This window comes from Pseudomonas kulmbachensis, from assembly GCF_963681935.1.
GTDB lineage: Bacteria > Pseudomonadota > Gammaproteobacteria > Pseudomonadales > Pseudomonadaceae > Aquipseudomonas > Aquipseudomonas kulmbachensis.
Map to the genome: position 1 here is coordinate 4,171,698 of NZ_OY817088.1, position 57,671 is coordinate 4,229,368.

Annotated in this window: 53 protein-coding genes and 1 pseudogene (2 of these 54 cut by a window edge); 15 read left to right on the forward strand and 39 right to left on the reverse strand. The window is 58.1% G+C overall.

Annotated features, from left to right (window positions below; all coding sequences use genetic code 11):
* Positions 1–281, reverse strand: the 5' end (the start) of a protein-coding gene (gene ppc / locus U5A05_RS19270; RefSeq protein ID WP_321834396.1) for a phosphoenolpyruvate carboxylase. The gene continues 2,350 nt to the left of window position 1, outside the view; 281 of the gene's 2,631 nt are visible here — the first part of the coding sequence; its start codon is at positions 279–281; the stop codon falls past the left edge of the window.
* Positions 282–551: 270 nt separating this feature from the next.
* On the opposite strand from ppc, the gene U5A05_RS19275 reads away from it, so the two are divergent.
* Together U5A05_RS19275 and lptF are read left to right on the forward strand one after the other, a co-directional pair.
* Positions 552–965, forward strand: a complete 414-nt coding sequence (locus tag U5A05_RS19275; protein WP_395247637.1) for a DUF4398 domain-containing protein — start codon at positions 552–554, stop codon at positions 963–965.
* A gap of 66 nt (positions 966–1,031) precedes the next feature.
* Entirely contained in the window at positions 1,032–1,811 is a 780-nt protein-coding gene (lptF, locus tag U5A05_RS19280) for a lipotoxin F family OmpA-related lipoprotein LptF (RefSeq protein WP_261739478.1), read from the forward strand.
* A 206-nt stretch (positions 1,812–2,017) separates the two neighbouring features.
* Here lptF and U5A05_RS19285 read toward each other — a convergent pair whose 3' ends face one another.
* The 19 genes from U5A05_RS19285 to U5A05_RS19375 form a co-directional block, all read right to left on the reverse strand.
* On the reverse strand, positions 2,018–2,338 hold the full coding sequence (locus U5A05_RS19285) for a PA3694 family proteiin (RefSeq protein ID WP_261739479.1): 321 nt from the start codon (positions 2,336–2,338) through the stop codon (positions 2,018–2,020).
* A complete protein-coding gene (locus tag U5A05_RS19290) occupies positions 2,335–3,246 on the reverse strand; it encodes an alpha/beta hydrolase (RefSeq protein WP_321836537.1) in 912 nt (303 codons plus the stop codon). Before U5A05_RS19290 ends, U5A05_RS19285 begins: the two co-directional genes overlap by 4 nt.
* Positions 3,247–3,427: 181 nt before the next feature.
* Positions 3,428–4,705 (reverse strand): flavohemoglobin expression-modulating QEGLA motif protein, encoded by a 1,278-nt coding sequence (locus tag U5A05_RS19295; protein ID WP_395247638.1) that lies wholly within the window; start codon positions 4,703–4,705, stop codon positions 3,428–3,430.
* Positions 4,706–4,748: 43 nt separating this feature from the next.
* Positions 4,749–5,297, reverse strand: a complete 549-nt coding sequence (locus U5A05_RS19300) for a hypothetical protein (protein ID WP_321834399.1) — start codon at positions 5,295–5,297, stop codon at positions 4,749–4,751.
* Between the two features lie 12 nt (positions 5,298–5,309).
* Entirely contained in the window at positions 5,310–6,014 is a 705-nt protein-coding gene (locus U5A05_RS19305) for a TetR/AcrR family transcriptional regulator (protein ID WP_261742489.1), read from the reverse strand.
* Positions 6,015–6,276: 262 nt separating this feature from the next.
* Complete coding sequence (gene lysS / locus U5A05_RS19310; protein WP_321834401.1) at positions 6,277–7,779, reverse strand: lysine--tRNA ligase; 1,503 nt, start codon at positions 7,777–7,779, stop codon at positions 6,277–6,279.
* Between the two features lie 116 nt (positions 7,780–7,895).
* A protein-coding gene (gene prfB, locus U5A05_RS19315) for a peptide chain release factor 2 (protein WP_261739482.1) occupies positions 7,896–8,991 on the reverse strand; the annotation gives its coding sequence in 2 pieces (ribosomal slippage) (positions 7,896–8,918 and positions 8,920–8,991; 1,095 coding nt in all).
* 290 nt (positions 8,992–9,281) lie between these two features.
* Positions 9,282–10,283: a response regulator gene (locus tag U5A05_RS19320; protein WP_261739483.1), complete on the reverse strand. Its 1,002-nt coding sequence runs from the start codon at positions 10,281–10,283 to the stop codon at positions 9,282–9,284.
* 52 nt (positions 10,284–10,335) lie between these two features.
* The gene (gene cheB / locus U5A05_RS19325) at positions 10,336–11,346 is read right to left on the reverse strand and encodes a chemotaxis response regulator protein-glutamate methylesterase (RefSeq protein WP_321834402.1); all 1,011 of its coding nucleotides are present in this window, start codon (positions 11,344–11,346) and stop codon (positions 10,336–10,338) included.
* Positions 11,343–13,637 carry a hybrid sensor histidine kinase/response regulator gene (locus U5A05_RS19330; protein ID WP_261739485.1) on the reverse strand — a complete coding sequence of 765 codons (2,295 nt, stop codon included), beginning with the start codon at positions 13,635–13,637 and terminating at the stop codon, positions 11,343–11,345. The genes cheB and U5A05_RS19330 overlap by 4 nt, the downstream gene beginning before the upstream one ends.
* A complete protein-coding gene (locus U5A05_RS19335; protein ID WP_321834403.1) occupies positions 13,634–14,320 on the reverse strand; it encodes a chemotaxis protein CheW in 687 nt (228 codons plus the stop codon). The genes U5A05_RS19330 and U5A05_RS19335 overlap by 4 nt, the downstream gene beginning before the upstream one ends.
* Complete coding sequence (locus U5A05_RS19340) at positions 14,320–15,591, reverse strand: protein-glutamate O-methyltransferase CheR (protein ID WP_321834405.1); 1,272 nt, start codon at positions 15,589–15,591, stop codon at positions 14,320–14,322. Before U5A05_RS19340 ends, U5A05_RS19335 begins: the two co-directional genes overlap by 1 nt.
* Positions 15,588–16,103, reverse strand: a complete 516-nt coding sequence (locus U5A05_RS19345) for a chemotaxis protein CheW (RefSeq protein ID WP_261739488.1) — start codon at positions 16,101–16,103, stop codon at positions 15,588–15,590. Before U5A05_RS19345 ends, U5A05_RS19340 begins: the two co-directional genes overlap by 4 nt.
* On the reverse strand, positions 16,103–17,725 hold the full coding sequence (locus U5A05_RS19350; protein ID WP_261739489.1) for a methyl-accepting chemotaxis protein: 1,623 nt from the start codon (positions 17,723–17,725) through the stop codon (positions 16,103–16,105). Before U5A05_RS19350 ends, U5A05_RS19345 begins: the two co-directional genes overlap by 1 nt.
* A gap of 202 nt (positions 17,726–17,927) precedes the next feature.
* A complete protein-coding gene (locus tag U5A05_RS19355) occupies positions 17,928–19,604 on the reverse strand; it encodes an acid phosphatase (protein ID WP_321834407.1) in 1,677 nt (558 codons plus the stop codon).
* Positions 19,605–19,791: 187 nt separating this feature from the next.
* Positions 19,792–20,508 carry a tellurite resistance TerB family protein gene (locus U5A05_RS19360; RefSeq protein ID WP_261739491.1) on the reverse strand — a complete coding sequence of 239 codons (717 nt, stop codon included), beginning with the start codon at positions 20,506–20,508 and terminating at the stop codon, positions 19,792–19,794.
* Positions 20,509–20,586: 78 nt separating this feature from the next.
* Positions 20,587–21,693 carry an NADH:flavin oxidoreductase/NADH oxidase gene (locus tag U5A05_RS19365; RefSeq protein WP_321834409.1) on the reverse strand — a complete coding sequence of 369 codons (1,107 nt, stop codon included), beginning with the start codon at positions 21,691–21,693 and terminating at the stop codon, positions 20,587–20,589.
* Between the two features lie 289 nt (positions 21,694–21,982).
* Positions 21,983–23,692 (reverse strand): single-stranded-DNA-specific exonuclease RecJ, encoded by a 1,710-nt coding sequence (gene recJ / locus U5A05_RS19370; RefSeq protein WP_261739493.1) that lies wholly within the window; start codon positions 23,690–23,692, stop codon positions 21,983–21,985.
* Between the two features lie 42 nt (positions 23,693–23,734).
* Positions 23,735–24,274, reverse strand: a complete 540-nt coding sequence (locus tag U5A05_RS19375) for a YaeQ family protein (RefSeq protein WP_321834410.1) — start codon at positions 24,272–24,274, stop codon at positions 23,735–23,737.
* 136 nt (positions 24,275–24,410) lie between these two features.
* On the opposite strand from U5A05_RS19375, the gene U5A05_RS19380 reads away from it, so the two are divergent.
* Positions 24,411–25,610 (forward strand): CaiB/BaiF CoA transferase family protein, encoded by a 1,200-nt coding sequence (locus tag U5A05_RS19380; protein WP_261739495.1) that lies wholly within the window; start codon positions 24,411–24,413, stop codon positions 25,608–25,610.
* Positions 25,611–25,652: 42 nt separating this feature from the next.
* Positions 25,653–26,465 carry a TIGR02285 family protein gene (locus U5A05_RS19385; RefSeq protein ID WP_261739496.1) on the forward strand — a complete coding sequence of 271 codons (813 nt, stop codon included), beginning with the start codon at positions 25,653–25,655 and terminating at the stop codon, positions 26,463–26,465.
* 165 nt (positions 26,466–26,630) lie between these two features.
* On the opposite strand, the gene U5A05_RS19390 is transcribed toward U5A05_RS19385, so the two are convergent.
* The 6 genes from U5A05_RS19390 to xerD form a co-directional block, all read right to left on the reverse strand.
* Complete coding sequence (locus tag U5A05_RS19390; protein ID WP_321834412.1) at positions 26,631–27,044, reverse strand: response regulator; 414 nt, start codon at positions 27,042–27,044, stop codon at positions 26,631–26,633.
* A gap of 131 nt (positions 27,045–27,175) precedes the next feature.
* The gene (locus tag U5A05_RS19395; protein ID WP_321834413.1) at positions 27,176–29,272 is read right to left on the reverse strand and encodes a transporter substrate-binding domain-containing protein; all 2,097 of its coding nucleotides are present in this window, start codon (positions 29,270–29,272) and stop codon (positions 27,176–27,178) included.
* A gap of 119 nt (positions 29,273–29,391) precedes the next feature.
* Entirely contained in the window at positions 29,392–30,801 is a 1,410-nt protein-coding gene (thrC, locus tag U5A05_RS19400; RefSeq protein ID WP_261739500.1) for a threonine synthase, read from the reverse strand.
* A 60-nt stretch (positions 30,802–30,861) separates the two neighbouring features.
* Positions 30,862–32,166 carry a homoserine dehydrogenase gene (locus U5A05_RS19405; protein ID WP_261739501.1) on the reverse strand — a complete coding sequence of 435 codons (1,305 nt, stop codon included), beginning with the start codon at positions 32,164–32,166 and terminating at the stop codon, positions 30,862–30,864.
* A gap of 136 nt (positions 32,167–32,302) precedes the next feature.
* Entirely contained in the window at positions 32,303–33,034 is a 732-nt protein-coding gene (locus U5A05_RS19410; protein WP_261739502.1) for a thioredoxin fold domain-containing protein, read from the reverse strand.
* Positions 33,035–33,171: 137 nt separating this feature from the next.
* Positions 33,172–34,068, reverse strand: a complete 897-nt coding sequence (gene xerD / locus U5A05_RS19415) for a site-specific tyrosine recombinase XerD (RefSeq protein ID WP_321834414.1) — start codon at positions 34,066–34,068, stop codon at positions 33,172–33,174.
* Between the two features lie 120 nt (positions 34,069–34,188).
* Here xerD and U5A05_RS19420 point away from each other — a divergent pair, with 120 nt between their 5' ends.
* The gene (locus U5A05_RS19420) at positions 34,189–35,988 is read left to right on the forward strand and encodes a cation:proton antiporter (protein WP_321834415.1); all 1,800 of its coding nucleotides are present in this window, start codon (positions 34,189–34,191) and stop codon (positions 35,986–35,988) included.
* A gap of 118 nt (positions 35,989–36,106) precedes the next feature.
* Here U5A05_RS19420 and U5A05_RS19425 read toward each other — a convergent pair whose 3' ends face one another.
* The 6 genes from U5A05_RS19425 to ffh all read right to left on the reverse strand — a co-directional run bounded on the left by U5A05_RS19425 (position 36,107) and on the right by ffh (position 40,186).
* Positions 36,107–36,517, reverse strand: coding sequence for an acyl-CoA thioesterase (locus U5A05_RS19425; protein ID WP_261739505.1), 411 nt, complete (start codon positions 36,515–36,517; stop codon positions 36,107–36,109).
* A gap of 95 nt (positions 36,518–36,612) precedes the next feature.
* Positions 36,613–36,963: a 50S ribosomal protein L19 gene (gene rplS, locus U5A05_RS19430; RefSeq protein WP_003440273.1), complete on the reverse strand. Its 351-nt coding sequence runs from the start codon at positions 36,961–36,963 to the stop codon at positions 36,613–36,615.
* A 45-nt stretch (positions 36,964–37,008) separates the two neighbouring features.
* Entirely contained in the window at positions 37,009–37,761 is a 753-nt protein-coding gene (gene trmD / locus U5A05_RS19435) for a tRNA (guanosine(37)-N1)-methyltransferase TrmD (RefSeq protein ID WP_003440270.1), read from the reverse strand.
* Positions 37,762–37,763: 2 nt separating this feature from the next.
* Positions 37,764–38,303 (reverse strand): ribosome maturation factor RimM, encoded by a 540-nt coding sequence (gene rimM, locus U5A05_RS19440; RefSeq protein ID WP_048363294.1) that lies wholly within the window; start codon positions 38,301–38,303, stop codon positions 37,764–37,766.
* A gap of 5 nt (positions 38,304–38,308) precedes the next feature.
* Entirely contained in the window at positions 38,309–38,560 is a 252-nt protein-coding gene (gene rpsP, locus U5A05_RS19445; protein WP_095036762.1) for a 30S ribosomal protein S16, read from the reverse strand.
* Between the two features lie 249 nt (positions 38,561–38,809).
* Positions 38,810–40,186, reverse strand: a complete 1,377-nt coding sequence (gene ffh, locus U5A05_RS19450) for a signal recognition particle protein (RefSeq protein WP_261739506.1) — start codon at positions 40,184–40,186, stop codon at positions 38,810–38,812.
* 208 nt (positions 40,187–40,394) lie between these two features.
* On the opposite strand from ffh, the gene U5A05_RS19455 reads away from it, so the two are divergent.
* The 3 genes and pseudogenes from U5A05_RS19455 to U5A05_RS19465 all read left to right on the forward strand — a co-directional run bounded on the left by U5A05_RS19455 (position 40,395) and on the right by U5A05_RS19465 (position 43,573).
* Positions 40,395–41,207 (forward strand): cytochrome C assembly family protein, encoded by an 813-nt coding sequence (locus U5A05_RS19455; RefSeq protein ID WP_261739507.1) that lies wholly within the window; start codon positions 40,395–40,397, stop codon positions 41,205–41,207.
* 27 nt (positions 41,208–41,234) lie between these two features.
* A pseudogene (locus U5A05_RS19460) lies at positions 41,235–42,098 on the forward strand (transporter associated domain-containing protein); the annotation flags it as partial.
* 158 nt (positions 42,099–42,256) lie between these two features.
* Positions 42,257–43,573, forward strand: coding sequence for an MFS transporter (locus U5A05_RS19465; protein WP_321834423.1), 1,317 nt, complete (start codon positions 42,257–42,259; stop codon positions 43,571–43,573).
* A gap of 107 nt (positions 43,574–43,680) precedes the next feature.
* On the opposite strand, the gene purT is transcribed toward U5A05_RS19465, so the two are convergent.
* From purT to U5A05_RS19490, 5 genes are all read right to left on the reverse strand, one after another.
* Positions 43,681–44,862 carry a formate-dependent phosphoribosylglycinamide formyltransferase gene (purT, locus tag U5A05_RS19470; protein WP_321834424.1) on the reverse strand — a complete coding sequence of 394 codons (1,182 nt, stop codon included), beginning with the start codon at positions 44,860–44,862 and terminating at the stop codon, positions 43,681–43,683.
* An 85-nt stretch (positions 44,863–44,947) separates the two neighbouring features.
* Positions 44,948–45,409: a VUT family protein gene (locus U5A05_RS19475; RefSeq protein ID WP_261739510.1), complete on the reverse strand. Its 462-nt coding sequence runs from the start codon at positions 45,407–45,409 to the stop codon at positions 44,948–44,950.
* A gap of 153 nt (positions 45,410–45,562) precedes the next feature.
* Positions 45,563–45,766 carry a DUF1289 domain-containing protein gene (locus tag U5A05_RS19480; protein WP_261739511.1) on the reverse strand — a complete coding sequence of 68 codons (204 nt, stop codon included), beginning with the start codon at positions 45,764–45,766 and terminating at the stop codon, positions 45,563–45,565.
* Complete coding sequence (locus U5A05_RS19485; protein WP_261739512.1) at positions 45,763–46,287, reverse strand: gamma carbonic anhydrase family protein; 525 nt, start codon at positions 46,285–46,287, stop codon at positions 45,763–45,765. The genes U5A05_RS19480 and U5A05_RS19485 overlap by 4 nt, the downstream gene beginning before the upstream one ends.
* A 131-nt stretch (positions 46,288–46,418) precedes the next feature.
* A complete protein-coding gene (locus U5A05_RS19490) occupies positions 46,419–47,021 on the reverse strand; it encodes a CoA pyrophosphatase (RefSeq protein ID WP_261739513.1) in 603 nt (200 codons plus the stop codon).
* A 146-nt stretch (positions 47,022–47,167) separates the two neighbouring features.
* Here U5A05_RS19490 and U5A05_RS19495 point away from each other — a divergent pair, with 146 nt between their 5' ends.
* The 7 genes from U5A05_RS19495 (at position 47,168) to nagE (ending at position 55,749) form a co-directional block, all read left to right on the forward strand.
* A complete protein-coding gene (locus U5A05_RS19495) occupies positions 47,168–47,725 on the forward strand; it encodes an NUDIX hydrolase (RefSeq protein ID WP_261739514.1) in 558 nt (185 codons plus the stop codon).
* Between the two features lie 35 nt (positions 47,726–47,760).
* A complete protein-coding gene (locus U5A05_RS19500) occupies positions 47,761–48,327 on the forward strand; it encodes a L,D-transpeptidase family protein (protein WP_321834428.1) in 567 nt (188 codons plus the stop codon).
* A 272-nt stretch (positions 48,328–48,599) separates the two neighbouring features.
* Entirely contained in the window at positions 48,600–49,331 is a 732-nt protein-coding gene (locus U5A05_RS19505; protein ID WP_261739516.1) for a GntR family transcriptional regulator, read from the forward strand.
* Between the two features lie 33 nt (positions 49,332–49,364).
* On the forward strand, positions 49,365–50,471 hold the full coding sequence (gene nagA, locus U5A05_RS19510; RefSeq protein ID WP_321834430.1) for an N-acetylglucosamine-6-phosphate deacetylase: 1,107 nt from the start codon (positions 49,365–49,367) through the stop codon (positions 50,469–50,471).
* A complete protein-coding gene (locus U5A05_RS19515; RefSeq protein WP_321834431.1) occupies positions 50,452–51,474 on the forward strand; it encodes an SIS domain-containing protein in 1,023 nt (340 codons plus the stop codon). Before nagA ends, U5A05_RS19515 begins: the two co-directional genes overlap by 20 nt.
* Positions 51,475–51,509: 35 nt before the next feature.
* Positions 51,510–54,026, forward strand: a complete 2,517-nt coding sequence (gene ptsP / locus U5A05_RS19520) for a phosphoenolpyruvate--protein phosphotransferase (RefSeq protein WP_321834433.1) — start codon at positions 51,510–51,512, stop codon at positions 54,024–54,026.
* Between the two features lie 28 nt (positions 54,027–54,054).
* Entirely contained in the window at positions 54,055–55,749 is a 1,695-nt protein-coding gene (nagE, locus tag U5A05_RS19525; protein WP_321834434.1) for an N-acetylglucosamine-specific PTS transporter subunit IIBC, read from the forward strand.
* Positions 55,750–55,847: 98 nt separating this feature from the next.
* On the opposite strand, the gene U5A05_RS19530 is transcribed toward nagE, so the two are convergent.
* Together U5A05_RS19530 and purL are read right to left on the reverse strand one after the other, a co-directional pair.
* The gene (locus U5A05_RS19530) at positions 55,848–56,159 is read right to left on the reverse strand and encodes a YqfO family protein (protein WP_261739521.1); all 312 of its coding nucleotides are present in this window, start codon (positions 56,157–56,159) and stop codon (positions 55,848–55,850) included.
* 20 nt (positions 56,160–56,179) lie between these two features.
* A protein-coding gene (gene purL, locus U5A05_RS19535) for a phosphoribosylformylglycinamidine synthase (RefSeq protein ID WP_261739522.1) crosses the window boundary here: on the reverse strand, positions 56,180–57,671 show its end. 2,405 nt of this gene lie beyond the right edge of the window; the window shows 1,492 of its 3,897 coding nt (coding positions 2,406–3,897); the start codon falls outside the window, past its right edge; the stop codon is at positions 56,180–56,182.

Sequence of the window (57,671 nt, forward strand, 5' to 3'; positions counted from 1 at the left end):
TCTTCACGCCGGTGGATGAGCTGGTACTGCTCGGCGATATTGGCCAGGTTCAAAAACTGGTTGAACGCCCGCGCCACCGGCAACACTTCATCGTCGCTCAGGGCATCCAGAATCGCACTCAACTCTTCGCCTGTAGTGCCGCGCCGATCGGCCTTGGCTCCCCGGCGAATAAGCTCGATCTTGGCGAGAAATTCTTCGCCGTATTGGTCACGAATCGTATTACCCAACAGCTCACCCAGCAGGTGAACATCATCGCGCAAGCGTGCATCAATATCGGTCATCAGCAGTTTCTCCAGCGGTATCCGGGGACAGCTCGTGCCCCAAGAGTGCGTTGCAAACGCTGTTTCTGGCAAGCCATCCGCGCCGCCGTACCAGAAAAATGCGCTGACCGAACGGTCAGAATTCTTTTAGGCCATATGCCATCTTTTATTGAACTATTCAAAAAACGCTCCGGTCACAGCCATTAACCATCACCGCTGGAACTCGTGTTCCAACACTCCGGGTGACGCCACCAGTCGTGATGGAATTTGCTGTTTCTAAGGAGTTTCCCAATGGAGTTGAAGACCATGATGACCCGCACTGTCAAAACCACCTCACCACGCCTGCGCGGGCTAAAACTGGCTGCGCTGGCAATCGGCACCAGCTTCGTTTTGGCTGGATGTGCTGGCAACCCGCCGTCGGAACAATACGCAGTGACTCAGTCGGCCGTGAATAACGCCGTGAGCGCGGGCGGTACTGAATATGCGCCGGTGGAAATGAAGTCTGCCCAGGACAAGCTCAAGCAAGCCGAGCTGGCCATGCATGACAAAAAATACGACGAGGCCCGACGCCTGTCCGAACAAGCTGAGTGGGACGCTCGCGTAGCAGAGCGCAAAGCCCAGGCGGCCAAAGCCGAGAAAGCTGTTCAGGATGCTCAGAAAGCCGTGCAGGAATTGCGTCAGGAAGGCATGCGCAGCGTTCAGTAAACGCTGCTGTTTTTTCACTGCACCCGACGACACAGCATTCCTAATCGATAGAAAGGACTAAATATCATGCGCAATACAGTACTGATCCCTGCCCTGTTGGCCCTGAGCGTTGGCCTGGCGGCGTGCTCGCACCAGCCAAACGTCAATCTGGAAAACGCCAAGACCAACTTCTCGGGCCTGCAAACCAACCCTGAAGCCACCAAGGTTGCAGCGCTTGAAACCAAGGACGCCAGCGAATGGCTGGACAAGGCTGAAAAGGCTTATCTGAACAAGGAAGACGAGTCCAAGGTCGACCAGTTGGCCTATCTGACCAACCAGCGTATTGAAGTGGCCAAGCAAACCATCGCGTTGCGCACCGCTGAAAACAACCTGAAAAATGCCGGTGCTGCACGCTCCCAGGCATTGCTTGATGCCCGTGATGCGCAGATCAAGCAACTCAAGGGCATGAACGCCAAGCAAACCGAACGCGGCACGCTGGTCACCTTTGGCGATGTGCTGTTCCAGTTCGGCAAGTCCGATCTGCAACCCAATGGCATGCGCAATATCAACACCTTGGCTGAGTACCTGGTCCAGAACCCGGATCGCAAGGTGATTGTCGAGGGTTACACCGACAGCGTCGGTTCGGCAGCTTTCAACCAGACCTTGTCTGAGCGTCGTGCCGAGTCTGTGCGTAATGCTCTGGTGCGCAAGGGTGTAGACCCAACCCGTATCGTGGCTCAGGGTTATGGCAAGGAATACCCGGTTGCGAGCAACGCCACCGATTCGGGGCGAGCTCAGAACCGCCGCGTTGAAGTGACCATCTCCAACGACAACCAGCCGGTAGCACCACGTTCCTCGATGCAATAAGCCCATGCAAAAAGCCCCGCCTGAGCGATCAGGCGGGGCTTTTTGCTTCTGTACGAACGCGGGCAACTCTGCGTAGCAGCTGCCGAAGGCTGCGTTCGGCGGCGCAGCCGTCGTAAACACTGAAAGCACGGTTTAGCTGAAAAAACGCGAGTTCAGGTTTTACGACGGCTGCGCCGCCGGACGCAGCCTCGTTCCTTCGGCAGCTGCTACAGCTTCGGTGTTTCCTGGCCCAGGCAACGCACCGCTTGTTTCTTGTTATTGACCAATACCCCGGTCAGGCCCTTCTGCTCGGTGTCGAACAGTACGATGATGCCGTCGATGCACTGCGCCACCTGGTTGGCTGGCGTGAGCGAGACTTTGTAGTCTTCACCGGGAATGGTCTTGAGCATGGTGAAGTCGCTGAGCAACAACGCATCTTCAGGCTTGGCGAAGTGCAGATAGCCGTAGTACCACAGAGCACCCACGGTGCCGATGATGCTGCAGATACCTGTGATGATCAGGGGGATGGCGTTGCGTTCTTCACTCATTGTTGGCTCTCGGCTTCAAGTTCGGTGTTCGGTGAGGCGGGGTAGTTGGGAATTTCGCCCAAGCGCCGCACGCCATTAAAGTGTTGCGGGTCATCCAGGTAGCGCAGCATCACCTGACGCCAGGTTGGGTCGGCAAACGTCTGGACGTGACCGCCACGCGTCAGTTGCAGCACCTTTGGCGGGGGCGCAGCTTGATACAGGCGCAAGCCATTGGAAAGCGGCACGATCGGATCATCCAGGCTGTGGAAAATCAGCAGCGGCACGCCGCCCATTTGCGGCATCGCATAAACCGCACTGTCGGCGTCGGGCACCAGCCATGACAACGGCACTTGCAACGGCCAGGTCAGCCAGGACGTGCTCAAGGCAAACTGCCCTACTTCGCGGTAACTGGCCGGAACGCCATCAAGCACCATCGCCTTGATTCGTGCCCGTTGCTGCGGATGTTCACTCAGGTAGTGCACGCCCATCGCGCCCCCCAGGCTCTGCCCCAGCACGATCAGTGGCTGACCTCGAGTTTGCGGTTGTTGCTGCAACCAGTCGAAAGCCGCGTCGATGTCCTGATACACCGCAGGCAAACCCGGTGAGCCCTGCGACAAGCCGTAACCGCGATAGTCGAGCATCAGCACTTGATAGCCCTGCTCTGGCAGCCAGGCAGTAGCGCCCAAGTGGTAAGCCAGGTTGCCGCCATTGCCGTGCAGATGCAGCACCGTGCCCTTGAGCGGCACGCCTTTTTTGGCCGGTAGCCACCAGCCACTCAGGCGCGTGCCATCGGCGGCAGTGAGGGTCACGTCACGATAGTCCAGGCCTGCCGCCGCCGGAGTAATCGGCTGGCCGGGCTCGGGGTAAAACAGCAATGAGCTGCATCCGCTGAGGGTCAACAGCAGGCAGAGTGCAGCCAGGGTTTTCATCTGAGTTGGCACCAGTTGCGAAGGTTGCATTACTTGTAGCAGCTGCCGAAGGCTGCGTTCGGCTGCGCAGCAGTCGTAAAACCGACAGACGCCGTTGACCTGAAACACCGCGAAACCCGATATTGCGATGGCTTCGCCATCGAACGCAGCCTTCGGCAGCTGCTACGGTTCACGGTGTACGTTACAAAATATTCGAGTAGTCCGCTTCAATACGGTCAAGGCTCAGGTGGTTGAGGAAGTTGGAGAAACACATCCAGGCCGAGAGCGCATTCATGTCGCGGAACTGATCCGGCAAGTATTTGGGCGCAACCACCAGCCCTTCATCCACCAACTGACGCAGGGTGCGCATGTCTTCCAGCGTGGTTTTGCCACAGAACAGCAGCGGCACTTGCTCCAGCTTGCCTTTACGCACGGCCAGCTGAATATAGTTGTAAACCATGATGAAGCCTTTGAGGTAGGACAAGTCTTTGGTGAATGGCAGGCCATTGGGCACTGATCCACGGAAAACTCGGCTCGCGTTGCCATAACTTTCTGGCATCTCAAAACCTTGCTCACGGAAGAACTCATACACCTGCATAAAGTCCGCGCCCTCCTCCACCATATGAATGGCGCGAGTGCGGTTGGTCAGCTTGCGCAGCCGGCTCGGGTAGGACGCAAAGGTGATGATTTCCATCAAAATCGCCAGGCCTTCCTGGGTCACCGTGGACGACGGCGGGCCCTTGGACAGAAAGGTACAGATTGGCTGGTTCAGACCGTTAAGCGTGGTACCCACATGCACCAAGCCCTCATGCACTTCCAGGGCCCGCACATCACGTTCGTTAAACATCGCATCGGTGCGGATCTTGATGTAATCGGCACCCGCTGCCGCGTCCGCAACGATGCCATCGGACTCAAACACCCGGATGGTTTCCTCTGCCTCGCCAAATACCTTGTTCAGGCGGCTTTGCAGCAGGTTCACCGCATCTTTGGCGGTCAGGGTCTTGGCTTCGTCCTTGAGCGCGCCGTGGCCGTCGATATTGTCCAGGTAGTCGGACATCATCAAGCCCAGATCGGCCAAGGTCGGATCACCGGCATGGAACGCGTCCGAGGCGGCGCCATACAGTTCCTGGGAAATCAGCCCGAAGTCTTCAGTACCGCGCGCTTCAAGCATGCGCACCACCATCCGGTACTCCTTGCACATGCGGCGCATGATCTGCCCGACCGGGTTGAACTGGCCCAGTTGGCGGGTGATGTCGCGCTCGATGTTCTGGAACTCGGATTTCACCGCGCCCGAGTCAAAGGACAACGGTCGCCCCAGATAATAATCACGGCTGACCGCAGGCATTTCCTTGCCTTTGGCCTTGAGAAACCCCTGGCGGATGCTGTCGTCCCACTTCACCGCATCCAGTACGCGAATCGGGGTTTGTGCCAACACGATGCGGTCAGACAAGGTGCGGATCGTGCGCTGGTAGTCGTCCACCGGCAGCTTCCTTCAATTAAGAGCGTGCTTGTAATCAAGAACGTTATTTGGCCGCGCGTTTATAGCGGGCTGCTTCGACAAATACGTCGGAATTGGCCGGGTCGTCCAGGTAGGCAAAAACATCGGCCGACGGGCTTTTGATCAAGGTGCCAGGGCCTTCTGCGGTTTCGACCGGATCACCGCTCAACACGGACTGGCCGATAGCCTGCTTGATTTGATCAAGGTCCAGATCGTAGATCACCAGCTCACCGTTATCGGTCAACTCAAAACCGCTCAGCGTGTGATTGCCGCCCAGTTTGGCCGGTATTGCAGCCGAGGCATACCAGCGACTGCCGTGGCGAGCAACGATAAACACATAACGCTCACGGGCCTTGGGTTCGCCCTTGGGGTAGACCACGGCCTGGTATCGGGTTTTGTCGATGGCACTGATCTCAAGATTGCGTGCTTGCCCCCAGGCATCCTTGCTGACCCACTTGCCCAGCAGCTGTTTAGGCGCTGGCTGTGGCGCAAGCGGCGCCTGGCTAAAGGTCACAAGACAACCGTTCAACATCAAAAACGACAATGCCATAAGCATCACGCGCCAAGCTTTCATGCCTGCATCCTTCTATAGAGCGGCCAGCACCAAGTGCATGTAGCGCGTAAGAATAGCCAGCCGGTCGTTATCCGCCTCAGGCTGCGCGCCATCAAGTAGGGCCTGATACTCCATCCGACCGATAATCGCCGTCAAGACTTTGGCATCCTGCTGAGGTTGCCTGGAGCCTAGCACTTCGAAGATCTGGCCGGCGCCCTGCAGGAAAATCTGCTGATGCGAACGTACCAGCACCGCCAGCCGTGGGTTGAACAGTGCCGCCTGATGAAAAGCCTGCTCGGCCATCAGATGCTCGCGACGGGTAAGCATTTGATGCTGAAGATAATCAGCGGTCATCTCGGCGATTTCATCCGCCAGTACGGCACGGGCCCGTTGGCTGCCATCGCCCTTGGCCACCAGGTAGCGCAACTTGCCTTCGGTGCTTTGCCAAAGCTTGGCCATGAACGCAGCACTGCGCTCCACGTACTGAGCGAAAGTGTCATTGAGCAGGTCGTCAATGTCCTTGAAGTAGTAGGTGGTTGCCGACAGTGGCACCCCGGCCTCTGCGGCCACAGCCCGATGCCGTACCCCGCGCACACCGTCGCGGACCACAATGCGCATGGCGGCATCGAGGATCAGTTGGCGGCGCTGCTCGCTGCCATGCCGGCTGGCCTTGCGGCCTTGGTATTGAACACTTTCAGCTACTGCCACGGCGACATTTGCGGCGCCTTCCGGAGACACGACAAGGTTCACGATAAATTCCTTTTAACGTTGATTAACACTCTGTAGATACTCTGTTCCAGGTCAAGCGTGGGAGCGAGCCTGCTCGCGAATGATCTTCGCGAGCAGGCTCGCTCCCACGCTTGAAGTATCTCTGCCGCTGCCGAAGGCTGCCATGGGTTGGGTCTGCGGCTCTTGTCGCAGCCTTCGGCAGCGGCTGCAGGACCCTACATCCCGGGCAATAAAAAGCCGCCTCAAATCGGCGGCTTTTTATTCTGGTACGTTACGCTTGTGGGCGCATGTGCGGGAACAGGATCACGTCACGAATCGACGGTGAGTTGGTCAACAACATCACCAGACGGTCGATACCGATACCTTCACCGGCAGTCGGCGGCATGCCGTATTCCAGGGCACGTACGAAGTCTGCATCGTAGTGCATGGCTTCGTCGTCGCCTGCGTCTTTATCCGCGACCTGAGCCATAAAGCGCTCAGCCTGATCTTCAGCATCGTTGAGCTCGGAGTAGGCGTTGGCGATTTCACGACCACCGATAAACAGCTCAAAACGGTCAGTGACGTTCGGGTTTTCGTCGTTACGACGAGCCAGCGGCGACACTTCGAACGGGTACTCGGTGATGAAGTGCGGCTGTTCCAGCTTGTGCTCGACCAGTTCTTCGAAAATCATCACTTGCAGCTTGCCCAGACCTTCAAAGCCCAGCACCTTGGCGCCAGCTTTTTTGGCGATGGCGCGAGCCTTGTCGATGTCGTTCAGGTCGTCAGCGGTCAGCTCGGGGTTGTACTTGAGGATCGAGTCGAACACCGACAGACGTACAAATGGTTCGCCGAAGTGGAACACTTTGTCGCCGTACGGCACGTCAGTAGTGCCCAGAACCAGCTGCGCCAGTTCACGGAACAACTCTTCGGTCAGGTCCATGTTGTCTTCGTAGTCGGCGTAAGCCTGATAGAACTCCAACATGGTGAATTCAGGGTTGTGACGAGTCGAAACGCCTTCGTTACGGAAGTTGCGGTTGATCTCGAACACCTTTTCAAAACCGCCTACCACCAGACGCTTGAGGAACAGTTCCGGCGCGATGCGCAGGTACATGTCCATGTCGAGAGCGTTGTGATGGGTTTCGAATGGCTTGGCCGCCGCGCCGCCCGGGATGGTTTGCAGCATCGGCGTTTCCACTTCAAGGAAGTCGCGCGCCATCAGGAAGCTGCGGATGTGGGCGATGACTTGCGAACGCACACGGAAAGTGTGACGCACGTCTTCGTTGACGATCAGGTCAACGTAACGCTGGCGATAGCGCTGCTCGGTGTCGGTCAGGCCGTGGTGCTTGTCCGGCAGCGGGCGCAGGGATTTGGTCAGCAGGCGCACGTCGGTCATTTCAACGTACAGGTCGCCTTTGCCGGAACGGGCCAGGGTGCCAACAGCAGCGATGATGTCGCCCAGATCCCAGGTTTTCACAGCGGCCAGGGTTTCTTCCGGCAGGGTCTTGCGGTTGACGTAGACCTGGATGCGACCGGTCATGTCCTGGATCACCATGAACGAGCCACGGTTAAGCATGATGCGACCAGCAACCTTGACCGGGATGGCGGCTTCGGCCAGCTCTTCCTTGGTCGCTTGCGCGTACTTCTTCTGCAGGTCGGCGCAGTAGTTGTCACGGCGGAAGTCATTCGGGAAGGCATTACCCTTGGTGCGCTCGGCTGCAAGTTTTTCCTTGCGCAGGGCGATCAGGGCGTTTTCTTCCTGTTGCACGTCTTGCGGATCGAGTTGTTGGTCGCTCATGTCTTAAAAAATTCCATCACAGGTTCGTTACCCCCACCTTGCGGCGGGGGGAAGCGGGCTTTAGCACGCCTTTTGGGCATCGCACTGGCTTCGCACTTTACGGTTGGTCGCTCGACTTACAGCCCTTGTTTCAGGCTGGCTACCAGGTACTCGTCGATATCGCCGTCGAGCACCTTATCGCAATCACTGCGCTCGATATTGGTACGCAAATCCTTGATACGCGAGGCGTCAAGTACGTACGAGCGGATCTGATGACCCCAGCCGATATCCGACTTGGTGTCTTCCAGCGCCTGGGAAGCGGCATTACGCTTCTGGACTTCCTGCTCGTAGAGACGCGCGCGCAGCATTTTCATCGCGGTGTCTTTGTTCGCATGCTGCGAACGTTCGTTCTGGCAGCTCACCACGGTGTTGCTCGGTACGTGAGTAATACGTACGGCGGAGTCGGTGGTGTTTACGTGCTGACCACCCGCACCGGAGGAGCGATAGGTATCGATCCGCAGGTCCGAGGGGTTGATGTCGATTTCGATGTTGTCGTCGATTTCCGGCGAAACGAATACAGCCGAGAACGAGGTGTGACGACGGTTTCCCGAGTCGTACGGGCTTTTGCGGACCAGACGATGGACGCCAATTTCGGTGCGCAACCAACCAAATGCGTACTCGCCCTTGATATGTACGGTCGCGCCTTTGATCCCGGCAACGTCACCGGCAGACAGCTCCATGATGGTGGCATCGAAGCCGCGCTTGTCGGCCCAGCGCAAATACATCCGCAACAGGATATTGGCCCAGTCTTGCGCTTCGGTACCACCGGAGCCTGCCTGAATGTCCAGGTAAGCGTTGTTGGCGTCCATTTCACCGCGGAACATGCGGCGGAATTCGAGTTTTTCAAGGGCTTCGCGCAGACGTTCCACCTCAGCGGCAACGTCATCTACAGCGGCCTGATCTTCTTCCTCGGCGGACATCAACAGCAGGTCTTTGGCATCGGCCAGACCGGTGTGCATCTCATCAAGGGTTTCAACGATCTGCGCCAGCAGGGAGCGCTCGCGCCCCAGCTCCTGGGCGTACGAAGGGTTGTTCCAGACACTCGGATCTTCAAGCTCGCGATTGACTTCAGTCAGACGCTCATGCTTTTGATCGTAGTCAAAGATACCCCCGAATGGTTTCGGAGCGCTCTGACAGGTCCTTGATGCTGTTAAGGATCGGGTTGATTTCCATGGCTGGCGGCACTCGTAGGCGATTTTTACAAAGCCGGGGAGTATACCGTAAACCAAGCACATCAGCAGCCCGCCTGGCGGGGTTATGGGCAGGAAAATCAACACAAACCGCATCGCCCCAATCGCGAGCAAGCCCGCTCCCACAGATGATCCGGGAGTGATAGCTTATTGACGCATTCCGTCAGCAATCTCATCTTTCCTATGGGGACAAGGTCCTGGAAGGATGTACGCGGTATTCCAATTAACACTAAAACCCTGTAGCCGCTGACGAGCAGCGGCTACAGGAGTGGGTTACTCGATCCCCACCTGGTTACGCCCATTTTTCTTGGCCAGATACAGCCCCTTGTCTGCCGCCGAAATCAGCTCGCGGCAATTGCCGCCCTGTTGCGGGGTCATGGTCGCCAGGCCAATGCTGATGGTCAGGCACTGACCCGCTGTCGGCGAAATATGCGGGATGTTCATGGCTTCGACCGCCATACGCAGCTTTTCAGCTACCAGCCGGGCTCCGCCCTGCGAGGTATTGGGCAGTACGATGGCAAATTCCTCGCCACCATAACGGGCTGGCAAGTCAGACGGTCGGCTGCTGGCATCGCGGATGGCCGAGGCCACTTTGCGCAACGCTTCGTCGCCGTCCAAATGACCAAAACTGTCGTTAAAGGACTTGAAGTAGTCGACATCAATCATCAACAACGACAACTGGGTTTGCTCGCGCATGGCGCGGCGCCACTCCAGTTCCAGATACTCATCGAAGTGCCTGCGGTTGGACAGCCCGGTCAGCCCATCGGAATTCATCAGGCGTTGCAGCACCAGATTGGTATCCAGCAACTGCTGCTGACTGACCCGCAACGCACGGTAAGCCGCATCACGCTGCAACAGCGTCATGTAAGACCTTGAGTGATAGCGAATCCGCGCCACCAGTTCGATGTTATCCGGCAGTTTCACCAAATAATCATTGGCCCCAGCCGAGAAAGCCGCGCTTTTAATCAGCGGATCCTCCTTGGTGGAAAGCACAATGATCGGAATATTCTGGGTCGCCGGGTGATTGCGGTACGCGCGCACCAGGGTCAGACCGTCAAGACCCGGCATCACCAGGTCTTGCAAAATCACCGTCGGCTTGATGCGGATGGCCTGAGCAATAGCCTGATGCGGGTCCGCACAAAAGTGAAAGTCTATATTTTGCTCAAGAGCAAGCCCACGGCGTACGGCTTCGCCGATCATTGCCTGATCGTCTACCAGCAATACCATGGCCGAGTTTTCGTCAGTTTTGACGTCGTCCAACTGCAAGTCATTCATGCGCGTTCACCTGAATTACAACCTTCAAGCCAGTCCTGTCGGGTTTTACCAGTCATTTGGCAAATTTCTCCAGCAAGCGTGGCGCAATCTTGTCCAAGGGGCGGATTTCAACCGCTGCATCGATGGCGGCCGCCGCTTTGGGCATGCCGTACACCGAACTGCTGTACTGATCCTGGGCAATGGTAAGAAAGCCCTGCTGGCGCATAAGCTTGAGGCCTTGAGCCCCGTCACGCCCCATTCCGGTCAACAGCACACCCACCGCATCGCCACTCCAGTGCCGGGCAACACTTTCAAAAAATACATCTATCGAAGGTCGATAAATTTCATTTACCGGCTCAGCGGTATAGGCCAGCGTGCCATTCTTCAATAGCCGGATATGGTGGTTGGTGCCCGCCAGCAGCACGGTCCCCGCCAGAGGCGCTTCACCGTCGAGGGCCAAACGAACATTGAGCCCGCAAGAGTTGCTCAGCCACTCGGCCATTCCGGCCGCAAAAACCTGATCAACATGCTGAACCAGCACGATTGCCGCTTCAAAGTTCCTCGGCAGACCTTTGAGCAAGGTTTCGAGCGCTGCCGGGCCGCCTGCCGACGAACCGATCGCCACCAACCCGCCCCGCATACCCGGGACACGAGGCTGGGCGGATACCGGTGGGACACGCTTCTCACCCTGGCCCATCAACCAGCCGACATTGAGGATCTTGCGCAGCAAGGGCGCCGCCGCCTCCTTGGGGTTACTGCCACCCAACACAGGGGTGTCCACCACATCCAGCGCACCAAAACCCATGGCTTCAAATACGCGATGGACGTTTTGCTCGCGATCGATGGTAACGATCACAATGGCGCACGGGCTTTCGGCCATGATCCGGCGCGTGGCTTCGACGCCATCCATCACCGGCATGATCAGGTCCATCAGAATCAGGTCCGGCGTGTTCTCGGCGCACAGGCGCACTGCTTCCTCGCCATCTGCGGCGACCCAAATCACCTGATGGGCGGGCTCGAACGCCAGCGCCCGACGCAGGGCTTCAACCGCCAAGGGCATATCATTGACGATGGCGATTCTCATGTTTGGGCTCCTCCAATGAGTTCAACCACTGCATCGAGCAGGGCATCGTCATGGAAACTGGCTTTAGCTAGATAATAGTCGGCTCCTGCATCCAGGCCGCGCCGACGGTCTTCTTCTCGATCCTTGTAAGACACCACCATCACCGGCATCGATTGCAATCGACTGTCACGACGCAACAAAGTGACCAGTTCGATGCCATCCATGCGCGGCATATCGATGTCGGTAATCAACAGATCGAAGTGTTCGGCACGCAAGGCATTCCAACCGTCCATGCCATCCACTGCCACAGCCACTTCATAGCCCCGGTTAAGCAGCAGCTTGCGTTGCAATTCGCGCACCGTCAGCGAGTCATCGACCACCAGAATACGTTTGCGGGTCAGTTCTGCGGTATGCCGATTACGCCGGTCGATACGCTCCAGACGTCCGGTGTTGAGTAGTTTGTCGACCGATCGCAGCATATCTTCAACATCTACGATCAATACGGGGGAACCATCGTCAAGCAAGGCCCCGGCCGCAATGTCCTGCACCTTGCCCAAGCGCGGATCGAGGGGCAATACCACCAGGGTTCGCTCACCGATAAAGCGCTCGACGGCCACGCCATAGACCGCGTCGCGCTCGCGAATCACCACGACTTTCAGGGTTTCATCGTCACTCTGGCTGGGTTGGCGCTGCAGCAACTGGCTGGCGGCAACCAGCCCCACATGCCGGCCTTCATGCCAGAAGTGCTGGCGGCCTTCAAGTTGCACGATTTCGTCCGGTTGCAGGTCACGCATGCGCTCGATATGCGCCAGCGGGAAGGCATAGGCCTCGTCTGCGACCTCAACCACCAGGCTGCGGACCACGGACAAGGTCAGCGGTACTTCCAGATGGAAGCGGCTACCACGTTGCGCAGTGTGCTCCAGCACAATGGCACCGCGCAGCAGGCGCACCATGTGCTGAACGGCGTCCAGCCCCACGCCACGCCCCGAAACCTCGGTCACGATGTCACGCAGGCTGAACCCCGGCAAAAACAGAAAGGTCAGCAGTTCTTCTTCGCTCAGTTGCGCCACCGTCGACTCGGTAGACAGCTGACGCTCAACGATAGTGCGGCGCAAGCGATCCAGATCAACACCGGCCCCGTCATCGCTCAGTTCAAGCACCAGCAAACCGGCCTGATGGGAGATGCGCAAGCGGATCAAACCTTCGGCAGGTTTACCCGCAAGCAGCCGCTGCTCCGGAGTTTCGATGCCGTGATCGACGGCATTACGCAACAAATGGATCAGTGGCGCTTCAAGCTTTTCCAGTACATCGCGGTCGACCTGAGTTTTTTCGCCTTCGATTTCCAGGCGAATCTGCTTGCCCAAGGCGCGGCCCAAATCACGCACCATGCGCTCCTGCCCGACCAGGACATCGGCAAACGGGCGCATACGACAAGCCAGTGCGGTGTCGTAGAGCAATTGCGCACGCTGACCAGCCTGCCAGCAGAACTCGTCGAGCTCGGCGGTCTGCTCACTGAGCAAGCGCTGCGACTCAGTCAGAATGCGCCGGGCATCTGCCAGCGCCTCTTCGGCTTCATGACTGAGGACCATGGTCTTGAGATGCTCACTGAGCGTATCCATTGCCCGCAGGTTGCTGCCCTGCATGCGTTTGAGGCGCTGTAACGTCACCAGGTAGGGCTTGAGACGCTGGGTTTCTACCAGCGATTTGCTGGACAAATCGAGCAGGCTGTTCAGGCGCTGCGCCGTGACCCGCAACACCCGTTCGCCGCTTTCGGTCAGCCGCTGGGGGCGACGCATTGGCTCTGGCGTAACCTCGGGCTCGGCCTGCAATAACGGCTCAAGCAAAGGTGCCGGGGCGTGCGGCATGGGTGCCAGTAACAGTTGCGACACATCAAATTCAGGCGGTGCCACATGCGCGTTCGCTGGGTCCAGCAACCCGTTCATGAGTGTCACGTAGGCGTCAATATCTGCCGGACCGACGTTGTCACTGCCAGGCGTGGCAATGCGCATCAACAAATCGGTGCCCTGCAACAGAGCATCTATATGCTCGGGTTGCAGGTACAAACGGCCTTCCTGGGCGCTGACCAGGCAGTCTTCCATCACATGGGAAACACTGACCCCGGCGTCCACTCCGACTATCCGGGCTGCGCCCTTTAGCGAGTGTGCCGCTCGCATGCAGGCTTCAAGCTGATCGGCCTGCGTCGGGTTGCGCTCAAGCGCCAGCAAACCGGCATTGAGCACCTGGGTTTGCGCCTCGGCCTCAAGGCTGAATAGCTCGAGCAACGAGGCGTCGCGCATTTGCTCGGGGGTCATGTGAGGCTCCGGGTGATTGCGCTCAAAAGTTGCTCTTCATCCAACAAGCGCAGGCTGCGGGTTTTCCACTGCAGCACACCCTGGGTGTATTTGGCGCTGGCATGCTCGCCTGAACTCGACGCCGCTTTTAATTCATGCTCGGCGATGTTGTGAATACCATCCACCTCATCCACCGGCAGTACCACCGCCCCGCCGTGAGCCGCCACAATCAGCATGCGCGGCATGATCCGTAGCGATGTTGCGCCAGGCACCGAGGGGTCCAGCCCCAGCAGTTCGACCAGCGACAGGCACGGCACCAATGTGCCGCGCACATTGGCCACACCGCGCAAAGCCCTGGAGCGCTGGTGCGGCAAGGAGTGAATCGACTGCATTTGTGCGACTTCATCCAGGCAGCGCGTGGCCAGCCCCAGCCACTCGTCACCCAAACGAAAAATCACCAGCGAGCACGTAGCGACTTTTTCTTCATGCGCCTGTGGTGCATTGAGTTCCTGATGTTCCTGTTCAAATGAGTAACGATCCAGCAAACGGGTCGCGGCACTCGAATAGACGGCGCAGTTACGGCAATGAATATGCTGCTCCAGCAACGGGCAGCTCTTGTCACCGTAGATACCAATACGGTTCCAGCAGTCATCAATGTCTTGTGCTTCGGAGTGGATCAAGTTCTGGGCTGCTAAAGCGCTCATTATTTACGCTCACTGTGGGCGGAACGCCCGTTACGGGCAGCGCGCTCGTTCAAGCGCTGGGCGCCTGCGACATCGCCTTGCGAAGCCAGCAGGGCCGCCAGATGGGCCAGTGCTTCAGAATGTTGAGGCTCCAGGTACAGCGCCTTGCGATAAAAAACCTGTGCCTGGGATGTCTGACCCTGAACATCGCTGAGCAAACCCAGCCAGTAAAACACTTCGGCCTGCGGCTCATGTCGTTGCAAAAATTGTTCGCAGGCGGCCCGTGCCTCATTGCTTTTGCCTTCATTGGCCAAGCTGGCGATTTGCTCCAGCAGCGCTTTCGGTTCATCTGTCAGTGAACTCGGCTTTTGCGCGGTAGAGGTTTGAGGTCGCGGGGCAAAAGGTCGGCTGGCCGGTGGCAGCACTGGCACTGCCCGTTGTGGGCGGATCAACGGCTTGAATTCAGCCAGCACAGGGCGGGCTGCAGGTAATGGCTCACGACTGTGGCAAAAGGCAAACGACTGCGGCGCACCGATCGAGCGCATGCCCAGCCGGCTGAGCAGGTTGCCTTCGGCCGGGCCGATAAACAATACGCCATCATCACGGGTCATGCGCTTGAGTGCATCCAGTGCCTGCTGCTGGGTTTTAAGATCAAAGTAGATCAACAGGTTGCGGCAGAACACGAAGTCAAAAGGCTCGAAGCTGGCCAGCAACATGGGGTCCAGCAAGTTTCCGACATTGAAGCTGACTTGTTCGCATACCCGTGCCGACAGCTGATAACCGTCGTCCTCAAGGCTGAAGTAACGCTCGCGAAAGTCAGTTTGCTGCCCACGAAATGAGTTTTTTCCATACAGCGCTCTCTGCGCCCTCTGCACCGAGAGCGGGCTGACATCGAGCGCTTCGACTTTGAATTGATGCGCTGCAAACCCCGCATCAAACAACGCCATTGCAATCGAATAAGGCTCTTCGCCGGTTGAACACGGCAAGCTCAGAATACGCAGGGCGCGGCGACTGCCGATCTCGACCAGACGCTCTCTGGCCAGACGCCCCAGCGTGGCAAACGATTCGGGGTAACGAAAGAACCAGGTCTCGGGCACGATCACTGATTCGATCAGGGCTTGCTGCTCATCCTGGGAGCTGAGCAGGTGCTGCCAGTAGCGATCGTTATCGGCCATGTTCAGTGCAGAACAGCGCTGGCGAACGGCACGCTCAATGATTGCCGGGCCGACCGAGGCCACGTCCAGGCCAATGCGCAGCTTCAGGAAATCGAAAAAACGTTGATCGTCACTCATGCGATCACCTGCTCACAAGCACCGTCATCGCTCGCAGGAAACAGCAGTGCATACACAGCGGGGCTAAGCAGGTCATCCACACTCAACCACTGCAATAGCCCTGACTCGTCTTGACGCACCGGCCCCAAGTAAGGTGCATCACGGTTATCCAGACCATAGGGCTGAAAGTCCGCCGGATCACAGCGCAAAGTGTCGCTGGCTTGCTCCAGTAGCATCCCCAGCAATTGGCCGCGATAGTTGACCAGCACCAGCCGGGTGCTGGTACGCGCCACCGCCGCGCTACCAAAGGTCATGGCGCTGATATCGATCACCGGCACCATCCGATTGCGATGAGCAAACACCCCGGCCACCCAAGCGGGTGCCTGGGCAATCGGCTTGAGCGGCGAACGTGCCAGCACTTCGACCACATCTGTGGCCGCCAGTGCGTAGCGTTCACTGGCGATGTAAAACACCAAAAACAGGCGTTCTTTCGACACCTTGGCGCCTGAGTGTTTGGCTAGAAGCTCGCTCATCAGACTTTAAAACGCGAAACGCCGCTGCGCAGCCCAACGGCAACCTGACTGAGTTCGTCGATCGCAAAGCTGGCCTGACGCAAGGACTCGACGGTTTGGCTGCTGGCATCGCCCAGTTGTACCAGTGCAAGATTGATCTGCTCGGCGCCCGTCGCCTGAGCCTGCATGCCTTCATTGACCATCAGCACTCGCGGCGCCAAAGCCTGAACCTGATGAATGATTTGCGACAGTTGCTCGCCTACCTGCTGCACCTCGGACATACCGCGACGTACTTCCTCAGAAAACTTGTCCATGCCCATCACGCCTGCAGAGACCGCTGACTGAATTTCGCGAACCATCTGTTCGATATCGTAAGTGGCCACAGCCGTCTGGTCGGCCAACCGGCGGACTTCAGTGGCGACGACCGCAAAGCCACGACCATACTCACCGGCTTTTTCAGCTTCGATGGCAGCGTTGAGTGACAACAGGTTGGTCTGGTCGGCCACTTTGACGATGGTCACCACCACCTGATTAATGTTGCCGGCCTTCTCGTTAAGAATCGCCAGCTTGGCGTTTACCAGATCGGCGGCGCCCATTACCGAGTGCATGGTCTCTTCCATGCGGGCCAGGCCTTGCTGCCCGGAACCGGCCAGTATAGAGGCCTGATCGGCTGCCGAGGTCACTTCGGTCATGGTGCGTACCAAGTCACGGGATGTGGCTGCAATTTCGCGGGACGTGGCGCCAATTTCGGTGGTGGTCGCTGCGGTTTCAGTGGCCGTGGCTTGTTGTTGCTTGGAAGTGGCGGCGATTTCAGTCACTGACGTGGTGACTTGCACCGAAGAGCGCTGAGCTTGAGATACCAGCGAGGTCAGTTCGGCCATCATGTCGTTGAAGCCGGTTTCAACCGCGCCAAACTCATCCTTACGCTCCAGATTCAAGCGTGAGCTCAAGTCACCGGAACGCATCACCTCCAGAATCGAAACGATGCGCTTCATCGGCGACATGATCGCCCGCAGCAACAGGAAGCCACAGAGGGCCGCCGCCAGCACGGCAATGATCAGCGAAATAATCATGCTTAACTTGGCGGTCAATACCGCATGGGCAATGTTATCGGTCGCAGTCGAGGCCGAATCACGATTACTGTCGATGACCTCGTTGAGCTGCATGCGGCCGGCCATCCAGGCTGGCGCCAGTTGCTCGGAAAGCACCTTATGGGCCTGTACGAAATCCTTGTTCTGATACAGGTCGAGGACACTGGCCAGCAGTTGATCGTAATCTTTGCGAAGCCCCAGGAACTCATCAAAGCGAGCCCTGTCTCCACCTTCAAAGATAGTCCTGCGGTAATTATCCAGCTCTTTGTTCAAACGTTCCTGGTAGCTGGCGTACAGCTTGCGGTCTTCGTTGGTCAGAGCACGCTGGTTGATAGAACCCACCAGTTCCAGGGTCAAGACATAACTGTCGACCCAGGCGCTGCGAACCATCGAACTGTAATAAACCCCGGGGATCGAGTCGGTGCGTACCGTCTCTTCGCTGCTCTCGATCGACAGCAGGCGCGAGTAAGCAGCAACAACCATCAACAGCATAATGGCGATGATTACCGCAAAGCTCGCCAATATGCGGTGGCGCAACGTCCAGTTCTTCACAGTCGATCCTCGGGGAGCTATACAAAATGATGGTGAGTATAGCCGAGGGTACGCAATGATTCGCACAGCGGTTGAGACGGATCTCACAGCAATAAACAAAAAAACCTACATTTTAAAATATCCAAAACGTGTAGGAGATCTCGATTTGAACTCATTGCTCTGTGGGAGCGATCCTGCTCCCACAGAGCACCGTGATTACGCGTTAAAACGTCAGTGCATTGGTCAGGTCACCCATGGGCGCCTGGCCGCGGGCTTTCATTGCATCGTCGCGCTGCTTGAGGCCATCAAGCATTTCCAACTGATGCACGCGAGTGATCAGGCGCAGGATCGAGGCCGTGTCATACACCGTGTGATCCACCGTACCCTTGCGTGCGAAAGGCGACACCACCAATGCCGGAATTCTCGTACCTGGCCCCCAGCGGTCACCCTTGGGCGGAGCGACGTGGTCCCACCAGCCACCGTTTTCGTCCACTGTGAGCACCACCACCATGTTCTCCCACTGCGCACTGTTGCGCAGCACCTTGAGCACGCGATCAAGGTGGCGATCACCAGCAGCTACATCGGCATAGCCGGCATGCAGGTTGAGGTTGCCCTGGGGCTTGTAGAAGCACACCGCAGGCAACTTGCCAGCCTCGGCGTCGGCCAAGAAGCGGTTGGTACTTGCCTCGTCCCCCAGGCCACCGTCACGCAGGCGTTTGCTGCGCTCGCTCGGGTTCTCCGGGCCTTGGTTCACGAAGTAGTTGAACGGCTGGTGGTGGTACTGGAAGCCAGGAATTTTGGGAATCCCCTCCGATCCCTTGAACTGCTCCAGCGTGGCCTGCCAAGCACCGGCATACCAAGCCCAGTCGATATTCTTTTGGTTCAGCTTGTCGCCGATATGCTCGTGGGTTTGTGGCACCAGCACGCTCGGCAGGTCGGACTTGGCGTAGTCCGGTCGCTCAGGGTCGCGGATCCAGGTTGGCCAGTAAGGCGGAGCCATGGTGTTTACCGCAAAACCATCGGGTGTCAGTGCGCTTGGGCCGAACTGCGGCGCGCCGGTCATGGCACTGGCCGGTGATTTCTCCAGGGGTTTGAGGCGCGTGCCGGTCGGGTCGTCCCCTTGCAGCACGGCAATCTGGGCTTCGGCAACTGAAGTGCCTGCGTTCGGATAGAACGGCACAGTGGCGCTGATCAGGTACTGGTGGTTGAGAAACGAGCCGCCAAATGCTCCCTGAAAGAAGTTGTCACACAGCACGAATTCCCGCGCCACGTCCCATAGACGCAGCGAATACCGCGTCTGGGCGTAGTAACCCATGGTGAAACCACCGGAGTCTGCCCAAGCGACGAACTGGTCATTCTTGCCGTCGTTGATCTGCATCTGGTTCTGATAAAACACGTGCCACAGGTCGCGGGTCACCAGGTTCAGCGGTAGATCTTCCTGATTGGGCCCTTTGAGGGCGAACGGGGCGTTGGCCAGGTTTTCCTGGTACTGCACACCAGGAGCGTAGGTCACACCATCGACCGTTTGCGGCCCTGTCTGCACTACCCCGCCCCAGACCGGTGGCAAGGTCTGTAACAGGCTACCGTCGCGGTCGCGCTGTTGGTAATCGGCGAGCTTTAGTGCCGACAACGGCTTCTCGACGCCGGGAAAGTTGGCGAACAGATTATTGAAACTGCGGTTCTCGGCATAGATCACCACGATGGTCTTGACCTGTTCGTGGAGCTTGCTGTCCAGTTCGGCAGGCGTCAGCGGCGCCGTTTTGGCGGGACTGTCAGGCCCTGATCCACCATAAGCGCTCAAGGTGGCTGCGCCTACGCCCAGTGCAGCGGCACCGGCGAGAAACCGACGGCGGCTGCTATCCGCCGGGAGTTGGGTGTCCTGGTCTGTCTCGTCGCTCATTACAGATTCCTGATCAAACGTAACAAAATATTTCTTGCGGGCAAGCTAGCAGGAGATTATGACGGCGAAGTGGCAGCGGTTCGCAGAAAAGAGCTGCGAGTTGGCATAAACAGGGGGGGGGGGTTAGACAGGAACGCCCCGGGCCATTGCGGACCGGGGCGCTGAAATAGACATACCGCAGAGGGCTTTAGCCTTGGGCCTGTTTGACCTGTGCTTCCAGCTCGGCCTTGAGGCCAGGGTCGAGCTTGAGCTGCTTGGCCAGCTCTTCCAGGTATGCACGCTCCATAAAATGCTCTTCATCCACCAGGATCAGGCTGGCGATATACATTTCGGCGGCTATTTCCGGAGTGCTGGCGGCACTTGCCACCTCCGCAGGGTCCAGCGGTTTGTTCAGCTCTGCTTGCAGCCACTGGCGCAACGCAGGGTCGCCATTCAATTTGCTCAGCTCGCCATCGATCAACTGCCGCTCGCGCTCATCGACATGACCATCCGCCTTGGCGGCAGCCACCAGGGCCTTGAGGATCGCCTGGCTATGTTGCTCGACTTGCGCCGGCGCTACGCGGTCAATGGTTTGTGGTTCGGTTTGCGGTGCAGTGCCCTGATTGGCCTGCCAGTTGCCATAGGCTTTGTAGGCCAGCACGCCCAATGCGGCCAAGCCACCATAGGTCAACGCCTGACCGCCATACTTGCGCGCGCTTTTGTTTCCCAGCAGCAAGCCCAGGGCACTGGCTGCCAACGCACCGCCTCCGGCACCTGAGAGCAAACCGCCCAACCCACCAGAGCCGAGCAAATCACCCAGGCCCCCTTTGCTGGAACTGGAAGCGCTGCCTTGAGCGCCGGTTTTTTTCTCCAGCATTTGCTGGCCGGATTTCAGTAACTGATCAAGCAATCCTCGCGTACTCATAAACATCCTCTCGCAACAGGGTTCAAGGGAGCCAGAAAACCCGCCACCAGGCGGGTTTAGCGTGAAAAAAACGTCGAATCAGTCGCGCAGATCGGACTCATGGATCGGCTGATCACGGTGAGTAGCACGCTGATACTGGGCTGGCCAAGTGGCCTTTTTACCGCCCAGGTCATCGTCTGCGTGCAGCGCCCAGTACGGGTCGCGCAACAGCTCACGGGCCAGCAGAATCAGGTTGGCCTGACCGGTGCGCAGAATATGCTCGGCCTGCGCAGGCTCGGTAATCATCCCCACCGTACCGGTGGCGATACAAGCTTCTTTGCGTACACGTTCGGCAAAGCGTGTCTGATAACCCGGCCCGACCGGAATCTCGGCCGCCGCCGCAGTCCCCCCCGAAGATACATCGATCAGGTCAACGCCCAGCACCTTGAGACGTCGTGCCAGCTCAACGGTTTCATCCGGGTTCCAACCGTCTTCCACCCAGTCGGTGGCCGAGACCCGCACAAACAGCGGCAACTCTTGTGGCCACACCTCGCGTACAGCCTCGGTCACTTGCAGCACCAGACGAATGCGGTTCTCGAAAGAGCCACCATATTGGTCACGACGCTGGTTGCTCAAAGGCGAAAGGAATTGATGCAGCAGATAACCATGGGCCGCGTGTATTTCAACCACCGAGAAACCCGCCTCGAGCGCCCGTTTGGCGGCGGCGACAAAGGCCTGGATCACCTCACTGATCTGGGCTTCGTCCAACTGCGTCGGCGCAGTGTGCTGTGGGTCGAAAGCAATTGGCGAAGGCCCGACGGGCACCCAGCCGCCCTCCTCCACCTTGACGCTGCCGTGCTTGCCTAACCAGGGCCGATGGGTACTGGCCTTGCGCCCGGCATGCGCCAGCTGGATACCGGCCACGGCCCCTTGAGCGCGAATAAAGCGGGTAATGCGTTGCAGGGGTTCGATCTGTTCGTCATTCCACAACCCAAGGTCCTGGGCGGTGATACGTCCCTCAGGGACTACGGCGGTGGCTTCGGTAAAAATCAGCCCAGCGCCACCAACAGCGCGGCTACCCAGATGGACTAGATGCCAGTCATTGGCCAGCCCGTCGACGCTGGAGTACTGGCACATTGGCGAGACCGCAATGCGGTTAATAAGGGTCAGTTGACGCAGGGTGTAGGGTTCGAGCAGCAGACTCATGGGTCACCTCTAATTCCAGTGGGCGGGCTCCAGATACTTCGTTAGAGCCTAGTCGACATCACTGGATGAGGGGGAGTTCAGTACAAAACCTGTAGCGACTCTAATAGGGGCGCAAGTCCTCGTAGCCGCTGACGAGCTCCGCGAGGCTGCGTTCGGGTGCGTAGCAGCCGCAAAGCCTGGCATTGCGGTGGTTCAGACAAATCCTTGATTCAGGATTCACGGGCGCTGCGCACCCGAACGCAGCCTCGCGGAGCTCGACAGCTGCTACAAAAAAGTTTGCGGGCGTGAGTTAGCGCGGTTCGATATGGGCAATCATCAGTTGCACAGTTTCATTGCCGCGGAACTCGTTGAGGTCGAGTTTGTAGGCCAGCTCGACCCAGCGAATGGTCGGGTTCGGCCACACGTCGCGATCAATCCCGAAAGCGATGCCGTCAAGCTTTACGCTGCCGCATTCGGTTTTGAGCACAACTTTCAAATGCCGCTCGCCAACGATGCGTTGCTCTACCAGCTGGAACACCCCGTGAAACAACGGCTCGGGGAAGTGCTGCCCCCACGGGCCGGCATTGCGCAGAGCCCGCGCCAGCTCCAGATGAAACTCTTCAACCGCCAGGCTGCCGTCGGACAACATGCGCCCCGTGAGGTCTTCTTCACGCAATTGACGTCGGACTTCGGCATCAAATGCCTCGCAAAACAGAGGGAAGTTGGCCTCGGGCAAGGTCAAGCCGGCAGCCATCGCATGCCCACCGTATTTGCTGATCAAGTCCGGGTGTTGTGCGGCCACCACGCTGAGCGCATCACGAATATGAAACCCAGGCACCGAACGTCCGGAGCCTTTGAGCATGCCGTCGCCCGCATCGGCAAAAGCGAAGGTCGGCCGGAAGTACTTCTCCTTGAGACGCGAAGCCAGAATCCCGATCACTCCCTGGTGCCACTCAGGGTCAAACAGACACAAGCCAAACGGCATGCTGTCGATGGTCAGGTCCTTGAGCTGGGCCAGAGCTTCACGCTGCATGCCTTGCTCAATGGATTTGCGGTCCTGATTCATCTCGTCCAGTTGCGCGGCCATTTCTCGCGCCGCATTGGCATCATCGGTGAGCAAGCATTCGATGCCCAGGCTCATGTCGTCCAGACGCCCGGCGGCGTTCAGACGTGGCCCCAGAATAAAGCCCAGATCGGTCGAGGTGATTTTTGAAGGGTCACGCTTGGCCACTTCCAAAATCGCCTTGAGCCCCGGACGAGCACGCCCGGCACGGATTCGCTCAAGTCCCTGATGCACCAAAATCCGGTTATTGGCATCCAGCGGCACCACGTCGGCCACGCTGCCCAGTGCCACCAGGTCCAGCAATTCGGCGATATTCGGCGCCTTGCTGTTCTGGTACCAGCCCAGGCTGTTCAAGCGCGCACGCAAAGCGATCAGTACATAAAAGATCACCCCTACCCCAGCCAGCGCCTTGCTCGGAAAATCGCAGCCGGGCTGGTTGGGATTGACGATGGCGTCAGCCGCTGGCAACTCGTTGCCCGGCAAGTGGTGGTCGGTCACCAGCACGCTTAACCCGGCCTTTTTCGCCGCGGCTACACCTTCGATACTGGAGATGCCGTTGTCGACCGTAATCAGCAACTGCGGAGTACGGGTCAGCGCGACTTCGACGATTTCCGGGGTCAGGCCGTAGCCGTATTCGAAGCGGTTCGGCACCAAATAATCGACATGGGCCGCCCCCAGCAACCGCAAACCGAGCATACCGACGGTGCTGGCCGTGGCACCGTCGGCGTCAAAATCGCCGACGATCAAGATGCGCTGACGCTGTTCGAGCGCCACTACCAGCAAATCCACGGCGGCATCGATGCCCTTGAGCTGCTGATACGGGATCAGCCGCGCCAGGCTTTTATCCAGTTCAGCCTGAGACTGCACGCCCCGTGCCGCGTAAAGACGCGTCAGCAGGGTTGGCATTTCGCCCAGAAAAGGCAGGATTTGAGGCAGTGGGCGAGGTTCGATGCGCATAAGCGGGTGATAGGTCTCTAGATCGTAAAAAAATGGTGCGGCTTAGCGTTCGCCTTGCAGCCACTGCAATTGCACTTCGTGCTGGCCGCGATCGTCGGTCACGAAGATCGTGCCTTCGCTGATCATCACGTCCCACTTGATAACTCGTGGCATGTCTTTGGCCAGTATTTCAAGAATCTCTTGCGGGACGGCAGCGATATTGACGTTTTTCAGGTTTTTGATCGCTGGAATCACCTTGCCTTCCCACACGCGCAAGCTGCCATAGGCCAGCAAGCTGGTGCGCTCAGTGCGGCGCGAACACCAGGTCAGGCGGTCAGAATCAGGCTGGCCGACTTCGATCCAGTGCAAAACACGGTCATCCAAGCTTTTTTCCCACAAGGCTGGTTCGTCAACATCAGACAGACCACGACCAAAAGACAGCTGCTCGTTGTACCAGAAGGCGTAGGCCAGAAGGCGCACGGTCATGCGTTCTTCGGTCTCCGAAGGATGACGGGCGATGGTCTGCTTGACGCTTTCATAGACCCCGCGATCGAGATCGGTAAGGTTGAGTTCAAACTTGTAGGTCGTGGACGGCTGTGCCATGAACGGGCTTCTTGATACGGAGAAAGGCGGCAAGTCTAACCGATACACTGTCATTCAACGAATCGGCCAGCTTCTTGCGAGCGCTCGGCTATGTTAAAAGGCTGTACTCGCTCGCTCCCCCGGACAAGGATTGCACATGACGCTCGCCACCAAACCCCTTTCGGGCCTCAAAGTCGTCGAACTGGGCACCCTGATCGCAGGACCTTTTGCATCACGCATTTGCGCCGAATTTGGCGCACAGGTGATCAAGGTCGAATCCCCGGATGGCGGAGACCCACTGCGCAAGTGGCGCAAGCTATACGAAGGCACGTCGTTGTGGTGGTTCGTCCAGGCGCGCAACAAGAAATCCCTGACTTTGAACCTCAAGCACCCTGACGGCCTGAACATCCTCAAGGCATTGCTGGCGGACGCCGATATCCTGATCGAAAACTTCCGCCCCGGCGTGCTGGAAAAACTCGGCCTGGGCTGGGATGTGCTGCACGCGCTGAACCCGAAACTGGTGATGGTCCGCCTCTCCGGCTTTGGTCAAACCGGCCCGATGAAAGACCAGCCGGGGTTTGGCGCGGTCGGCGAATCCATGGGCGGGCTGCGCTACATCACTGGCTTTGAGGATCGCCCGCCGGTGCGCACCGGCATCTCGATTGGCGACTCGATTGCCGCACTGTGGGGCGTGATTGGTGCCCTGATGGCTTTACGTCATCGCGAAGTTAACGGGGGGCTGGGCCAGGTGGTGGATGTGGCGCTCTACGAGGCCATTTTTGCCATGATGGAAAGCATGGTGCCCGAGTTCGATGTCTTCGGTTTTATCCGTGAGCGAACGGGCAACATCATGCCGGGCATTACCCCGTCTTCGATCCATACCAGCCTGGACGGCAAGCACATTCAGATCGGCGCCAATGGCGACGCAATCTTCAAACGCTTTATGCAGATCATTGGTCGTGATGACCTGGCAAATGACCCGGCACTTGCCAGCAATGATGGCCGAGATGGACGTCGTGATGAGCTGTACGGGGTTATTGACCGCTGGGTCGGCTCGTTACCGCTGGAGACAGTGCTTGAGCGGCTGGGCACGGCACAAGTGCCCGCCAGCCGTATTTTCTCGGCAGAAGACATGTTCACTGACCCGCAGTTTTTAGCCCGTGAAATGTTTCTGCAAGCCAGGCTGCCTGACGGTAAAGACTTCAAAATGCCCGGCATCGTACCCAAGCTGTCTGATACCCCCGGCTCTGCAGATTGGGTTGGACCCGAACTGGGTGCCCACAATGATGAAGTATTAGGCAGCTTGGGGTACGACGCCGCCGCAATCGCCAACCTCAAGCAAACCGGTGCCATTTAGGCTGATGGCCCATTCCTGGTGGGACCGAAGGAGATCAGCACAATGACTCATCGCTCGAAGTGGCGAAGCCCTTGGGCAGGCCTGATCACCTCGCTTTTACTCGCATGGACGCCCTGCAGCCAGGCCGAGCAACAGCTCATCTGGCTGATGCGTGACTTGCCGCCATTGACCGTGTTCTACGGCCCGCAGAAAGGTCAGGGCATCATCGATCAAGTGACGCAGATCCTGATAGATAGCATGCCGCAGTACCAACACGTGGTCATGCCGGTTAACCGCGCCCGCGCCCTGCAAATGCTTGCAGAGCCGTCTCTGACCTGCGATCCGGCCCTGATCTGGAACCCTGCCCGGGCCCGCTCGATTATCTACTCCGTGCCTGTTGCGGTTTTACACAGCAATGGCATGGCGATTCTGCGCAAGGACCAACAACTGATCGCCCCCTTTGTCCATGATGACAAGGTGGACTTGCCGAGCCTGTTAAATGCTCAAGCCTTGAAGCTTGGGCTCATCGCCAAACGTAGCTATGGGGTGTGGGTTGACGAGTTGCTGTCACAGAGCCCGGCGAGCCAGTTTTTCATGCATTACGGCAACGACCCGCTGGGCAGTCTGTTGCAGATGCAGCATGCAGGTCGCATCCAGGCGCTACTGGGATATTGGCCGGAAATTCAGGCCAAGATCAGCCAACAGGGCTTGTCGTCCGAAACAATGGTGTTTTACCCCATTCAGGGTGCCCCCGAGTATCAAACCATTTACGTCGGCTGTTCGGACACACCTGATGGTCGCGAAGTCATTCGCAACGTTAATGCGGTACTTACCAAAATCGGGCCGATGCACTTGCCACATCCGGATCCGCAGTGACAAAAAAACCATAAAAAAACCCCGAGAAGTGGGGAGACAACTCGGGGTTTAACAAGGTCAAGATGACCTGCTCAACAGGCTACAAACATCGGAGCAATATGCTTGATCCTGCCGATGCAAAATCAGACACGCAGAAATCGCAGGAAGTTCCCCCGGCATATGCAATTAATTCGCACTACCCGTTCTCAAAAAGGAACTCCGGTATGACTCCAGCAATTGCCCCAACCCGCCTATGGTTACGGGCTTGGGCAAGCAACCCAACACCTTGAGACCTTGCTTGCGAGCCATACAGACCGCCATTTCGACGACTTGAGGCTCAGTAGCATTCAGGATGATCAAAGCACTCGCTTTACGCTTCAGCGCCAACTCGCTGATCAGCTCCAGACCTGATGCCCCTTGCATATTTAGATCACAAATGGCGACATCGATGCCCCCGCTCTTGAGCAAAGAGTTGCGGGCGCAATCCACGCTTTCGGCCGTCAGCACGTCGAAAATACGGAATGCGTTGAGCATCTGATGCAGCACCATCAACTGAAATGGGTTGTCTTCAAGAATCAATACTTTCAGAGGTCGCATCATGGGCCTTCAGACATAAACCTACTGTTATCGAGGAGATCAACCTTAGTAGGCCTAACGACCAAGAAACATCGGACATATCCGAAAAAGCAGGGGGAAGTTCAAAAAACTGTATTTAACCTTTGAAACCAGTCTCACGAGTCCCACTTTCTGGCTTCATGCTCATCAAACCAGCCTCCTACCAAGCCCTCCAAACGTCCGGAAACGGAGTAAAACGGGACGGTCCACTGATAGATCTCCATACCTCCCGATTTAAACTCCACCCAACGCTTTTGGTAGTAAGGCCTTCGGCTTTGCAGCATGTGCATGATTTCGCCCTGAAACTGCTGGGCCAGTTGATCAGGAAACAAATTGACGTCCGTGACCTTCAGCCCGCAAATCTGCGCCAGATTGACCGATAACCGCTCTTCATAGCATTGATTGCAGGTGAGCAACTGACCTTCAAGGCCCAGCACAAAGATCGGGCTGGGGATGCCATCCAGATAACGCTGGCTGAGCTCCAGCTGCGCCTGCAGGGCTTGTTCAAGCTGGCGCCCAATAATCAGTTGCCTACGTAAAAATCGGTTGTATGAAAACAGCATGAGGCCGACTACCAGCAAACCCGCTATCGCCCAGTACAGCCACTCGGAATGATACAAGCCACTGTCGATAACAAGCGGTTTGCCAACGCCCCCCAGCCAGTTGGCTCTCAACGCGCGAAATTCGGTCACTGGCATGGCCTCCAGAGCCTTGTTCATGATGCTGAGCAGCTCAGGGTACTGGTCGGGTATCGAAAAACTGGCGGCAGCCCAGCGCCCGTCCACACTGCGCCCGACCTTGAGACGCCCCGGCGGATACAAATGCGCCTGGGTCTCGCTCTGGACGGTCGCATCCGCCTCGCCCTGAGCGACCGCGTGGCGCGCCTGGGCATAGGTATCGACCAGCCGCAGGGTGATTGCAGGGTATTCACGTCGAACCAAGTCTTCGAGGGCATGCCTGGCTGGAAGCACCAGGGTTTTTCCGGATAGCTGGTCCAATGACCCCAGGCGAGAATCATTGACGCGCACGACAAAAACCCAGGGAGCGCCACCGTAGGAATGGGTGAAGTTCAAATAGGCTTTGCGCTCACGACTTCTGGAGAGGCTGGCGTTCATTTGCGCCTTGCCGCTTTTGAGCATGGCCAAGGTTTGCGCGGTTGAAAACACCTCTTTATGGACAAACTGCAAGCCGGTCATGCGTGAAATACGCGCCAGAATATCAATGCTCAACCCCGCCCATCGACCGTCCCCGGTCCTGAAGGAGTACAACGCAAACTGCTGTGTAGCCAGGGTCACAACCGGATTACGCGCGATCCACTCCCGCTCGCCAGGCAGCAGGTTGATGCGTTGTTGCGCAATGCTGCCTTCAAGGCCGGTCGTCCAGCGGGAAAGGACCATGCGCGAGGTGCTCTCATCAAGGCTGGACAGGGCTTTTTCGATCAGGGAAGCAAGCTGAGGGTCAGAACGACGGGATGCAAATGCGAGTCCGTAAACAGGTAACGCGCTGTCCCCGATAATGTGCAGTTGCGAATAAGGCCGAATGCTTTTGAATGACTGCACAATGAGTTCATTACCGATAAACGCATCAACGCCCCCTTCTGCCAGTGTTTCCATCGCACTGTGCAAATCGGGAATGTTTATGATCTCACTGTCAGGGTAAAACGCATGGACGGTCAGAATATCGACGTAGCCATCGACCACCCCGATTTTTTTACCGGCCCAGCCTGTAACCGGTTTAGCCTCACCTGCACGGCCGACCAGAACCAGCCGATCAGTCATGTACTCCTGGGAAAAAGTGATCCCCTCGACCCCTCGTTCAAAACCACTGGCACTGGTCAGAATGTCGATCTTCCCGGCCAACAGCTCTGCAACGGCTTGATCGCGTTTTCTGAAACCAAGGACTTCAACAGTTGCACCCAGTTTGTCGCGCACGATACTGAGGTAATCGGCACTGAGGCCTTGATATTGATTGCGGTCATTGGTGATATCGACAGGTTCGTGATCGCCAAGGGCGATACCAACCCGCAGCGCGCCATGATTGGCCAGCCATTGCTGATCAGCGGCATCCAGTTGCAGCGGCTTGAACTCGACAGGGCCTGTTCCAAGGCTCAAGGGCAATCCGTGGTTGCCAATGGCCTGCGGCATAACGCTTAAAAAGCCCATAAACAGCACTAGGCGCATCCATGTTTCAGATGCCCGGCGAAGACGTGACATGACAGCATCCTTGACTGAGCGCTCGCCAGCATACGGGGGCGAAAACCGAACAAGTCTGCCATGCACAAACAAAAAAGCCCGTCAGATGACGGGCTTCAAAACGCGTAAGACGAATGCCTTTAAAGGGCCTTGCCGCGATTGCCATGCTGGCTGACAAAGGCCTGAACAGCCTTGAGGTCATTGGCCAACACCGTGTAGCGCTCCTCTCGTTCAAACAAGTCAGAAAGGTGCGACGGCAGTTCAAGGGTTTTTCCTATGCCTGCTTGTTCAACCGCATCAGGGAACTTGACCGGGTGCGCAGTGCCCAGGATAACCATTGGAATATCCAGGCTACGACGGCATTCGCGGGCGGCACGCACACCGATGGCAGTGTGCGGGTCCAGCACTTCGCCGCTCTCGGCAAATACCTGAGCGATGGTTTCGCACGTTTGCTCATCATCCACCGCCAGCGAATCGAACAGGCGACGCGCTTCGGTCCAGCGGTCATCTTCAACGCTGAAGTTACCGGTTTGCTTGAAGGTATCCATCAGGCCGGCAACTGCCGCGCCATTGCGACCGTGAAGGTCGAACAACAGACGCTCGAAGTTCGATGACACCATGATGTCCATCGACGGCGACAGGGTCGCGTGCAGGGTGTCCTTGGCGTACTGATTGCCGCTCATGAAACGATGCAGGATGTCGTTGCGATTGGTGGCAACGATCAACTGGTTGATCGGCAGACCCATGTTGCGTGCCAGGTAGCCCGCAAAAATATCGCCAAAGTTGCCGGTAGGCACCGAGAACGACACGGAACGGTGCGGCCCGCCCAGTTGCAGGGCTGCATGGAAGTAGTAAACGATCTGGGCCATGATTCGCGCCCAGTTGATCGAGTTCACGGCAACCAGGCGCGTGCCCTTGAGGAAACCCTGATCGGCGAAGCTGGCCTTGACCATTTCCTGGCAGTCATCGAAGTTGCCTTCGATGGCGAGGTTATGGATGTTGTCACCGAACAGTGTGGTCATCTGGCGACGCTGCACTTCCGACACCCGGTTATTGGGGTGCAGGATGAAAATATCGACGTTTTCGCAATGCTTGCAGCCTTCAATCGCAGCCGAGCCAGTATCACCGGAAGTCGCACCGACAATGACTACGCGCTCGCCACGTTTTTCCAACACGTAGTCAAGCAAACGACCGAGCAGTTGCAGGGCGAAATCCTTGAACGCCAGGGTCGGGCCGTGGAACAGTTCAAGCACCCATTCATTGCCATTGAGCTGGCGCAGTGGCGCTACCGCTGCGTGGGAAAACGCACCGTAGGTTTCTTCGAGAATCTTTTTGAAGTCCGCGTCCGGGATGCTGCCGGCAACAAACGGGCGCATCACCCGAAACGCCAACTCGTGGTACGGCAAACCTGCCCAGGAAGCGATTTCTTCCTGGGTAAAACGCGGCAGGTTTTCCGGTACATACAAACCGCCATCACTGGCCAGACCGGCCAGCAATACATCTTCAAAATTCAGGGCCGGTGCCTGGCCACGGGTGCTGATATAGCGCATGTCTTCAAACCTTCGGTTTGAGCGCCAAGCGGCTTGGAGCCTGCCGCTTGGCGCCATCAATTAATTTAGGTGTTCAACGCGGATACGAACCACTGGGCCCACTACACCCTGCAACGCTTCAAGCGCCGCAATGGCATCGTTGATGTGCTGCTCGATAACACGATGGGTCAGCAGGATCATTGGCACCAGACCGTCGTGCTCTTCGACTTCTTTCTGCATGATCGATTCGATATTGATGCCACGCTCGGACAAGATACTGGCCACTTGAGCCAACACACCAGGGTGATCTTTAGCCTGGATGCGCAAGTAGTAGGCGCTTTCGCAGGCCTCGATCGGCAGAATCGGGTGATCCGACAGCGAGTCCGGCTGGAAGGCCAAGTGCGGTACGCGGTTTTCAGGGTCGCTGGTCATGGCGCGAACCACATCAACCAGGTCGGCAATCACTGACGAAGCGGTCGGCTCCATGCCAGCGCCAGCACCGTAGAACAGGGTCGAACCGGCAGCGTCACCATTGACCATTACTGCGTTCATTACGCCATTCACATTGGCGATCAGACGGTCAGCCGGGATCAGCGTCGGGTGCACACGCAACTCGATACCGTTGGGAGTAATGCGCGCAACGCCCAGGTGTTTGATGCGATAGCCCAAGGCTTCTGCGTAATTCACATCCGCGGTTGTCAGTTTGGTGATGCCTTCGGTGTAGGCCTTGTCAAACTGCAGCGGAATGCCGAAGGCAATCGACGCCAGAATCGTCAGTTTGTGTGCCGCATCGATACCTTCAACATCGAACGTCGGATCCGCTTCGGCGTAACCCAGCGCTTGCGCCTCAGCCAGCACGTCTTCGAAGGTACGGCCTTTTTCGCGCATCTCGGTGAGAATGAAGTTACCGGTGCCATTGATGATGCCCGCCACCCAGTTGATGCGGTTGGCCGACAGGCCTTCACGAATCGCCTTGATTACTGGAATGCCGCCTGCAACGGCAGCTTCGAACGCGACGATCACGCCCTTTTCCTGAGCCTTGGCAAAAATTTCATTGCCGTGAACGGCAATCAGCGCCTTGTTGGCAGTGACCACGTGCTTGCCGTTTTCGATGGCTTTGAGCACCAGCTCACGGGCGATGGTGTAACCGCCAATCAGCTCGATAACAATGTCGATTTCAGGGTTGGTCGCAACAGCGAAGACATCGTTGGTAATGGGGGTACCGGTAATGTCGCACTGAGGGTTTGGCGTACGCATTGCAATTTGCGCAACCTGGATACCACGCCCGGCACGGCGAGCAATCTCCTCGGCGTTACGCTTTAGTACGTTGAAGGTGCCGCCACCGACGGTCCCGAGCCCACAGATACCTACTTTGACCGGATTCACGCTGAACTCCCCATAAAACGGCCGACTCAAGGTCGGCCGTGGAAAACAACCGTGGATCACCACGGTTCTCTATTAATAGCCGGGCAGTGGAACTGCCCCGCCATGATCGTCAAAGGCTTACCGTGACGACGCAGGATTATTTAACACTGAGTGCCAGCTTGCCAACCTGTGCAGCAGGCTGATAACCCGGAATTACCTGACCGTCAGCCAAAACAATGGCTGGCGTGCCGTTTACTCCGATGGACTGGCCCATCGCAAACTGCTTGGCAACCGGGTTGGCGCATTTTGGCGCCTCGACCGTTTTGCCATCAGTCATTTTGTCCATCGCGCCTTTCTTGTCCTTGGAGCACCAGACCGCTTGCAACTGCTGGTCGCCCGGAGAACCAAGACCCTGACGTGGGAACGCAACATAGCGCACTTCAATCCCCATTTTGTTCAGTTCCGGGACTTCGGCGTGCAATTTGTGGCAATAAGGACAGGTAGTGTCAGTAAATACCGTGATGTGCGACTTGGTTTCGCCAATTGCAGGGTAAACAACGGTTTCTGCAACCGGAATACCATTGATCAACTTGGCGACGCCAACACGCTCGGCCTGCTCGGTCAGGTTGACCGGCTTACCGTCCTTGAGTTGAAACATATAGCCTTGAACGATGAACTGTCCATCGGCACTGGCGTACAGCACGCGGCTGCCTTTAAGTTTGACCTCATACAGGCCAGCCATCGGGCTTGCGCTGATGCTCTCGACCGGAACATCCAGTTGCAGTGTTTCAAGGCTCTTGCGAATAGCTTGCTCGGCGCCGGTATCGGCGAACGAGAACGTACTGACCAACGCAATGGCTGCGGCGGCAAAAATTTGGGTCACACGCATGGGAACTCCTGAAGACGGACAAAGCGGCCAAATCTCAGCACCCGTCCTGAAACAGCGGGTTTGGGCGGCGCACTTTCTAAACCGGCAAAGCCTACCACAGATGACTTGCATGACCGACTCTGACTGACACAAGACACCTAGCCACGCGGGTGATGGCGGGCGTGCAAGTCTTGCAGACGAGCACGGGCGACATGGGTGTAAATCTGCGTTGTGGACAGGTCACTGTGGCCCAGCAGCATTTGCACCACTCGCAAATCGGCGCCGTGGTTGAGCAAATGGGTGGCGAAAGCATGACGTAAGGTATGGGGCGACAGCGACTTGTCGATCCCCGCGACTTTGGCCTGATGCTTGATGCGGTGCCAAAAAGTCTGGCGAGTCATTTGCTCACCGCGCTGGCTGGGGAACAACACATCACTGGGGCGACCGCCGAGCAACTCATGCCGGGCATCACGCATGTAACGCTCGACCCAGACGATGGCCTCCTCTCCCATCGGCACCAGACGCTCCTTGCTGCCCTTGCCCATCACCCGCAATACCCCCTGGCGCAGATTGACCTGCTCCAGGGTCAGGCTGATCAACTCGGTGACCCGCAGGCCGCAGGCATACAGCACTTCGAGCATCGCCCGATCCCGTTGACCGATAACCTCGCTCAGATCGGGCGCAGCGAGCAGCGCTTCAACGTCAGCCTCTGACAGCGACTTAGGCAACGGCCTGCCCAACTGCGGCATATCGACCTGCAACGTCGGATCGACGCTAATCAGCCTTTCTCGCAGTAAGTAACGATAGAAGCCACGCACCCCGGACAGAAAACGCGCCGTTGACCGAGGTTTGTACCCCTGCTCCAGACGCCAGGCCAAGTGATCCAGGATCAATTCGCGTCCGGCATTGATCAGCGCAATGTCGCGTTCCTGCAGCCAGCCATTGAATAAGGCCAAATCACTGCGATAAGCGTCGCGGGTGTTGTCCGACAGGCCTTTTTCCAACCACAAGGCATCCAGAAAACGGTCGATAAGTGGGTCGTCTATAGCTGGCATTAGCTCTCGAAACGCGCAGACCAAAGGCTACGCACAAATAAAAAGTGAACTGCAAAAGTGGCCGCTAGTCTTTCATGGCTGGCAGATGCCATAAACCATAAGTTTTCACAGGATAACCTTATGACCGAACAACAGATTTTGCTGTCTTTCGGCGGTATCGGCATTGCAGCCTTGGGCTCCCAGTGGCTGGCCTGGCGACTGAAGCTGCCGGCCATTCTGTTTTTACTGCTGACCGGCATTCTGGTCGGCCCTGTACTGGGCTGGCTTGACCCTCAAGAACTGTTTGGCCCCCTGCTGATGCCCTTGGTGTCTCTGGCAGTAGCGCTGATTCTGTTTGAAGGCAGCCTGACCCTGCATCTGTCCGAGTGGCGCGAAATTGGCACCGTCGTGCACCGGCTGGTGACCATCGGCGCGCTCTCTACCTGGGCTGTAATTACCCTGGCCACACACTGGCTGCTGGGCTTCGACTGGCTGTTGGCATTGCTTTTCGGGACGCTGACACTGGTCACTGGGCCGACGGTGATTGTACCGATGCTGCGCGTGGTGCGGCCCAAGGCCTCAATTGCCAACATACTGCGCTGGGAAGGCATCGTCATCGACCCGATTGGCGCGCTGCTCGCGGTGGTGGTTTATAGCTTTATCATCGCCAGCGCCACAGGTGAGGGCCTGAGTCACAGCCTGCTGACCTTCGCCGGGGTGATTGTGTGCGGCAGCCTGTTCGGCATCGTGGGTGGCTGGATCATGGGCCACATCGTGCGCCGCCAATGGCTGCCGGAATACCTGCAAAGCCTGGCCACACTGGCGGGGGTATTGGCCGTATTTATTGGCGCCAATGAGGTGATGCACGAATCCGGCCTGCTGGCGGTCACCTTGATGGGCATGTGGATGGCCAATATGAAAGGTGTGGATGTGCGCAACATCCTGCACTTCAAGGAGAATCTGAGCATCTTCCTGATCTCGGGCCTGTTTATTTTGCTGGCGGCGCGCCTGGACTTGAACGCCATGATTGGCCTTGGGCCTGCGGTACTGGTGTTACTGCTGATCATTCAGCTCATTGCTCGGCCGCTGAACGTTGCGCTCTCAACCTTGGGCTCAAAACTGAACTGGCGTGAACGCGCACTGCTGGCCTGGATCGCTCCTCGCGGGATTGTTGCAGCCGCCGTTTCCGCGATCTTTGCTATCCGCCTGGATGAAGCAGGCCATGAAGGCGCGCTGCTGCTGGTGCCCCTTACGTTTGCGGTGATCATTGGCACCGTGGTGCTGCAAAGCGCCACGGCGCGCCCTCTGGCCCGCCTGCTGAAAGTGGCAGAGCCCGCACCCAGCGGCTTTTTGATCGTCGGGGCCAATGGCCCGGCGCGAGTGATTGGCAAAGCACTGCAGCAGTTGGGCAGCCGCGTCCTGTTGACGGACTCCAACTGGGAAAATATTCGCGCCGCCCGCATGGAAAACCTGCCCACTTACTTTGGTAATCCGGCCTCACAGCATGCCGAAACTCATCTTGATCTGGTGGGCTTGGGGTACTTGCTCGCACTGTCGCCATCTGGCGAGCTGAATACGCTGGCAGCGGTACGTTTTCACCACGAGTTCGGACCTCAGCGCCTGTTTGCATTAACCAATGGCCAGGAAAACCGCCGTACCGACAAGCATCGCGCCAGTCATGAGTACCGCGGGCAAGCGCTGGGCAGCCCCGCGCTGACCTATGGCCAACTGGCCAGCGAGTTGAGCCAAGGTGCCGAGTTGTACAGCACGAACCTGACCGACAACTTTACTTGGGAGGATTACCAGGCCCTGCACGGCAAGCGTCTGACCCTGCTGTTCGCCCGCGACAACAGTGGCTGGGTGCATGTGGTGACACCTGACAGCGAACTGAAACCGGGAACCGGCTGGACGCTGTTGGCGTTGATCAGGCGGGAGGCCTGAGACGAAAGCAGACGACACAAAACCTGTAGCCGCTGCCGAGGAACGATGGCTGCGATGGGCTGCGCTGCGCCCCCGTAAACGAAGGCCCTTCGGCCCTTAGCGCAGCCTACGGCAGCCGCTACAAGTTTTGCGGCAATACCGGCACCGGGCGCTTGTTGTCATCGATGGCGACAAAGCTGAACACGCCCTGGATCGCCAGCTCACGACTGTCGCAGCTCATGCTTTCGACATACACCTCAACCTCAACCTTGAGGCTGGTATTGCCGACTTTGACCACACGCCCTACCAACTCAACGATGCAGCCCGCTGCAATCGGGTGGTTGAAATCAATCCGGTCGGTAGAAACAGTCACCAGCGGCAAACGGCAAAAACGAGTCGCCGCGATAAACGATACTTCGTCCATCCAGGCCAGCGCAGTGCCGCCAAACAGTGTGTTGTGATGATTGGTGGTCGAGGGGAATACCGCTTTGGTAATACGGGTAACGGACAATTCGGTACGGCGTTGAATCTCTTGCTCACGCAAAGTCATGCTTTTACTACCTACAACTGGACAAAGGTATGACAAATTTCAGGCAACAAAAAAGCAGCCCGAAGGCTGCTTTTTTCTGCATCGGGAAGCTGGACTTAAGCCAGTTTTTCCTTGATGCGAGCTGCTTTACCGGACAGGTCACGCAGGTAGTACAGCTTGGCTTTGCGAACGTCACCGCGACGTTTCACTGCCATGCTGTCGATTTGCGGGCTGTAGGTCTGGAAAGTACGCTCTACGCCAACACCGTTGGAGATTTTACGAACAGTGAAAGCACTGTTCACGCCACGGTTACGCTTGGCAATCACTACACCTTCGAAAGCTTGCAGACGCGAACGATCGCCTTCCTTCACTTTCACCTGAACGACAATGGTGTCGCCCGGGGCAAAAGGAGGGATCTCTTTAGTCATCTGCTCTGCTTCGAGTGCAAGGATGATTTTGTTAGTCATGCTGTGCTCCTAAGGTAGATCAACTGATCTACCATCGATACGTTGTTAACTATCGTCCCGCTCGCGGATATATTCCTCGAGCAGCTTCTTCTCTTCTCCAGAAAGCGAGCGGCTTTCCAGAAGATCGGCGCGTCGTTCAAAGGTCCGCCCAAGGGACTGCTGTAAACGCCAACGCCGGATGTGTGCATGATTGCCACTAAGCAATACGTCGGGAACACGCTGATCCGCATACACCTCCGGTCGGGTGTAGTGCGGGCAATCCAGCAAACCATCCGTGAAGGAATCTTCCTCCGCGGAGTCCGCATGCCCTAAAGCTCCAGGCAGCAGTCGTGTAACCGCATCAATCAGAACCATCGCCGGCAGCTCGCCACCAGAGAGTACATAGTCACCAATCGACCACTCTTCATCGACATAAGCGTCTATAAAACGCTCGTCAATGCCTTCATAACGACCTGCAATGAGGATTAATGCTTCCTCATTCGCCAGTTCGCGTACCGCCGACTGATTCAGTTGACGGCCTTGGGGCGACAGGTAAATAACCTTCGCCGCCTCTCCGGCTGCTTCTCTGGCCTGAACCAGTGCATCTTCCAGAGGCTTGATCTTCATCACCATGCCCGGGCCACCGCCAAATGGGCGATCGTCCACAGTGTGATGTCGATCCGTTGTGTAGTCTCGCGGGTTCCAACAAGTAAGCTGCAAGAGCCCTTGTTTCACCGCACGACTAGTGATGCCGTAGTCGCTGATAGCGGAAAACATTTCGGGAAACAAACTGATCACTTCTACGCGCAATTTAGCCACGCTTAGAAGTCCGCATCCCAATCCACCTTCATCTCGCCAGCTGCAAGGTCGACGCTCAGCACGCATTGCTCTGTATAGGGCAACAAGCGATCGCGATCATCCAGGCTACCTGGGCAAGGTTTGACTTCCATGACATCGTTCGAGCCAGTTTCCATCAGATCAACAATCTTGCCGAGCAATTGCCCTTCAAGGTTGGTCACTTTCAGTCCCTGCAGCTGGTACCAGTAGTACTCGCCGTCGGTCAGTTCAGGAAACAGGTTACGCGGCACGCAGATTTCGAATTCGCGAAGAAGACCAGCTTCGTCACGGTCATCGAGACCCTTGAGCTTTACAACCAGAAACTTGCCGTTATGAGAACGGCCACTGACCAGCTCTGCCTGTCGCACATCATTACCGCGCCGAAGCGTCAGCTTTTTGTAGTCCAACAGGTTATCAATTGGATCCGTAAAGGAATAAACCTTCACTTCGCCGCGCACGCCGTGAATCGAGTAGATTTTGCCGATAACGATCAAATCATCAGCAGTTTCAGGCGTCACGCTCATATTGCTCAGGCCGCAGCCTTAGCGTTTTCTTTAACCAGTTGAGCAACACGCTCAGACATGGTTGCACCAACGCTCTGCCAGTAGGCGAGGCGGTCTTCTTTAACGGAGAAACGAACTTCTTGACCACGGGCAACCGGGTTGAAGAAGCCAATTTGTTCCTTGTGGGAACCGTCACGTGGGTTACGGCTATCGGTAACGGTCAAGTGGTAAAACGGGCGCTTTTTGGAGCCGCCAAGGGCAAGACGGATTGTTAGCATGTGAACATCGTTCCTGTAGTCGGTGCTGCAAATCTAAAGGCACAGCGGGCATAGGTGCCCGAAAGGCCGCATATTCTAAGGAATATCCGGACTTTTGCAAATGTCTTTTTCAGGCGCCTACCGGCATACCCTACAGACTTGCAACAAGGTCGCCACGAATGGCGACAGGTCAGCTCCCGCACAGTGCGGGTTTGCCGGGTGTCTCGCATTGCTGCGAGTTGCCCGAACGCAAGCGCTCGGGCAGGTAAATTACATTTTTGGCATGCCGCCGCCGGGCATCATCGAGCCCATGCCGCGCATCATTTTGGCCATCCCACCTTTGGTGGAGAACTTTTTCATCATCTTTTGCATCTGCTTGTGCTGCTTGATCAAGCGGCCGATGTCCTGCACCTGAGTGCCGGAACCCATGGCAATCCGGCGTTTGCGCGAACCACTGATCAGATCAGGGTCGCGGCGCTCGGCCGGGGTCATGGAGTTGATGATGGCTTCCATTTGCTTGAACTGCTTCTCTGCCGCGCCCTGGGCATTGCCCATTTGCGCCAGATTGACGCCACCCATGTTCGGCAGTTTGTCCATGAGACCGCCAAGGCCGCCCATGTTCTTCATCTGTTGCAGTTGGTCGCGGAAGTCTTCGAGGTCGAAGCCTTTGCCTTTTTTAAGCTTTTTAGCCAGCTTGTCGGCTTTATCTTTATCGAGGGTCTGCTCGGCCTGCTCGATCAGACTGAGCACGTCGCCCATGCCCAGGATGCGTGAGGCAATACGATCCGGGTGGAAAGGCTCAAGAGCATCGCTCTTCTCGCCCATACCGATGAACTTGATCGGCTTGCCAGTGATTGCACGCACGGACAACGCGGCACCACCACGGGCATCACCGTCGACCTTGGTCAGGATCACACCGGTCAGCGGCAACGCGTCGCCAAAGGCCTTGGCCGTGTTGGCGGCATCCTGGCCGGTCATGGCGTCGACCACAAACAGGGTTTCCGCAGGCTTGACCGCCGCGTGCAACTCCTGAATCTCGGCCATCATCTCGGCGTCGATATGCAGACGACCCGCAGTATCGAGAATCACCACGTCGATAAACTTCAGCTTGGCTTCAGCAATGGCTGCGCGAGCGATGTCTACCGGCTTTTGGCTGATATCGGACGGGAAGAACGTAACGCCCACTTCAGCAGCCAGGGTTTCCAGCTGCTTGATCGCGGCCGGACGATAAACGTCAGCCGAAACCACCATTACGGTTTTCTTTTTGCGCTCTTTAAGGAAGCGCGCCAGCTTGCCGGCGGTGGTGGTTTTACCCGCACCCTGCAAACCGGCCATCAATACAACGGCAGGCGGCGTGACATTGAGGACCAGATCCTCGTTGGCGGCGCCCATCAGGCTTTCAAGCTCAGCCTGCACAATCTTCACAAACGCTTGGCCAGGCGTCAGGCTGCGCGACACTTCTGTGCCCACAGCGCGCTCTTTGACCGCGTTGACGAAGTCTTTGACTACCGGTAAAGCCACGTCGGCTTCCAGCAACGCCATGCGCACTTCACGCAGGGTGTCTTTGATATTGTCCTCGGTCAGCTTGGCCTTGCCGGTGACATGGCGCAGCGTCTGCGAGAGACGGTCGGTTAAATTTTCAAACATGCGCGATCCTTTCAGGCCCAAAGTAGACCGGGGTTATTGCGGCCCAGCCCGTGTAAAACTGATGCTCGGCGAGCCTGCGGCGTGGGCAGGTCGCGGATTATAGCGAAGACTGGCCGTGTCCGACACCTTGCCGTCGGCTTATGTGGTCTTTCGTGCATGGGCGGTTGTATGCCAAACTCAGCCCTTTCGGGCTTGCCTAACAGGATTTATGCTCCCCTTGTCACCCAGCTTGCTACCCAGCCTCGCCGCCGCCTGCTTGTACGCCGCTGCGACCTTCTATCAAGGCACTTGCCTGCGCCAGGGCGCCAAGGCAAACAAACGCCTGTTGGTGACGCTCGGCATTCTTGCCGTCCTCGCCCACGCTACCAGCCTGTTTACCCACCTGATGACCCCGGCGGGTCTGGAACTGGACTTCTTCAGTGCTGCCAGCCTGATTGCCGTGGCCGTCATCACGGTGACGCTGGTTGCCTGCGCACGGATACCGGTCGAAAACCTCCTGCTGCTTTTATATCCGCTGGGCATGTTGACGGTACTGCTGTCCGAGTTCGCCCCGCCAGGCACGGTCCAGGTTATTAATGAAGAGCCCGGCATCCTGGCGCATATCCTGCTGTCGATCCTGGCCTATGGCATGTTCACCATTGCGGTGTTCCAGGCGTTGCTGCTGTCGTTGCAAAACTATCAGCTCAAGCACAAACACCCCAAAGGTCTGATCAAGAACTTTCCGCCACTGCAGACCATGGAAAGCCTGCTGTTCGGCTTCCTGTGGGCTGGCTGGTCACTGCTCTCGCTGTCGCTGATCTCCGGCTGGCTGTTCCTGGGCAATCTGTTCGCCCAACATCTTGTGCACAAAACCTTGCTGGCCTGCCTGGCATGGATCGTATTCAGCGTACTGCTGTGGGGTCGCTACCACCTCGGCTGGCGCGGCCACAAAGCCATCCGCTGGACGTTTGCCGGGTTTTGCCTGCTGATGCTCGCCTACTTTGGCAGCAAGCTGGTTCGTGAATACATTCTGCATATCTGACGGGCGATAATTATGGATAGCTTGCCCCCCGGGCCGATTCTCGCAGTCTCGGCGCTGTTGATCGCAGGAGTCGGGATACTTGCCGGCTATTTTCTCGGCAAAAGTGGCTCAGCGGCCCGCCGCGCAGAAGCCCTGCAACCGCAAGACGAAGATCCCCAGCAACACGGCGAGCAACCCAACAGCCGCCCGCACCTGCTCTCCAGCATCCATGCGCTGGACAACATCACGGTCAATGACATCCTGATCCCGCGCAGCGAAGTCGAGGGCCTCAACCTCGACGATCCGATCGAAGAGCTTATAGAGCAATTGCGCAGCACCGAGCGCACGCGCCTGCCGGTGTTTCATAACGACATCAATCAAGTCGAAGCCATCCTCAACACCCGTCATATCCAGCATATGTTGCCCGACGCCAGCCTGACCAAAGAGGCAATACTGGCGGTCTGTCACGAACCGTACTTCATCCCCGAAAGCACCCCACTGCAACTGCAACTGCTGAATTTCCACAAGCAGCAGCGCCGCCTGGGCGTAGTGGTCGATGAGTACGGCGAGGTGCTCGGCATCGTCACCCTTGAAGACATTCTCGAAGAGATCGTCGGCGAGTTCGAGGACGAGCAAGACGTCAGCAACCCGCATATCGACCCCCTGCCCGACGGCCGTTATGTGATCGATGGCGCCGCCTCCATCCGCGAACTGAACAAGGCACTGGGCTGGCACCTGCCGTGCGACGGCCCAAAAACCCTCAACGGGCTTGTTACAGAAGCGCTGGAAACCATCCCGGAAACCACGGTATGCCTGAAAATCGGCGGTTATCGCCTGGAGATCCTCCAGACCGAAGATAACCGTGTCAGCCGTGTGCTTATCTGGCACAACAGCGTCAAACCCGCGGTTTAATCGCCGCGCAAGGCCTTGTTACATTTTGCAAGGCCTCCCTATAATCATTGCGCCTACACCCCAGCCCTTCGGGCTAAACGACCATAAAAAACGCTCTGCCATATCCGCCGAAATAGCTGATAACGGTAAACGAGCTCATAACTGTCAGGGATATGCGTATGACCTCCAGTACTACTTACAGCGAAGCCTCGCCCGACAAGCCGGTCAACTCCGCAACCCGGGTTGCCACGGCCAGTTTTATCGGTACGGCCATCGAATTCTACGACTTCTATGTCTACGCCACCGCAGCGGCACTGGTCATCGGCCCGGTATTTTTCCCGCAGACTTCCGGTACAGCGCAAATGCTGTCGGCGTTTCTGACCTTTGGTATCGCCTTTCTCGCCCGCCCGCTGGGCTCATTCCTGTTTGGCCATTTCGGTGACCGGGTTGGGCGCAAATCCACTCTGGTCGCTTCCCTACTGTTGATGGGCGTGTGTACCACGCTGATCGGCGTACTGCCGGGCTACGCCACGATTGGCGCCTGGGCTCCGATCCTGCTGTGCGTACTGCGCTTCGGCCAAGGGTTGGGGCTGGGTGGCGAATGGGGCGGGGCCGCACTGCTGGCTACCGAAAACGCCCCCAAGGGCAAGCGCGCCTGGTATGGCATGTTCCCGCAACTGGGGCCTTCGATCGGCTTTCTGGCGGCCAACGGCCTGTTCCTGATTCTGGCCATGAACCTGAACGATGAGCAGTTCCGCTCATGGGGCTGGCGCATTCCTTTCCTGCTGAGCGCCGTGCTGGTGATGGTCGGGCTGTATGTGCGCCTGAAGCTGGAAGAAACCCCGGTGTTTGCCAAGGCCGTGGCACAACACGAGCGGGTGAAAATGCCCATCGTCGAACTCTTCAGCCAGTACTGGGCACCGATGCTGCTGGGCGCCGCCTCGATGGTGGTGTGCTATGCACTGTTCTATATCTCGACAGTATTTTCGCTGAGCTATGGCGTCTCCACCCTGGGCTATACCCGCGAAACCTTCCTCGGCCTGCTGTGTTTTGCCGTGCTCTTCATGGCTGCCGCCACGCCTTTGTCGGCCTGGGCAAGCGACCGTTATGGGCGCAAGCCGGTGCTGATTGTCGGCGGCGTGCTGGCGATCCTGTCCGGTTTCCTGATGGAACCTCTGCTCACCCAGGGTTCGACCTGGGGCGTGGCGCTGTTTCTGTGTATCGAACTGTTTTTGATGGGTGTGACCTTTGCCCCGATGGGCGCTCTGCTGCCTGAGCTGTTTCCGACCCGCGTGCGCTACACCGGCGCGTCGGCCGCGTACAACCTGGGCGGAATTGTCGGCGCGTCGGCGGCCCCGTTCTTTGCCCAGAAGCTGGTGAGCATGGGCGGTTTGAGTTGGGTTGGCGGGTATGTTTCGGGCGCAGCCGTGCTCAGCCTGATCGCTGTGCTGTGCCTGAAAGAAACGAAAGAGGCTGACCTGAACAAGGTGGCCTGAAGCAACACTCAACCTGTGGGAGCGGGCTTGCTCGCGATTCGGACAACTCGGAACATCGGATGAACCGAGGCGCTGCAATCGCGAGCAAGCCCGCTCCCACAAGTTTTTTACAGTTCTACAACTACGGCTTTGGCAGAACGGGTCGCTTTGGCCCGCGCAGCCTCAATCGACTCATCCCGCGCCAGCGCCACGCCCATGCGGCGCTGGCCGTTGACCTCTGGCTTGCCGAACAGGCGCAAGGCCGTGTCCGGCTCGCTCAGAGCCGCGCCCAGGTTGGCGAATGCGGTCTGGGTCGATTGCCCCTCAACCAGAATCACCGCCGAAGCCGAAGGCCCGAACTGACGGATCAACGGGATCGGCAAGCCCAGAATCGCCCGCGCATGCAGCGCGAATTGCGACAGGTCCTGAGAAATCAAAGTCACCAGACCGGTATCGTGCGGACGCGGCGATACTTCGCTGAACCACACCTGATCGCCCTTGATAAACAACTCAACGCCAAACAGACCACGACCACCCAACGCCTCGGTAACGGCCCTGGCCACACGCTCGGACTCGGCCAGAGCAATCGGGCTCATGGCCTGCGGCTGCCAGGACTCCTGATAGTCGCCCTTCTCCTGACGGTGACCGACCGGAGCACAGAAGGTGGTGCCACCGATATGGCGCACGGTCAGCAGAGTGATTTCGTAGTCGAAGTCGATAAAGCCTTCAACGATGACCCGGCCCTTACCCGCACGACCGCCTTCTTGCGCGTAGTCCCAGGCAGCCTTTACATCGTCAGCGCTGCGCAGCAGGCTCTGGCCTTTGCCCGACGAACTCATTACCGGCTTGACCACACACGGAAAACCCAAATCCAGCACGGCTGCGCTGTAGTCTTCGAAGGTATCGGCAAAATGGTACGGCGAGGTCGGCAGATCCAGCTCTTCTGCCGCCAGACGACGGATGCCTTCGCGGTTCATGGTCAGCGAAGTGGCACGGGCGGTTGGAATGACGGTGAAACCTTCAGCTTCCAGTTCGACCAGGGTCGCGGTGGCGATGGCTTCGATTTCCGGAACGATAAAGTGTGGTTTTTCTGCTTCGATCACGGCACGCAAGGCGGCGCCGTCGAGCATATTGATCACGTGGCTGCGATGGGCAACCTGCATGGCGGGTGCATTGGCATAGCGATCGACAGCGATCACTTCGACCCCCAGACGCTGCAATTCGATGACAACTTCTTTGCCCAGCTCACCGCAGCCACACAGCAATACGCGGGTCGCGGTCGGCGACAGTGGAGTTCCGATACGGGTCATTTCAGGTCCTCAAGGAAACAAATCATCGAAGGCGCGCGCAAAGCTTGCGCCTGCAGGGGGATACAAAGGCCAGTATTTTACATGACTAAACGGCGGCTTTACGCAAACGCCAGGCCATTGCCAGCCATACACAGGTGACACCGGCGAATTTCGACGCCATGGCGGTAATGATCACGCCAGGAGTAAACGCATCGATCATGCCGAAGAAAATAAAGGTATCAATCGGGATACTCAGCGCAGAGCTGATCCACAAGCGGTCGTGCAAGGGCCGCTTGGTGATGCTGAACACCAGCCAGTCGATACATTCGGAGACGGCGAACGCTGTGGCGCTGGCCAGGGCAATCGAAGGGTCGGAGGTGATGTACGACAGCACCAGCGCCGCCAGCATGGCCAACAGGGCGCCGTGGCCGAAGCGGGTTTGCACCATATCGCGCAACACAAACACCAGCCCGCCCCAGGCTGACCAGATGATGTCCAGATGCGGCGCCGTGGAAAACGCGAAGTTGATCAGCACAACGCTGGCGATATAAGCGACAAGAAACAGCATGGTAGCGGGCGACACCTCTAGAGAAGGCGCACAGGGTACTTGAGTCGGTCAGGATTTTGTAGCCGCTGCCGCAGGCTGCGATAAGGCCCGAAGGGCCTTAAAGGGGCGGCTGCGCAGCTCATCGCAGCCTCGTACCTCGTCAGCGACTACAGGTTAGCGCCCCAACATCCACACCACACCACTGGATTTGGCCCGCTCATGACATAGCGCTAACACCTCACGGCGCTCGGGGTTAGTCATGCGGCTCCATCGGGTAATTTCTGCCACGGTACGCTGGCAGCCGCTGCACACATCATCATCGTCCAGTGCGCAAATATTCACGCAGGGTGAGGCGACCGGGCGCTCGGTATCACTCATTGCTCTTGCACCTTCAGATCACGCGCATAACGCTGGCCGTTTTTCACATAGTGAGCCGCGCTGGCCTCCAGCAGTTTTTTCTGCTCCTCGGTCAGGTCGCGGACCACCTTGCCCGGCGATCCCATGACTAGCGAACCGTCCGGAATCTCCTTGCCCTCGCCGATCAGCGAATTGGCGCCAATGATGCAGTGCTTGCCGATTTTGGCGCCATTGAGGATCACCGCATTGATCCCGATCAGGCTGTAATCGCCCACCGTGCAGCCATGCAGCATGGCGTTATGACCAATGGTCACACCCGTACCCAACGTCAGCGGATAGCCCATGTCGGTATGCATCACCGCGCCATCTTGCACGTTGCTGTGCCTGCCAATCAGGATCAACTCGTTATCACCGCGCAACACAGCGTTAAACCAGACGCTGGCACCCTCCTCCAGGCGCACCTTGCCGATCAGGGTGGCATTGGGAGCAGTCCAGCTGTCGGGATGGGTTTCGACGAGCGAGTCGCCCAGACGGTATTTCATGGGATGTCCTCAAGGCAGGCGTGGCCGTCTGCTGACGGCTCTAGGGTCTGTATGACATGTTTTCGAGCGAAGGTTAGGCGAGCCTGTTTTCAACGCAGCATAACCGAGCGCAGATATATTTCGTACAGAGCCTAAATTGGAATGGAACGTTCAGGCGGGGTATGCAGGTTGATATTGACGTCGTCGTAGAGCAGGTTCATCAGTTCAACAATCATGATTGCCGTGAGCCCCCAGATTTTATAGACGCCAAAACGGTAGCTCGGCACATACCAGCTGCGCCCTTGGTAATCGATGCGATGGGTGTGCTCACGCGGGTCCTGACGAAAGAACTCCAGCGGCACACTGAACACGGCGGCGATTTCGGCATCGTTGGCCAGATACTCAACGTAATCCGGCACCAGACCGACGTATGGTGTCACCCGAATACCGTGCAATGAGATCAAGGGACTGAGCGGACCGATAATTTCGACCAGCCCCGGCGGCAAGCCGATTTCTTCTTCGGCTTCACGCAGAGCGGTAAATACCAGGTCCGGGTCTTCGGGATCGCGGCGCCCTCCGGGGAAAGCCACTTCACCGCCGTGGGTCGACAACCCGCTGGCGCGCAGGGTCAGAATCAGTTCGGGCTCAGCACTGCGTGTCACCGGCAACAGCACGGCCGCCTCCGGGAAGTTGCGTTCTGTTTCCAGCGTGCGGGGGGTGTAGCGGCTCACACGGCCAAGCAGCTCGTCCAGCATAGGTCATCTCGATCCGTCACTTATCGGGCATCATGCACCAAATTGCCCGGGGCACCCAAGCACCGCAGTGTCGCAGCCCGTAATGCTGCACTTGCCGCGACCCCGTCTAACCCCCCAAGATAGGCGCAGTACCCAGAGACCACAGCATGAAATTTTGCAACCTGTGCGGCCACTCCGTCAGCCAACATATCCCGCAAGGCGATTCGCGCCTGCGTTATGTCTGCGACCACTGCAACACTGTCCACTATCAAAACCCCAATATCGTTGCCGGTTGCCTGCCCACCTGGGGCACACAAGTGCTGCTGTGCCGGCGCGCCATTGAACCGCGCAAGGGTTACTGGACCCTGCCCGCAGGGTTTATGGAAAACGGTGAAACGGTAGAAAACGCAGCCCGACGCGAAACCCTCGAAGAAGCCTGTGCCATCGTTGAAAACCTGAATATCTACACCCTGATCGATGTGCCGCACATTAATCAGGTGCATATTTTCTATCGCGCCGAGCTGCAAAGCCTCGACTTTGCAGCAGGCGAAGAAAGCCTTGAGGTCCGGCTGTTTGAAGAAGCAGACATCCCTTGGTCAGAGCTGGCTTTTCGCACGGTCAGCCGTACCTTAGAATGCTTTTTCGCTGACCGCCCTGGTGCCACCTACCCTGTGCGCAGCGAGGCTGTAGCGCCTTTGGCCAGCCTTGATAAACCCCAACAATAATGCTGTTTGCCTTGTACCTCAGGAATATCCCTCTAATGCGTTGGTTGCTCGCTGCTCTTTGCCTGTCATTTGCCGTTACTTGCCAAGCTTCTGTTGTCATAACCGTAAACGGAAAACCCGTCGATAAAAATCAGGTACTCCAGTCAACCCCGTCAGCACAGCCGATCCATGCCGGGAAAAGCATCGACAAGGTCCTGGTACTCAAGTCCGCCCGCAAGCTGCAACTGATCAGCGATGGCAAACCGATCAAGACCTACCGTATTTCCTTGGGCAAGCAACCCAAGGGGGCAAAAATGCGTGAAGGCGACAAGCGCACCCCTGAGGGGATGTATTGGGTCGACTGGCGTAAAAAAAGCGACAAGTTCAACCTGGCGATGCATATCAACTACCCCAATATCAGCGACGCGGCGACAGCCCGACGTGAGGGCGTAAACCCGGGTTCGATGATCATGATCCACGGCACGCCAGACAGCGAAGACAACCCCGAAGAGCTGTTCCATACCCTGGACTGGACCGATGGTTGTATCGCAATGAAAAACTACGAAATGCGTGAAGTCTGGAACCTGGTCAAAGACGGCACGATGGTTGAAATCCGCCCGTAAGCAAAAAATAATTTTCAGTCGTTGTTCGCCACTCCCTCTTCCCCACGTCTAATACCTTTGCATCCCGCCGGGCCCGACTGGGCCCGCAACTTCTCAGCGCCTTCCGCGCACCGCTAATACCACTTAAACACCAAAGATATTTTCAGCCGAACAACACCCTCTTAATGCTGGGAATAGTGATTATTCTCGCGTTGACTTGGTATTGAAGTGGTATTACTTTCGCCACATTACCGAGCGACAAAACCCTAATAACCGCATCGGATGCACCGCCCATGAACACTCTTCTGGCTCTACGCCCGGACGACACCCTGGCCACGCCGCTGTACCTGCAACTGGCCCGAAATCTGGAAGCCGCGATTCACGCCGGCGTCTGGAAAGCCGAGCAGGCCTTGCCTTCGGAACGCAGCCTGAGCGAACAGCTGGGCCTGTCCCGGGTGACAGCCCGCAAAGCCCTGGAAGTACTGTTCGAGCAAGGCTTGATCCGCCGCAGCCAAGGCTCGGGCACCTTTATCACGCCGCGCCTGGAACAGCCGTTGTCGCGACTTTCAAGTTTCAGCGAAATGCTCAGGCTCAAAGGTTTTGCCCCAAGCTCACACTGGCTAGAGCGTGAAATTACCCAGCCGACCCACGAAGAGCTGATTCGCCTGGCGCTGTCGCCCACCGATAAAGTCGCGCGGCTCAAGCGCCTGCGCAAAGCCGATGAGACTGTCATGGCGATCGAGATGAGCGCCCTGCCCGCCTCTCTGATCCCGCAGCCACAGGTGATTGGTGACTCACTCTATGAGTACCTGGACAGCATCGGCAAACCGGTGGTCCGCGCCCTTCAACATATTCAGGCGATCAACGCTTCGCCTGAATTCGCGACCCTGGTCGGCATTGAGCCTGGCACCGCCATGCTGTTGATGACCCGGGTTGGCTACCTCGAAGACAACACGCCCATCGAAGTCACTGACACCTATTGCCGCAACGACTACTACGACTTCGTGGCGGAACTGCGCCGCTAACCCTGACTCGACACCACGCCCAGAGGGCTGCTCATGCTCGAAGACAACATCCTCACGGCCCACGGCTGGGTTCGCGGCTACCTGCGCCACGAAAACGGCAAAGTGGTCGGCATCGAAGGCAGCCCCTGCAACCCGGCAGATAACGATTTGCCGTACCTGCTGCCCGGTTTTATCGACTTGCACGTTCACGGCGGTGGCGGCAAAGACATCATGCAAGGGGCGCAAGCCTTCGACACCATCACCCGTACCCATCTGCGCTTTGGCACCACGGCCTTGCTGGCAACCACCATGACCGCGCCGAATCACGACATCAGCCGCGTGCTCGGCGCCCTCGGTGACTTTTGCCAAACTCGCCCGAGCGGCTGCGCCCGCGTCCTCGGCGTGCATCTCGAAGGCCCGTTTATCAACCCTGGCAAACTCGGGGCACAACCCAACTTTGCGCACACCGCACTGATGGCCGAAGTCGAGGATTACCTGAACCTGGCGCCGATCAAGGTCATCACCATAGCGCCTGAAATTGCCGGGCATATCGAACTGATCGGCACACTCAGCGCCCGCGGCATTCGCATGCAACTGGGCCACACCCTGGGCAGTTATGAAGAGGGCGTGGCCGCACTGGATGCCGGTGCCAGCAGCTTTACCCATTTGTATAACGCCATGAGCCCGCTGCATCACCGCGAGCCCGGCATTCTGGGCGCGGCCCTGGCTCATGCGCGCTTTGCCGAGTTGATTCCTGACTTGTTGCACGTGCATCCCGGCGCCATCCGTGCCGCCTTGCGAGCGATCCCTTGCCTGTACTGCGTCACCGACTCGACCGCTGCCACCGGCATGCCCGATGGTGAATACCAGCTGGGCAGCCACACCGTCACCAAGTGCCTGGGCGGCGTGCGCCTGGCGGATGGCACGTTGGCAGGCAGCACCCTGACGATGGATCAGGCGCTGCGCAATCTGGTGAAAATTGGTCTGCCGCTGGCCGAAGCCTCGCAGCGTCTGTCGCAGTTCCCGGCCGATTACCTCGGCCTTGAAGATCGCGGGCGCTTACAGCCCGGTAGCTGGGCTGACTGCGTGCGCCTGGATCGCTCATTGAACATCACTGCCGTCATGGTCGAAGGAGAAGCGCTTGACTTCCAAAATGCTTGAAGAGGCCCAAACCGCGTGTAAAGCCGTCGAATGCCAACTGCTCAATCTCGACCCGGCCCTGACCGACCTCGCACGCGAACTGCGGGCCAATCCGCCCGATGTGGCCATGACCCTCGCCCGCGGCAGCTCTGACCATGCCGCCAGTTACTTTGCCTATCTGACCATGCAGCACCTGGGCGTGCCCGTGGCGTCGTTGCCGATGTCAGTGGTGACCTTGCGCCAGTCACCACTGCGGGTGAAAGGCCAGGCGGTGTTTGCCTTTTCCCAGTCTGGCCAAAGCCCCGACATCATCGACAGCCTGAGCTTGCTGCGCGAACGCGGCGCCTTGAGCGTAGCGCTGGTGAATGCCGAACACTCACCGCTGGCAGACGCCAGCGCGTACACCCTGCCCTTGTGTGCTGGCGCCGAACACAGTGTCGCCGCGACCAAGAGCTTTATCGCCACCCTGAGCGCCAGCGCCAGGCTGGTTGCGCACTGGGCCAATGACCAAGCCCTGCTCGAAGCCGGCAACCTCCTGCCCGCAGGCCTGCGCGACGCCTGTACACAGGACTGGAGCAAAGCCATCGACACCCTGCGCGACGCCCAGCGACTGCTGGTGATCGGCCGGGGCGCAGGCTTCGCCATTGCCCAGGAAGCGGCGCTTAAATTCAAGGAAACTTCGACGCTGCAGGCAGAAGCCTTCAGCAGTGCCGAAGTGCGCCACGGGCCCATGGCCCTGATTGACGAAAATTACCCGCTGCTGATTTTCGCCCCGCGTGGCGTGGAGCAGGCAGGCTTGCTGACCCTGGCCCGCGACATGCGCCAACGCGGCGCCCGTGTATTGCTGGCGGCACCCGATGACGTGGCCGAACGCGACCTGACCTTGAGCCAGGCAGCGCACCCGGACCTGGACCCGATCCTGGCGATCCAAAGCTTCTATGTGATGGCCGCAGCCTTGGCCGAAGCCCGAGGGCTGGACCCCGATCAGCCGCGCTTCTTGAGCAAAGTGACCCGTACCCACTGAGTTGTCCTCCCCGCAGGTTTAATGAGTATCGCGCCATGCACAATAATAAGAACCTCACCCTCAGCGCGCCGCTTAGCGGTCCGATCATCAAGCTGGCCCTCGTACCGGATGCCGTATTTTCCAGTGGCATGATGGGCGACGGCATTGGCATCGACCCTCTGAACGATTGTTTGTATGCGCCCTGTGACGGGATAGTGGTGCATGTCGCCAAAACCGCCCACGCCCTGACCATACGCGCTGAAAACGGTGCCGAACTGCTGCTGCATGTGGGGCTGGACACCTTTGATCTTCAGGGCGAAGGTTTTCAGCTGCTGGTGGAAAACGGCGCCCGGGTCAGTAACGGCCAACCGCTGCTGCGCTTCAACCCCGATCAAATCGCGCAACGCTGCAAAAGCCTGATCAGCCTTCTGGTGCTGACCAACGGCGAGCATTTCGAACTGCACCCCCCGCAACATGACACGGCTCTGGCAGGCGAGGCGTTGTTGCATATCGTTGCGCGTACCAGCGCTGCCCCGGTTGGCGGCGCTGGCAGCACCAGCCAACAGGCCCAGGGCAGCGTGCGCATAACCCATCACGGTGGCCTGCATGCGCGACCTGCCGCGCTGGTGCGCCAGACCGCTCTGGGTTTCAAGAGCCTGGTGCGCTTGCACATAGGCGCCAACTCAGCCCCGTGCGACAGCATTGTGCGGCTGTTGGCACTGGGCATCTGCGAGCAGGATGAGGTTCAGGTCAGTTGCGCAGGCGAAGATGCCGACGCCGCGCTCCAAGCCGTTTTGGCGGTACTGGGCAAAGCTCAATCGGCTCCGGCACCTGCCCGACCCGCACTTGCCCCGACACCGATCCGGCCACTCAATCCGCCGGGCCAGCTTAACGGGGTATGTGCTGCGCCCGGACTGGCGAGCGGCCCGCTGTTTTATTTGTCCGGCGTACAACTGCCGCCCGACCTCGGAAACCATGTTCCCGAGCAACAATTGCTGGCACTCAATACTGCCCTGGATCAAGTGCGCGCAGAGATCCGGCTGACCCTGAGCGCCGCACGCGAGCAACACAACTGCAATGAAGAAACGATTTTCGCCACCCACCTGGACCTGCTCGAAGACAGCGCACTGCTGCAAGCCAGCCACGTCGCCATCGCCCAAGGACATGACGCAGCCCATGCCTGGAGCGATGCCATCGAGCAGCAATGCACGATCCTGAAAAGTCTGGGCAACACCCTGTTGGCCGAACGCTCCAACGATTTGCACGATCTTCAGCAGCGGGTACTGCGGGCCCTGCTGGGTGAGAGTGGGCATTGCCAGTTGCCGCCGGGGGCCATCGTCGCAGCCCATGAGCTGACCCCTTCCGACCTGTTGATGCTCAGCGCACAGAACGTGGCCGGGTTGTGCATGGCGGCAGGCGGTGCCACTTCCCATGTGGCGATTCTGGCTCGCGGCAAAGGCTTGCCTTGCCTGGTTGCCTTGGGCCCCGATGTATTGGGTTTACCCGCAGGCCAGGAAGTCATACTCGACGCCGACAATGCTCGCCTGGAATTGACCCCGACCTCGGAGCGCGTCGAACAGGTGCGCCAAACCAACCTCGCCCAACAGCAACGGTTTTCCCGTCAACAACTGCATGCCCGTGAGCCCGCCATGACCTGCGACGGGCAACACATCGAAATTGCCGCCAACGTCGCTTCCAGCCACGAAGCCGCCAGCGCCCACGCCAATGGTGCAGACGGCGTGGGCTTGCTGCGCACTGAGTTCCTGTTTGTCGATCGTACTACCGCCCCCAATGAAAAAGAGCAGATTGCAGCCTACCAGGGCGTACTCAATGCCATGGGCGACAAGCCGGTGATCATCCGCACCATTGACGTAGGCGGCGACAAACAACTCGACTACCTGCCGCTACCCGTCGAGGCCAACCCGGTCTTGGGCTTGCGCGGTATTCGCCTGGCGCAACTGCATCCCCAGGTACTCGACCAGCAATTGCGCGCCCTGCTGCAAGTCAGCCCAGTGCAGCGTTGCCGCATCCTGCTGCCGATGATTACCGAAGTCGACGAGCTGCTGCATATCCGTCGGCGCCTGGATGCCTTGCGCGTTGAAATGGGCCTGAGCCAGCGTCCGGAACTGGGCGTCATGATTGAAGTACCGGCAGCGGCCCTGATGGCTGAGCAATTGGCCGAACATGCGGACTTTCTCTCCATCGGTACCAACGACTTGTCGCAGTACACCCTGGCGATGGACCGCGACCACGCAGGGCTGGCCGCCCGTGTCGACGCCTTGCACCCGGCGTTGCTGCGCCTGATCGCCCACACCTGCGCCGGTGCTGCAAAACACCAGCGCTGGGTAGGCGTATGCGGTGCGCTGGCCAGTGACCCGCTGGCCACACCGGTCTTGATCGGCCTGGGGGTTCGCGAACTGTCGGTAAGCCCGCTGCAAATCGGTGAAATCAAGGCCCGGGTTCGTCAGCTGGATGCCGGGATGTGCCAAACGTTAAGCCAGACCCTGCTGAACATGAGCAATGCCGCATCGGTACGCGAGGCCTGTCGTCAGTACTGGCCGCTGTGCGACTAACAACAAAAACAACGACGGAGAATCCCTCATGTATCAATATTTCATCGAAGGTCTGCAACGGCTTGGCCGGGCGTTGATGTTGCCGATTGCGATCCTGCCCATTGCCGGGCTGTTACTGCGCCTGGGCGACACCGACTTGCTCAACATCGCAATCATCCACGATGCGGGCGGCACCATCTTTGCCAATCTGGCGTTGATTTTTGCCATCGGCATTGCCGTGGGCTTCGCCCGCGACAACAACGGTACTGCCGGGTTGGCGGGAGCTATCGGCTACCTTGTGCTGGTATCGACCCTCAAGGCGCTGGACCCCAATATCAACATGGGCATGCTGGCAGGGATCGTCAGCGGCCTGATGGCAGGCGCGCTGTATAACCGTTTCAAGGACATCAAGCTGCCGGAATACCTGGCGTTTTTTGGCGGCCGGCGTTTTGTACCGATTGTCACCGGGTTTGCGGCCGTGGCCCTGGGAGCGTTGTTTGGCCTGATCTGGCCGCCTATTCAGGAAGGCATCAACAGCCTGGGTGTCTTGCTGCTCGAAAGCGGCAGCCTCGGCGCGTTTATTTTCGGTGTGCTTAATCGACTGCTGATCGTGACCGGGCTGCACCATATCCTCAACAATATGGCCTGGTTCGTGTTCGGCAGCTTTACCAACGACGCCGGACAAGTCGTGACCGGGGATCTGAGCCGCTACTTTGCAGGCGACCCCAATGGCGGGCAATTCATGACCGGCATGTTCCCGATGATGATGTTCGGCCTGCCGGCTGCTTGCCTGGCGATGTATCGCAACACGCTGCCAGAACGACGCAAGTTGATGGGCGGGATTTTCCTGTCGTTGGCACTGACGGCATTTTTAACCGGCGTCACCGAACCCATTGAATTCGCCTTCATGTTTCTCGCGCCTTTGCTCTACTTGCTGCATGCACTGCTGACAGGCCTGTCGATGGCTATCACCAACCTGCTGAATATCCATTTGGGCTTTACCTTTTCCGGTGGGGCCATCGACATGCTGCTGGGCTGGGGCAAGTCGACCAATGGCTGGATGATCTTTCCAATCGGGCTGGCGTACTTCGGCATTTATTATCTGGTGTTCGATTACTGCATCCGCCGCTTCAAACTCAAGACCCCGGGCCGTGAAGACAACCCCGTGGCAGAAACCGCCGGCCTCTGCGAAAACCAGCGCGCCAAAGCCTATATTCAGGCGTTGGGCGGCCCGGACAATCTGATCACGGTTGGCGCCTGTACCACGCGCTTGCGCCTGGAACTGGCCGACCGCAGCAAGGCCGTCGACAGCGAACTCAAAGCCCTGGGCGCCATGGGCGTGATGCGCCCCGGCCGAGCAGGCAGCCTGCAAGTCGTGGTTGGGCCAATGGCAGACAGCATTGCCGATGACATTCGCCTGCAGCTAACGCAAGTCAGTCATTCGCCAGCTGCCAGTACCGTGCAAGCCACAACGGTTGAGCCGGTGCAAAAAATCGAACCCGAACACGCACAAAGATGGCTGAACGCACTGGGCGGCAGCAGCAATGTATTACGCGTTGAATGCGTAGCCATCACCCGCTTGCGGGTCAAGCTTGGGGAAGAGTGTTTGCTGTCAGAGATGCAGCTCAAGGCTTTGGGCAGCCAAGGCATCAGCCAGCACGCCGATGGCGTTTGGCATGTGTTGGTAGGGGAACAGGCAGGCAGGTTGAGCGAGGTGTTGGGGCAGTTGATCAAGCCCCTGTAGCCGCTGCCGCAGGCTGCGATAAGGGTCGAAGGACCTTCAAAAAACCAAGGCTGCTTCGCACCCTATCGCAGCCTGCAGCAGCCGCTACATATCAGGGTTTACAAATCCGCCAAACGCCACACTTCATAAGCAGGCGTTTCATACGGGTGGCTGTGCTTGAGCGCAGCCACCACGGCGTGAATCAGGTCATCGGCGACGACCAGCTCAACCTTCCATTCCCCTACATACTCGACCTGACCGGTTTGCCCGAGAAACGGCTGACTGCCGTCCAACGCGCGAAACTGGCCCTGGCCCAATGTCTGCCAGGCGCAGTGATCATAGGTCCCGATTCGACCGCCACCGGCAGTGAATACGGCATCCTTGACCACTTCGACATGGCTCGGGGGAACGAAAAAGCTGAGCTTGTACATCGTCTTAATCCACCCTGTTCTTAATTTACCCAAGCACGAGCGTTACGGAACATGCGCAACCAAGGCGCATCTTCGTTCCACTCTTCTGGACGCCACGAGTTCTGCACGGCGCGGAATACACGCTCAGGGTGCGGCATCATGATCGTCACACGGCCGTCACGACTGGTCAGACCGGTAATCCCGCGCGGCGAGCCGTTCGGGTTGGCCGGGTAGTTTTCAGTCACCTTGCCGTGGTTGTCGACGAAACGCAGCGCCACAGAACCGGACAGGTCCGCTTGCAGCATGGCTTCTTCACTGGCGAACTCGGCATGGCCTTCACCGTGCGCGATAGCGATTGGCATGCGCGAACCGGCCATGCCCTGCAGGAAGATCGAGTTCGACTCCTGTACTTGAACCATCGCCACACGGGCTTCGAACTGCTCGGAGCGGTTACGCACAAAGTGCGGCCACAGCTCGCTGCCCGGGATCAACTCGCTCAGGTTGGACATCATCTGGCAACCGTTGCACACACCCAGGGAGAAGCTGTCGGTACGTTCGAAGAAGCTCTGGAACGCATCACGAGCACGGGCATTGAACAGAGCCGACTTGGCCCAGCCCTCACCGGCACCCAGTACGTCGCCGTAGGAGAAACCACCGCAGGCAACCAAGCCCTTGAACTCGTTCAGGTCGACACGGCCAGCCAGAATGTCGCTCATGTGCACGTCGATCGCGTTGAAACCGGCACGGTCGAATGCCGCCGCCATTTCAACCTGACCGTTGACGCCCTGCTCACGCAGTACGGCCACTTGAGGACGAATGCCTGTCTTGATGTACGGCGCGCTGATGTTCTCGTTGACATCAAAGCTCAGCTTGGCGCTCAAGCCTGGGTTGTCTTCTTCCAGCAGTACGGCGAATTCTTGCTCGGCGCAATCAGCGTTGTCACGCATACGCTGGATCTGGAAGCTGGTTTCAGCCCACTGACGTTGCAGCAGACGACGCTGACCTTCAAACACGGTCTCGCCGTTGAATTCGATGCTCACATCGTCACAGTTGCGCGGCTGGCCAATGACCGACACGCAGTCGCCCAGACCGGCAGCGCTGAACTGCGCAAGGATATCCGCCATCGAGTCCTGACGAACCTGGATCACCGCACCCAACTCTTCGTTGAACAGGATCGCAGGAATGTCAGCGGCAGTTTCAGCCAGACCGTCGAGCACCAGGTTGACACCGCAATGACCGGCAAACGCCATTTCCATTACGCTGGTCAGCAAACCACCGTCGGAACGGTCGTGGTAAGCCAGCAGATGGCCATCAGCATTCAAACCCTGGATCACGGCGAAGAAGGCCTTGAGGTCTTCTGCGTCATCAACGTCTGGAGCATGCTTGCCCAACTTGCCGTAGGTTTGCGCCAGAATCGAGGCACCCATACGGTTTTGGCCGCGACCCAGATCGATCAGAACCAGATCGGTCAGGCCTTTGTCCATGCGCAGTACCGGGGTCAGGGTCTGGCGAATATCGAGCACCGGTGCAAAA

Excerpts from the sequence above, each read along its gene's own strand:
- U5A05_RS19275 (WP_395247637.1), top strand. The coding sequence starts at position 552 with ATGGAGTTGAAGACCATGATGACCCGCACTGTCAAAACCACCTCACCA.
- lptF (WP_261739478.1), top strand. The coding sequence starts at position 1,032 with ATGCGCAATACAGTACTGATCCCTGCCCTGTTGGCCCTGAGCGTTGGC.
- U5A05_RS19285 (WP_261739479.1), bottom strand. The coding sequence starts at position 2,338 with ATGAGTGAAGAACGCAACGCCATCCCCCTGATCATCACAGGTATCTGC.
- U5A05_RS19290 (WP_321836537.1), bottom strand. The coding sequence starts at position 3,246 with ATGAAAACCCTGGCTGCACTCTGCCTGCTGTTGACCCTCAGCGGATGC.
- U5A05_RS19300 (WP_321834399.1), bottom strand. The coding sequence starts at position 5,297 with ATGAAAGCTTGGCGCGTGATGCTTATGGCATTGTCGTTTTTGATGTTG.
- lysS (WP_321834401.1), bottom strand. The coding sequence starts at position 7,779 with ATGAGCGACCAACAACTCGATCCGCAAGACGTGCAACAGGAAGAAAAC.
- U5A05_RS19320 (WP_261739483.1), bottom strand. The coding sequence starts at position 10,283 with ATGAATGACTTGCAGTTGGACGACGTCAAAACTGACGAAAACTCGGCC.
- cheB (WP_321834402.1), bottom strand. The coding sequence starts at position 11,346 with ATGAGAATCGCCATCGTCAATGATATGCCCTTGGCGGTTGAAGCCCTG.
- U5A05_RS19330 (WP_261739485.1), bottom strand. The coding sequence starts at position 13,637 with ATGACCCCCGAGCAAATGCGCGACGCCTCGTTGCTCGAGCTATTCAGC.
- U5A05_RS19335 (WP_321834403.1), bottom strand. The coding sequence starts at position 14,320 with ATGAGCGCTTTAGCAGCCCAGAACTTGATCCACTCCGAAGCACAAGAC.
- U5A05_RS19340 (WP_321834405.1), bottom strand. The coding sequence starts at position 15,591 with ATGAGTGACGATCAACGTTTTTTCGATTTCCTGAAGCTGCGCATTGGC.
- U5A05_RS19345 (WP_261739488.1), bottom strand. The coding sequence starts at position 16,103 with ATGAGCGAGCTTCTAGCCAAACACTCAGGCGCCAAGGTGTCGAAAGAA.
- U5A05_RS19355 (WP_321834407.1), bottom strand. The coding sequence starts at position 19,604 with ATGAGCGACGAGACAGACCAGGACACCCAACTCCCGGCGGATAGCAGC.
- U5A05_RS19360 (WP_261739491.1), bottom strand. The coding sequence starts at position 20,508 with ATGAGTACGCGAGGATTGCTTGATCAGTTACTGAAATCCGGCCAGCAA.
- U5A05_RS19365 (WP_321834409.1), bottom strand. The coding sequence starts at position 21,693 with ATGAGTCTGCTGCTCGAACCCTACACCCTGCGTCAACTGACCCTTATT.
- recJ (WP_261739493.1), bottom strand. The coding sequence starts at position 23,692 with ATGCGCATCGAACCTCGCCCACTGCCTCAAATCCTGCCTTTTCTGGGC.
- U5A05_RS19375 (WP_321834410.1), bottom strand. The coding sequence starts at position 24,274 with ATGGCACAGCCGTCCACGACCTACAAGTTTGAACTCAACCTTACCGAT.
- U5A05_RS19380 (WP_261739495.1), top strand. The coding sequence starts at position 24,411 with ATGACGCTCGCCACCAAACCCCTTTCGGGCCTCAAAGTCGTCGAACTG.
- U5A05_RS19385 (WP_261739496.1), top strand. The coding sequence starts at position 25,653 with ATGACTCATCGCTCGAAGTGGCGAAGCCCTTGGGCAGGCCTGATCACC.
- U5A05_RS19390 (WP_321834412.1), bottom strand. The coding sequence starts at position 27,044 with ATGATGCGACCTCTGAAAGTATTGATTCTTGAAGACAACCCATTTCAG.
- U5A05_RS19395 (WP_321834413.1), bottom strand. The coding sequence starts at position 29,272 with ATGTCACGTCTTCGCCGGGCATCTGAAACATGGATGCGCCTAGTGCTG.
- thrC (WP_261739500.1), bottom strand. The coding sequence starts at position 30,801 with ATGCGCTATATCAGCACCCGTGGCCAGGCACCGGCCCTGAATTTTGAA.
- U5A05_RS19410 (WP_261739502.1), bottom strand. The coding sequence starts at position 33,034 with ATGCGTGTGACCCAAATTTTTGCCGCCGCAGCCATTGCGTTGGTCAGT.
- xerD (WP_321834414.1), bottom strand. The coding sequence starts at position 34,068 with ATGCCAGCTATAGACGACCCACTTATCGACCGTTTTCTGGATGCCTTG.
- U5A05_RS19420 (WP_321834415.1), top strand. The coding sequence starts at position 34,189 with ATGACCGAACAACAGATTTTGCTGTCTTTCGGCGGTATCGGCATTGCA.
- U5A05_RS19425 (WP_261739505.1), bottom strand. The coding sequence starts at position 36,517 with ATGACTTTGCGTGAGCAAGAGATTCAACGCCGTACCGAATTGTCCGTT.
- rplS (WP_003440273.1), bottom strand. The coding sequence starts at position 36,963 with ATGACTAACAAAATCATCCTTGCACTCGAAGCAGAGCAGATGACTAAA.
- rimM (WP_048363294.1), bottom strand. The coding sequence starts at position 38,303 with ATGAGCGTGACGCCTGAAACTGCTGATGATTTGATCGTTATCGGCAAA.
- rpsP (WP_095036762.1), bottom strand. The coding sequence starts at position 38,560 with ATGCTAACAATCCGTCTTGCCCTTGGCGGCTCCAAAAAGCGCCCGTTT.
- ffh (WP_261739506.1), bottom strand. The coding sequence starts at position 40,186 with ATGTTTGAAAATTTAACCGACCGTCTCTCGCAGACGCTGCGCCATGTC.
- U5A05_RS19455 (WP_261739507.1), top strand. The coding sequence starts at position 40,395 with ATGCTCCCCTTGTCACCCAGCTTGCTACCCAGCCTCGCCGCCGCCTGC.
- U5A05_RS19465 (WP_321834423.1), top strand. The coding sequence starts at position 42,257 with ATGACCTCCAGTACTACTTACAGCGAAGCCTCGCCCGACAAGCCGGTC.
- purT (WP_321834424.1), bottom strand. The coding sequence starts at position 44,862 with ATGACCCGTATCGGAACTCCACTGTCGCCGACCGCGACCCGCGTATTG.
- U5A05_RS19475 (WP_261739510.1), bottom strand. The coding sequence starts at position 45,409 with ATGCTGTTTCTTGTCGCTTATATCGCCAGCGTTGTGCTGATCAACTTC.
- U5A05_RS19480 (WP_261739511.1), bottom strand. The coding sequence starts at position 45,766 with ATGAGTGATACCGAGCGCCCGGTCGCCTCACCCTGCGTGAATATTTGC.
- U5A05_RS19485 (WP_261739512.1), bottom strand. The coding sequence starts at position 46,287 with ATGAAATACCGTCTGGGCGACTCGCTCGTCGAAACCCATCCCGACAGC.
- U5A05_RS19490 (WP_261739513.1), bottom strand. The coding sequence starts at position 47,021 with ATGCTGGACGAGCTGCTTGGCCGTGTGAGCCGCTACACCCCCCGCACG.
- U5A05_RS19495 (WP_261739514.1), top strand. The coding sequence starts at position 47,168 with ATGAAATTTTGCAACCTGTGCGGCCACTCCGTCAGCCAACATATCCCG.
- U5A05_RS19500 (WP_321834428.1), top strand. The coding sequence starts at position 47,761 with ATGCGTTGGTTGCTCGCTGCTCTTTGCCTGTCATTTGCCGTTACTTGC.
- U5A05_RS19505 (WP_261739516.1), top strand. The coding sequence starts at position 48,600 with ATGAACACTCTTCTGGCTCTACGCCCGGACGACACCCTGGCCACGCCG.
- nagA (WP_321834430.1), top strand. The coding sequence starts at position 49,365 with ATGCTCGAAGACAACATCCTCACGGCCCACGGCTGGGTTCGCGGCTAC.
- ptsP (WP_321834433.1), top strand. The coding sequence starts at position 51,510 with ATGCACAATAATAAGAACCTCACCCTCAGCGCGCCGCTTAGCGGTCCG.
- nagE (WP_321834434.1), top strand. The coding sequence starts at position 54,055 with ATGTATCAATATTTCATCGAAGGTCTGCAACGGCTTGGCCGGGCGTTG.
- U5A05_RS19530 (WP_261739521.1), bottom strand. The coding sequence starts at position 56,159 with ATGTACAAGCTCAGCTTTTTCGTTCCCCCGAGCCATGTCGAAGTGGTC.